The organism is Sinorhizobium sp. NG07B (assembly GCF_002532005.1).
Taxonomy (GTDB): Bacteria; Pseudomonadota; Alphaproteobacteria; order Rhizobiales; family Rhizobiaceae; genus Sinorhizobium; species Sinorhizobium fredii_C.
In genome coordinates, this window is the sequence record NZ_NWTD01000006.1 from 111,214 (window position 1) to 168,579 (window position 57,366).

The 57,366-nt window shown below is 63.4% G+C and carries 51 protein-coding genes and 1 pseudogene (2 of these 52 cut by a window edge); 20 read left to right on the forward strand and 32 right to left on the reverse strand.

The window, feature by feature from the left end:
• Together CO664_RS20320 and rpoH are read left to right on the forward strand one after the other, a co-directional pair.
• Positions 1-328 carry the final stretch of an RluA family pseudouridine synthase gene (locus tag CO664_RS20320; protein ID WP_097526636.1) on the forward strand. Its footprint begins 701 nt before the window's first position, so 328 of the gene's 1,029 nt are visible here — the last part of the coding sequence; the start codon falls outside the window, past its left edge; its stop codon occupies positions 326-328.
• Positions 329-523: 195 nt separating this feature from the next.
• Entirely contained in the window at positions 524-1,429 is a 906-nt protein-coding gene (rpoH, locus tag CO664_RS20325; RefSeq protein ID WP_097539732.1) for an RNA polymerase sigma factor RpoH, read from the forward strand.
• A 78-nt stretch (positions 1,430-1,507) separates the two neighbouring features.
• Here the strand turns inward: rpoH and CO664_RS20330 are convergent, their stop codons facing one another.
• Positions 1,508-3,859 (reverse strand): hypothetical protein, encoded by a 2,352-nt coding sequence (locus CO664_RS20330; protein ID WP_176536631.1) that lies wholly within the window; start codon positions 3,857-3,859, stop codon positions 1,508-1,510.
• Between the two features lie 62 nt (positions 3,860-3,921).
• Positions 3,922-5,220 (reverse strand): adenylosuccinate synthase, encoded by a 1,299-nt coding sequence (locus tag CO664_RS20335; RefSeq protein WP_037420007.1) that lies wholly within the window; start codon positions 5,218-5,220, stop codon positions 3,922-3,924.
• Between the two features lie 205 nt (positions 5,221-5,425).
• On the opposite strand from CO664_RS20335, the gene CO664_RS20340 reads away from it, so the two are divergent.
• The gene (locus CO664_RS20340) at positions 5,426-6,316 is read left to right on the forward strand and encodes a DMT family transporter (RefSeq protein ID WP_097539794.1); all 891 of its coding nucleotides are present in this window, start codon (positions 5,426-5,428) and stop codon (positions 6,314-6,316) included.
• Between the two features lie 103 nt (positions 6,317-6,419).
• Here CO664_RS20340 and serA read toward each other — a convergent pair whose 3' ends face one another.
• From serA to tolQ, 13 genes are all read right to left on the reverse strand, one after another.
• Positions 6,420-8,015: a phosphoglycerate dehydrogenase gene (gene serA / locus CO664_RS20345; RefSeq protein WP_097539734.1), complete on the reverse strand. Its 1,596-nt coding sequence runs from the start codon at positions 8,013-8,015 to the stop codon at positions 6,420-6,422.
• A gap of 78 nt (positions 8,016-8,093) precedes the next feature.
• Positions 8,094-9,272, reverse strand: a complete 1,179-nt coding sequence (locus CO664_RS20350) for a phosphoserine transaminase (RefSeq protein WP_097539735.1) — start codon at positions 9,270-9,272, stop codon at positions 8,094-8,096.
• Between the two features lie 151 nt (positions 9,273-9,423).
• The gene (locus tag CO664_RS20355; protein WP_097526639.1) at positions 9,424-10,260 is read right to left on the reverse strand and encodes an outer membrane protein; all 837 of its coding nucleotides are present in this window, start codon (positions 10,258-10,260) and stop codon (positions 9,424-9,426) included.
• 256 nt (positions 10,261-10,516) lie between these two features.
• Positions 10,517-11,344: an outer membrane protein gene (locus tag CO664_RS20360; protein WP_037420010.1), complete on the reverse strand. Its 828-nt coding sequence runs from the start codon at positions 11,342-11,344 to the stop codon at positions 10,517-10,519.
• 375 nt (positions 11,345-11,719) lie between these two features.
• Positions 11,720-13,072, reverse strand: a complete 1,353-nt coding sequence (gene glmM, locus CO664_RS20365; protein ID WP_097539795.1) for a phosphoglucosamine mutase — start codon at positions 13,070-13,072, stop codon at positions 11,720-11,722.
• A 468-nt stretch (positions 13,073-13,540) separates the two neighbouring features.
• A complete protein-coding gene (gene ftsH / locus CO664_RS20370) occupies positions 13,541-15,478 on the reverse strand; it encodes an ATP-dependent zinc metalloprotease FtsH (RefSeq protein WP_012709279.1) in 1,938 nt (645 codons plus the stop codon).
• Between the two features lie 98 nt (positions 15,479-15,576).
• Entirely contained in the window at positions 15,577-16,914 is a 1,338-nt protein-coding gene (gene tilS, locus CO664_RS20375; RefSeq protein ID WP_097526640.1) for a tRNA lysidine(34) synthetase TilS, read from the reverse strand.
• Between the two features lie 10 nt (positions 16,915-16,924).
• Positions 16,925-17,950, reverse strand: a complete 1,026-nt coding sequence (gene ybgF, locus CO664_RS20380; RefSeq protein WP_097526641.1) for a tol-pal system protein YbgF — start codon at positions 17,948-17,950, stop codon at positions 16,925-16,927.
• 192 nt (positions 17,951-18,142) lie between these two features.
• Entirely contained in the window at positions 18,143-18,673 is a 531-nt protein-coding gene (gene pal / locus CO664_RS20385) for a peptidoglycan-associated lipoprotein Pal (protein WP_037420017.1), read from the reverse strand.
• Between the two features lie 259 nt (positions 18,674-18,932).
• Complete coding sequence (gene tolB, locus CO664_RS20390; RefSeq protein ID WP_086022754.1) at positions 18,933-20,240, reverse strand: Tol-Pal system beta propeller repeat protein TolB; 1,308 nt, start codon at positions 20,238-20,240, stop codon at positions 18,933-18,935.
• A 79-nt stretch (positions 20,241-20,319) separates the two neighbouring features.
• Positions 20,320-21,390, reverse strand: a complete 1,071-nt coding sequence (locus CO664_RS20395) for a hypothetical protein (RefSeq protein ID WP_097539736.1) — start codon at positions 21,388-21,390, stop codon at positions 20,320-20,322.
• A 9-nt stretch (positions 21,391-21,399) separates the two neighbouring features.
• Positions 21,400-21,852: a protein TolR gene (tolR, locus tag CO664_RS20400; protein ID WP_037420021.1), complete on the reverse strand. Its 453-nt coding sequence runs from the start codon at positions 21,850-21,852 to the stop codon at positions 21,400-21,402.
• Positions 21,853-21,879: 27 nt separating this feature from the next.
• Positions 21,880-22,599, reverse strand: a complete 720-nt coding sequence (gene tolQ, locus CO664_RS20405) for a protein TolQ (protein ID WP_037420024.1) — start codon at positions 22,597-22,599, stop codon at positions 21,880-21,882.
• A 314-nt stretch (positions 22,600-22,913) separates the two neighbouring features.
• Here tolQ and ligD point away from each other — a divergent pair.
• Positions 22,914-24,658, forward strand: a pseudogene (gene ligD / locus CO664_RS20410) (non-homologous end-joining DNA ligase).
• On the opposite strand, the gene ybgC reads toward ligD, so the two are convergent.
• Positions 24,655-25,119 (reverse strand): tol-pal system-associated acyl-CoA thioesterase, encoded by a 465-nt coding sequence (ybgC, locus tag CO664_RS20415; protein WP_097539737.1) that lies wholly within the window; start codon positions 25,117-25,119, stop codon positions 24,655-24,657. The pseudogene ligD and the gene ybgC sit on opposite strands and share 4 nt — an antisense overlap.
• A gap of 126 nt (positions 25,120-25,245) precedes the next feature.
• Here ybgC and CO664_RS20420 point away from each other — a divergent pair, with 126 nt between their 5' ends.
• The 4 genes from CO664_RS20420 to CO664_RS20435 are packed head-to-tail and all read left to right on the forward strand — an operon-like array spanning position 25,246 to position 28,490.
• Positions 25,246-26,466, forward strand: coding sequence for an NAD-dependent epimerase/dehydratase family protein (locus CO664_RS20420; RefSeq protein ID WP_097539738.1), 1,221 nt, complete (start codon positions 25,246-25,248; stop codon positions 26,464-26,466).
• A complete protein-coding gene (locus tag CO664_RS20425; protein WP_097539739.1) occupies positions 26,463-27,341 on the forward strand; it encodes a glycosyltransferase in 879 nt (292 codons plus the stop codon). The genes CO664_RS20420 and CO664_RS20425 overlap by 4 nt, the downstream gene beginning before the upstream one ends.
• Positions 27,338-28,228, forward strand: a complete 891-nt coding sequence (locus tag CO664_RS20430; RefSeq protein ID WP_097539740.1) for an NAD(P)-dependent oxidoreductase — start codon at positions 27,338-27,340, stop codon at positions 28,226-28,228. Before CO664_RS20425 ends, CO664_RS20430 begins: the two co-directional genes overlap by 4 nt.
• A 16-nt stretch (positions 28,229-28,244) precedes the next feature.
• On the forward strand, positions 28,245-28,490 hold the full coding sequence (locus CO664_RS20435; protein WP_097539741.1) for a hypothetical protein: 246 nt from the start codon (positions 28,245-28,247) through the stop codon (positions 28,488-28,490).
• A gap of 54 nt (positions 28,491-28,544) precedes the next feature.
• Here CO664_RS20435 and CO664_RS20440 read toward each other — a convergent pair whose 3' ends face one another.
• The 5 genes from CO664_RS20440 to ruvC form a co-directional block, all read right to left on the reverse strand.
• Positions 28,545-29,444: a metallophosphoesterase gene (locus tag CO664_RS20440; protein ID WP_037420039.1), complete on the reverse strand. Its 900-nt coding sequence runs from the start codon at positions 29,442-29,444 to the stop codon at positions 28,545-28,547.
• A 180-nt stretch (positions 29,445-29,624) separates the two neighbouring features.
• Positions 29,625-30,527: a metallophosphoesterase gene (locus CO664_RS20445; RefSeq protein WP_097539742.1), complete on the reverse strand. Its 903-nt coding sequence runs from the start codon at positions 30,525-30,527 to the stop codon at positions 29,625-29,627.
• Position 30,528: 1 nt separating this feature from the next.
• The gene (gene ruvB, locus CO664_RS20450; protein WP_097526648.1) at positions 30,529-31,569 is read right to left on the reverse strand and encodes a Holliday junction branch migration DNA helicase RuvB; all 1,041 of its coding nucleotides are present in this window, start codon (positions 31,567-31,569) and stop codon (positions 30,529-30,531) included.
• 147 nt (positions 31,570-31,716) lie between these two features.
• On the reverse strand, positions 31,717-32,334 hold the full coding sequence (gene ruvA, locus CO664_RS20455) for a Holliday junction branch migration protein RuvA (protein ID WP_097526649.1): 618 nt from the start codon (positions 32,332-32,334) through the stop codon (positions 31,717-31,719).
• Positions 32,335-32,584: 250 nt separating this feature from the next.
• On the reverse strand, positions 32,585-33,097 hold the full coding sequence (gene ruvC / locus CO664_RS20460) for a crossover junction endodeoxyribonuclease RuvC (protein ID WP_097539743.1): 513 nt from the start codon (positions 33,095-33,097) through the stop codon (positions 32,585-32,587).
• Between the two features lie 169 nt (positions 33,098-33,266).
• Between ruvC and CO664_RS20465 the strand changes: the two genes are divergently transcribed.
• A complete protein-coding gene (locus CO664_RS20465) occupies positions 33,267-34,268 on the forward strand; it encodes an LLM class flavin-dependent oxidoreductase (protein ID WP_097539744.1) in 1,002 nt (333 codons plus the stop codon).
• 242 nt (positions 34,269-34,510) lie between these two features.
• On the opposite strand, the gene CO664_RS20470 is transcribed toward CO664_RS20465, so the two are convergent.
• From CO664_RS20470 to CO664_RS30765, 6 genes are all read right to left on the reverse strand, one after another.
• Complete coding sequence (locus CO664_RS20470) at positions 34,511-35,257, reverse strand: YebC/PmpR family DNA-binding transcriptional regulator (protein WP_037420167.1); 747 nt, start codon at positions 35,255-35,257, stop codon at positions 34,511-34,513.
• A 126-nt stretch (positions 35,258-35,383) separates the two neighbouring features.
• Positions 35,384-36,223 carry an MBL fold metallo-hydrolase gene (locus tag CO664_RS20475; protein WP_097539745.1) on the reverse strand — a complete coding sequence of 280 codons (840 nt, stop codon included), beginning with the start codon at positions 36,221-36,223 and terminating at the stop codon, positions 35,384-35,386.
• A gap of 110 nt (positions 36,224-36,333) precedes the next feature.
• A complete protein-coding gene (locus CO664_RS20480; RefSeq protein WP_097539746.1) occupies positions 36,334-39,510 on the reverse strand; it encodes a multidrug efflux RND transporter permease subunit in 3,177 nt (1,058 codons plus the stop codon).
• The gene (locus CO664_RS20485) at positions 39,507-40,664 is read right to left on the reverse strand and encodes an efflux RND transporter periplasmic adaptor subunit (RefSeq protein WP_097526653.1); all 1,158 of its coding nucleotides are present in this window, start codon (positions 40,662-40,664) and stop codon (positions 39,507-39,509) included. Before CO664_RS20485 ends, CO664_RS20480 begins: the two co-directional genes overlap by 4 nt.
• Positions 40,665-41,005: 341 nt before the next feature.
• The gene (locus CO664_RS30760) at positions 41,006-41,830 is read right to left on the reverse strand and encodes a YmdB family metallophosphoesterase (protein WP_037420064.1); all 825 of its coding nucleotides are present in this window, start codon (positions 41,828-41,830) and stop codon (positions 41,006-41,008) included.
• A 6-nt stretch (positions 41,831-41,836) separates the two neighbouring features.
• Complete coding sequence (locus tag CO664_RS30765; protein ID WP_176536632.1) at positions 41,837-42,418, reverse strand: 5-formyltetrahydrofolate cyclo-ligase; 582 nt, start codon at positions 42,416-42,418, stop codon at positions 41,837-41,839.
• A 268-nt stretch (positions 42,419-42,686) separates the two neighbouring features.
• Between CO664_RS30765 and CO664_RS20495 the strand changes: the two genes are divergently transcribed.
• Entirely contained in the window at positions 42,687-42,896 is a 210-nt protein-coding gene (locus CO664_RS20495) for a hypothetical protein (RefSeq protein WP_037420072.1), read from the forward strand.
• On the opposite strand, the gene CO664_RS20500 is transcribed toward CO664_RS20495, so the two are convergent.
• Complete coding sequence (locus CO664_RS20500) at positions 42,891-43,115, reverse strand: hypothetical protein (RefSeq protein WP_097526654.1); 225 nt, start codon at positions 43,113-43,115, stop codon at positions 42,891-42,893. The genes CO664_RS20495 and CO664_RS20500 overlap by 6 nt on opposite strands.
• Positions 43,116-43,188: 73 nt before the next feature.
• On the opposite strand from CO664_RS20500, the gene CO664_RS20505 reads away from it, so the two are divergent.
• A complete protein-coding gene (locus tag CO664_RS20505; RefSeq protein WP_037420077.1) occupies positions 43,189-44,088 on the forward strand; it encodes a LysR family transcriptional regulator in 900 nt (299 codons plus the stop codon).
• 262 nt (positions 44,089-44,350) lie between these two features.
• Here CO664_RS20505 and CO664_RS20510 read toward each other — a convergent pair whose 3' ends face one another.
• Positions 44,351-44,728, reverse strand: a complete 378-nt coding sequence (locus tag CO664_RS20510; protein ID WP_037420080.1) for a cell division protein ZapA — start codon at positions 44,726-44,728, stop codon at positions 44,351-44,353.
• A gap of 12 nt (positions 44,729-44,740) precedes the next feature.
• A complete protein-coding gene (locus CO664_RS20515; RefSeq protein ID WP_012709307.1) occupies positions 44,741-45,010 on the reverse strand; it encodes a DUF4164 domain-containing protein in 270 nt (89 codons plus the stop codon).
• A 414-nt stretch (positions 45,011-45,424) separates the two neighbouring features.
• Between CO664_RS20515 and tkt the strand changes: the two genes are divergently transcribed.
• From tkt to CO664_RS20545, 6 genes are all read left to right on the forward strand, one after another.
• Complete coding sequence (tkt, locus tag CO664_RS20520) at positions 45,425-47,401, forward strand: transketolase (protein ID WP_097539748.1); 1,977 nt, start codon at positions 45,425-45,427, stop codon at positions 47,399-47,401.
• 72 nt (positions 47,402-47,473) lie between these two features.
• Complete coding sequence (gene gap / locus CO664_RS20525) at positions 47,474-48,484, forward strand: type I glyceraldehyde-3-phosphate dehydrogenase (RefSeq protein ID WP_097526656.1); 1,011 nt, start codon at positions 47,474-47,476, stop codon at positions 48,482-48,484.
• Between the two features lie 4 nt (positions 48,485-48,488).
• The gene (locus tag CO664_RS20530; RefSeq protein WP_037420091.1) at positions 48,489-49,079 is read left to right on the forward strand and encodes a putative glycolipid-binding domain-containing protein; all 591 of its coding nucleotides are present in this window, start codon (positions 48,489-48,491) and stop codon (positions 49,077-49,079) included.
• Positions 49,079-50,278 carry a phosphoglycerate kinase gene (locus tag CO664_RS20535; protein ID WP_037420094.1) on the forward strand — a complete coding sequence of 400 codons (1,200 nt, stop codon included), beginning with the start codon at positions 49,079-49,081 and terminating at the stop codon, positions 50,276-50,278. Before CO664_RS20530 ends, CO664_RS20535 begins: the two co-directional genes overlap by 1 nt.
• 343 nt (positions 50,279-50,621) lie before the next feature.
• Positions 50,622-51,647, forward strand: a complete 1,026-nt coding sequence (locus CO664_RS20540; protein ID WP_097526658.1) for a class I fructose-bisphosphate aldolase — start codon at positions 50,622-50,624, stop codon at positions 51,645-51,647.
• Positions 51,648-51,920: 273 nt separating this feature from the next.
• Positions 51,921-52,838, forward strand: coding sequence for a PhzF family phenazine biosynthesis protein (locus tag CO664_RS20545; RefSeq protein WP_097539749.1), 918 nt, complete (start codon positions 51,921-51,923; stop codon positions 52,836-52,838).
• A gap of 119 nt (positions 52,839-52,957) precedes the next feature.
• Here CO664_RS20545 and CO664_RS20555 read toward each other — a convergent pair whose 3' ends face one another.
• Positions 52,958-54,865 carry a tetratricopeptide repeat protein gene (locus CO664_RS20555; protein ID WP_083854096.1) on the reverse strand — a complete coding sequence of 636 codons (1,908 nt, stop codon included), beginning with the start codon at positions 54,863-54,865 and terminating at the stop codon, positions 52,958-52,960.
• Positions 54,866-55,026: 161 nt separating this feature from the next.
• Positions 55,027-55,182, reverse strand: coding sequence for a hypothetical protein (locus CO664_RS20560; RefSeq protein ID WP_083854097.1), 156 nt, complete (start codon positions 55,180-55,182; stop codon positions 55,027-55,029).
• A 179-nt stretch (positions 55,183-55,361) separates the two neighbouring features.
• Between CO664_RS20560 and CO664_RS20565 the strand changes: the two genes are divergently transcribed.
• The 3 genes from CO664_RS20565 to CO664_RS20575 all read left to right on the forward strand — a co-directional run.
• Positions 55,362-56,663, forward strand: coding sequence for an MFS transporter (locus CO664_RS20565; protein ID WP_037420103.1), 1,302 nt, complete (start codon positions 55,362-55,364; stop codon positions 56,661-56,663).
• Positions 56,650-56,838: a DUF1192 domain-containing protein gene (locus CO664_RS20570; protein WP_037420106.1), complete on the forward strand. Its 189-nt coding sequence runs from the start codon at positions 56,650-56,652 to the stop codon at positions 56,836-56,838. The genes CO664_RS20565 and CO664_RS20570 overlap by 14 nt, the downstream gene beginning before the upstream one ends.
• A 349-nt stretch (positions 56,839-57,187) precedes the next feature.
• Positions 57,188-57,366, forward strand: the beginning of a protein-coding gene (locus tag CO664_RS20575) for a DUF1465 family protein (protein ID WP_037420109.1). 340 nt of this gene lie beyond the right edge of the window; the window shows 179 of its 519 coding nt (coding positions 1-179); its start codon is at positions 57,188-57,190; its stop codon lies off the right edge, out of view.

Below are 57,366 nucleotides of genomic sequence, written 5' to 3' on the forward strand. Positions count from 1 at the left end.
GCGCTATCACGAGAAGCCGGACGGCACCTGTCTCGCTTCAATCGTCGAATGCCATCTGGAAACCGGCCGGACGCACCAGATCCGCGTCCACATGGCCCATATCGGTCATCCGCTGATCGGCGATCCCGACTATGGCGCCGCCTTCCGGACGAAGGCTAACCTGTTGCCCGAAGCCGCCAAGGGCGTGGTCAACCGCTTCTCCCGGCAGGCGCTGCATGCCTTCATGCTGCAGTTCGAGCACCCTGCCAGCGGCGACACGATGCATTTCGAAGCACCGATGCCGGCGGACATGCAGGAACTGGTCGCCGCCCTTCGCGCAGCCTCTTGAAATCGCTGTGAAGAATCCCGATTTTAGGGACGCTTCAATAGGAAATCTTCCTTCCTCCGGTCTCACGATAGCGTGAAACCGGACTCCTTGAATCATGCTTTCGCCGTACTTATCTTCTAGCCTCGTGGGGTCTGGACGAAGACCCACGCCCGGCCTGCCGTCCCGGAGGCCGGAGATGCACAAAGGGGGTGCTTCATGGCCCGCAACACGCTGCCGACCATTGCCGCTGGAGAGGGCGGCCTCAACCGCTACCTCGACGAAATCCGCAAATTTCCGATGCTCGAACCGCAGGAAGAGTACATGCTCGCCAAGCGGTATCAGGAGCATGGCGACCGCAGCGCCGCCCACAAGCTGGTGACGAGCCATTTGCGCCTCGTCGCCAAGATCGCAATGGGTTACCGCGGCTACGGCCTGCCGATCGGCGAAGTCGTTTCGGAAGGCAATGTCGGCCTGATGCAGGCCGTCAAGAAGTTCGAGCCCGATCGCGGCTTCCGCCTGGCGACCTATGCCATGTGGTGGATCAAGGCGGCCATTCAGGAATATATCCTGCGTTCCTGGTCGCTGGTGAAAATGGGCACGACCGCCAACCAGAAGCGCCTGTTCTTCAATCTGCGGCGGCTGAAGGGCCGTATTCAGGCTCTCGACGAAGGCGATCTCAAGCCGGAGCAGGTGAAGGAAATCGCGACGACCCTGAAGGTCAGCGAGGACGAGGTCGTTTCGATGAACCGGCGCCTCTCCGGCGACGCGTCTCTCAACGCGCCGATCAAGGCCAGCGAAGGCGACTCCGGACAGTGGCAGGACTGGCTGGTCGACGAGCACGACAACCAGGAGGAAATCCTGATCGAGCAGGACGAGCTCGAAAGTCGCCGCGCCCTGCTCGCCAACGCGATGAAGGTCCTGAACGACCGCGAGCGCCGCATCTTCGAGGCGCGTCGCTTGACCGAAGATCCGGTGACGCTGGAAGATCTTTCGACCGAATTCGACATCAGCCGTGAGCGCGTCCGCCAGATCGAAGTCCGCGCCTTCGAGAAGGTCCAGGAAGCAGTCCGCAAGGCGGCACTCGAGCGCGCCAATTCGCTCCGGGTCGTCGAGGGCGCCTGATCGACCTCACGCCTTCAGAACAAACAAAGGCCCGGCTGGACGCCATCCAGCCGGGCCTTTGTGTTTGTCTCGGTCTTCTTACTGGCCGCTCGCCGCGGCCGCGCTGCCGAGCGAACTCCAGGCCTGCATGGCCTTACTGAAGGCCTCCGTGCCGCTGGCGCCTTTCTCAAGGGTCAAGAGGGCGCGGCGGCCGTTGCGGTAGGTGATCGGGATGTCGATCCAGCTGCGGCTGCGCAAGAGTTCGGTGTTGCTGCCGACCGCTTCCGCGAAATCGTTGAGCGCGATCATGTGGAAGTCGTCGGTGATCTTCGCCGGGACGGCAATGAGCGGGTCACCGCGATCCTGCTCTGTGCGCTTCATCGATACGCGCTGCACGCCCTCGATGGCACCGCCCTCGAAGTTCTCGGGCAGCGAAAAGACGAATTCGATCACGTGGCTTGCCGGCAGCGACGGATCGACATTGCGCTTGATCGTCATCAGCGCCGTCATGCCCCGGTCCGGAACGGTGATCTGGGCCTGGATCGCCGGCTCGGGCTTGGCGTCGCCGCCTGGAGACTCCTCCTTGATGGACCAGGCGACAGCGCCCGGAACTGCCGTGGGCGAAGATTGGCCAAGCCGCTCCTCATAGAGGAACATTTTCTCGCCGTCGGCGATGGAAACTTCGGTCTGCGGCGCTCCGCTGTCCTGGTTGGTGGCGGGCTGTTGGGGCTGGGCGGCGGCCTGCTCAGGCCCCGCCGCGGCGCCCTGCGGCTGGCCGGCCTCCGTCTGCGGGGCGACGGACTTGCCCTCCTGCGCTATTTCGCTGCCGTTCGCGCCGGCGGGCCCTTCGTCGCGCTCGGAGCCATCGGCAAGCAAACGCTGGGTAAACTTGCTCGATTTGTCGTCCGGCAATGCCGTACCTTCCTGGGCGCCGGACTGTTCGCCCGGCTGCACGGCAGGCTCGCCCTCGCGGCCGGGCGGCGTTTGCGTCTCCGGACCGGCGGGGATGATTTTCGCGAGCATTGCGGAAAGCCAGGCATTGCCCGCTTCCCTGTTCACCCAATAGGCAAAGCCGCCACCGCCAAGGAGAAGCAGGATCAGCGCAGCGATTGCCAGGCTTTTCACGTTGAAGCGGGATGGCTTGGGAGCAACGCGGTAGGAGGCAGGCCGCGGCGATACGGCCGCCGGCGCCACGTCGCCGACCTGGTCGTCTTCCTTGGCGGCAGCGTCCGAGTCGTTCGCCCTCCGGCCGGCCTCATCGAGGCCGAGCAGATCATCGATGTGATCCCATGCGGTGCCGGCGCGCTCCTCTTCGTTCGAAGCGGTCGGCGCTTTCTCCACGGGCCAGGCCCATTCAGAGACCTCCGGCTCAGCCGGCTTGTCCTTTCTGGTGTCGGCGGGCGCAGCGAAGGGATCGCTGTCGTCGAAGGACCAGGCCTGCGCCGTCTCCGCCTCAGCCGGCCGCGGAGCCGGGGCGCTTGTCTCGGGCTCCACCGGATGCATGCCGAGCCGCTCGGGGCCGGACGCCTCCTGGCGCGGCGCCTCGGATGCCGGAGGCTCTTCACCGGCGCTTGCGGCGGGCGGGACGTCCTCCCACTCCGGCAGCGCCCATTCCGAAGGTTCCTGTTTCGCCGGTGTCGCCTCAGCCGGTGGAGCCTCTTCGCCGACCGGCTCTTCCGGAACCCTCTCTTCCTCAGGGCCTCCAATTGCCACGGGCTCGACCGGCGGCTCGTCGCGGTCGAATTCCTCCGTCTGCGGCTCGGAGGCGGTTGCCTCCTCGGCGGGCGCTTGCTGCCAGCTATCGACTTCCGCCACCGGCGGGGCTTCCTCGGCCGGAGAGAGTTCCTCCGCCGGGACGTATTCCTCTACCGTTGCGCCCCACTGCGGCTCGGCCGAGACGGCTTCCGGTTCCTCGCTTGTGGCAGGCGGTTCCTGTTCGTGCTCGCCCGCGGCGGCCAGGGTGGGCTCGGCTTCCCGGTGCTCCGGCACCTCTCGCGCAGCGGCGGGAACGACCTCATCGGCCGGGACCGGTTCTTCGAAGGCTTGCGGAGCCTCCGGCGCCGCCTCTTCTACGGATTCCTCGGCGACGGCCTGCTCAACTTCGGCAGCCTCGGCCGGAACCGGCGCCGGCTCCGGCGAGACCGGAGCGGCAGCCTCCTGTTCGGCGGACGCTTCGGCTGCATCCGGCTCGAGCACTTCGGGCTGTTCGGGTGCTTCGGCTTCTTCGATTGCCGGCAGGGCCTCGGCGTGTTCGTTTTCGACCTCGGAAATCGCCAGTTCCAGCTTGTTCAACTGGCGATTGATCATGTCGTCCGATGGCCGCGGGGACATGTTCTCGAGCTGGCGGCGCACGGCACTGCGCGCCTTCTCGTAGACCCTGCCCCGCATTTCGGGTGTGTTTTCCGACAGGCCGTCAACGGTCCTGCGAATAACTGCAACAAAATCCGCCATCAGATGCTTTCTCAAATCCTAGTCATGCAGCCGCAATGCGGCGCCGCTTCCTTGCGCCGACACTAGTCCTCAAACGGGTCCGTCACAAGTATTGTGTCGTCGCGCTCCGGGCTCGTCGAAAGCAGTGCGACGGGCGCGCCGATCAGTTCCTCGACCTGGCGAACATATTTGATCGCCTGTGCCGGAAGATCGGCCCAGCTGCGGGCGCCGACCGTCGATTCCTTCCAGCCTTCGAGCGTAATATAGACTGGCTTTACCGAAGCTTGCTGCGCCTGACTTGCGGGAAGATGATCGATCTCTTGTCCGTCCAGAGTATAACCGACGCAGATCTTGAGCTCGTCGAGGCCATCGAGCACGTCGAGCTTGGTGAGCGCGATGCCGGTGATACCGTTGGCGGCGACCGACTGGCGCACCAGGGCGGCATCGAACCAGCCGCAACGGCGCTTGCGGCCGGTGACGGTTCCGAATTCGTGGCCGCGCTCGCCGAGGAACTGGCCGATTTCGTCGTTGAGTTCGGTCGGAAACGGTCCTTCGCCGACGCGCGTCGTATAGGCCTTGGTGATCCCGAGAATATAGCCGAGCGCGCCCGGTCCCATGCCGGAACCGGCGGCCGCCTGACCGGCGACCGTGTTCGAGGAGGTGACGAAGGGATAGGTGCCGTGGTCGATGTCGAGCAGCGTCCCCTGCGCGCCCTCGAACAGGATGCGCGCGCCCTTGCGGCGCTGCCTGTCGAGCAACAGCCAGACCGTGTCCATGAACGGCAGCACGCGCGCGGCGACGGAGGAGAGTTCGTCCATGATCGCCTGGTGGCTGATTTCCGCTTCGCCGAGCCCGCGGCGCAGCGCGTTGTGGTGCGTCAGCAGCCGGTCGACCTTGGCCGGCAGGGTGTCGAGGTCCGCGAGATCCATGACGCGGATGGCCCGGCGGCCGACCTTGTCCTCATAGGCCGGGCCGATGCCGCGGCGGGTCGTGCCGATCTTGGTGCCGCTGTTCGAGGCAGCGTCCTCGCGGAAGCCGTCGAGTTCGCGATGCAGCGACAGGATGAGCGTGGCATTGTCGGCGATGCGCAGGTTGTCCGGCGTGATCTTGACGCCCTGGTTGCCGAGCTTGTCGATCTCCGCGATCAGCGCATGCGGATCGATGACGACGCCATTGCCGATGACGGCTAGCTTGCCGGGCCGGACGACGCCGGAGGGAAGCAGCGACAGCTTGTAGCTGACGCCGTCGATCACCAGGGTATGGCCGGCATTGTGGCCGCCCTGGAAGCGCACTACGATGTCGGCGCGCTCCGAGAGCCAATCCACGATCTTGCCTTTGCCTTCGTCACCCCATTGGGATCCGACCACCACGACGTTCGTCATATTTCTCTTCCTGTTCACGCGCGCACGAGGACGTTGCGCTGTTCTCAAACCCGCGCATCTATACTGTGTTGTCTTTCGGAAAGCGACCCCGTTATGCCCGGGGCCCGGCCCTTTTTGCATGACAAGATATGGCGTTAGCGCCTATATCTGCGAACTCTCCCGCCGGTTCGGCAATCCATTTCACCTCCATGCGGATCGCAGCGCCGTGAATTCCAAAGCCTATTTCTATCTCGCCATCACCGCGCTTTTCTGGGGCGGGAATTCGGTTGCCGGCAAGATGGCCGTCGGGCACGTCAGCCCGATGATGCTGACGACGCTGCGCTGGCTCGTCGCGCTCAGCGTCATTCTTGCGCTGATGACGCCGCAGATCCGCCGTGACTGGGACAAGATTCGCCGCCACTGGCTGCAGCTGCTCGCCTATGGCGCGGTTGGTTTCACGATGTTCAACGCCTTCCTCTATTCGGCGGTGAAATATACCAGTGCGATCAACGCCGTGATCCTTCAGGCCGGCATTCCGATGCTGATCTTCCTGTTCAATTTCGTGTTCTTCCGGACGAAGGTTTCGATCGCGCAGGTCGTCGGCTTCACCGTGACGCTGATCGGCGTGCTCACGACAGCCGCCCATGGCGACTTCGCGAGCCTGATGCGGCTCAAGTTCAATTTCGGCGACGGGCTGATGATCCTCGCCTGCATCGTCTACGCCGTCTATACGGTCACTCTTCGCTGGAAACCGGCGATGCACTGGCAGAGCTTCATCGCGGCACCCGCCTTCGGCGCGCTCATCAGTTCCATCCCGCTGCTCGTCTGGGAAGCTCAAAGCGGCAGCGCCATCGTGCCGGACGCGACAGGTTGGGCGATCGTGCTCTATGCCGCGATATTTCCGTCGCTGATGTCACAGGTTCTCTATGTCCGCGGCGTCGAAATGATCGGCGCCAACCGCGCCGGCCTGTTCATCAACGCCATCCCGGTCTATGGAACGCTGCTTTCCGTTCTGCTCGTCGGCGAGACGTTTCACGCCTATCATCTGGTGGCATTGCTGCTCGTCCTCGGCGGCATCGCGATCGCCGAACACGGCCGGCCGAGGCCGCCGAAGTGACGGCACGCTTTATCGCGGCCCATGGTGAGCGCTCAAAAGAGAAACGCGCCGGATGGGGCCGGCACGTTTGCATTTCATATCCAAGCTGGAACAGCGTGGCTGCTCAATCGACGTTGAACACCAGCGGCTTCGCCTGGCGGATCGCCGCGTTGGCGCGCAGCTTGTCGAGCACCGTCTCGGAAACCGGACCATCGACGTAAAGCAGCGCGATCGCGTCACCGCCCTGCCTTTCGCGACCGAGCTGGAAGTTGGCGATGTTGACGCCGGCATCGCCGAGGGTCGTGCCGATGAAGCCGATCATGCCGGGAACGTCGGTGTTGGTGATATAGACCATGTGGTTGCCGACGTCGGCATCGAGGTTGATGCCCTTGATCTGGATGAAGCGCGGCTTGCCGTCGGAGAAGACCGTGCCGGCGACCGATCGGGTCTGGTTCGCCGTCTTCACCGTCAGCTTGATATAGCCGTCGAAGACGCCCGTCTTGTCGCGCTTGACCTCAGAAAGGATGATGCCCTTTTCCTTGATCATGATCGGTGCGGAGACCATGTTGACGTCAGCCACCTGAGGACGGATCAGGCCGGCGAGAACGGCGCTGGTCAGCGCCTTGGTGTTCATTGTTGCGGTCGACCCGTCATAGAGGATTTCGATTTCCTTGATGGCGCTTTCCGTCGCCTGCCCGACAAAGGCGCCAAGCACGTCGGCGAGGCGGATGAAGGGTTTCAGGATCGGCGCTTCCTCGGCGGTGATCGACGGCATGTTGATGGCGTTGGTGACGGCGCCCTTGACGAGATAGTCCGCCATCTGCTCGGCCACCTGCAGCGCCACGTTCTCCTGCGCCTCGGTGGTCGAGGCCCCGAGATGCGGCGTGCAGACGACGTTCGGCAGGCCAAAGAGCGGGCTTTCGGTGGCGGGCTCCACCTCAAAGACGTCGAAGCCCGCGCCGGCGACATGGCCGGACTTCAGCGCATCGGCGAGCGCCTTCTCGTCGACGAGGCCGCCGCGGGCACAGTTGATGATGCGCACACCCGGCTTGGTCTTGGCAATCGCCTCGGCGCTGAGGATGTTGCGCGTCTTGTCGGTCAGCGGCACGTGCAGGGTGATGAAGTCGGCCTGCGCGAGAAGTTCGTCCAGCTCGACCTTGACGACGCCCATTTCCTCCGCCCGCTCCTTCGACAGGAACGGATCATAGGCGAGCACGTGCATCTTGAGACCGATTGCACGGGCACAGACGATCGAGCCGATATTGCCGGCACCGATCACGCCGAGCACCTTGCCGGTAATCTCGACGCCCATGAACTTCGACTTTTCCCACTTGCCGGCCTGGGTGGAATTGTCGGCGGCGGGAAGCTGACGGGCGACCGCGAACATCAGCGCGACCGCGTGCTCGGCCGTGGTGATCGAGTTGCCGAAGGGCGTGTTCATGACGATGATGCCGCGGCGCGAGGCGGCCGGAATGTCGACATTGTCGACGCCGATGCCGGCGCGGCCGACGACCTTGAGATTGGCCGCCGCGGCGATCAGCTTTTCCGTCACCTTGGTGGCGGAGCGGATGGCGAGACCGTCGTAATTGCCGATGATCTCGGCAAGCTTCTCCTTGTCTTTGCCGAGCTTCGGCTGGAAATCCACTTCGACGCCGCGATCGCGGAAGATCTGAACGGCGGTTTCCGAAAGTTCATCGGATACGAGAACGCGAGGTGCCATGAAAGGCCTCCTTGGAACAGTGTCTGAACGGAATTGGAGTGGCTTCGCCCTTAAGAAGAGCGAAACGGTCGCGTCGGATCAGGCGGCGGCCTGCGAGAGCGTCGCTTTCTGGGTCTCGAATGCCCAGGTGAGCCACGGCATCAGCGCTTCCATATCGGCCGCCTCGATCGTCGCGCCGGACCAGATGCGGAGGCCGGAGGGAGCATCCCGATAGTGCCCGATATCGAAGGCGACGCCCTCCTTGTCGAGAAGCGCGACGAGGCCCTTGGCGAAGGCGGCCTGCGCATCGGCATCGAGGGCCGTCACGTCGCGGTCGACGATCTTCAGGCAAACAGAGGTGTTGGAGCGGGTCTCCGGCTTGACGGCCAGGTTGGCGATCCAGTCATTGGCGGCGACGAAACGGTGGATCAGGTCGGCATTGGCATCGGCCCGCGCGATCAGCCCCTTGAGGCCGCCGACCGACTTCGCCCAGAGAAGCGCGTCGATATAGTCCTCGACGCAGAGCATCGACGGCGTGTTGATCGTCTCGCCGGTAAAGATGCCCTCAATCAGCTTTCCGCCCTTGGTCATGCGGAAGATCTTCGGCAGCGGCCAGGCCGGTACATGGCTTTCCAGCCGTTCGACCGCGCGCGGGCTGAGGATCAGCACGCCATGGCCGCCCTCGCCGCCCAGAACCTTCTGCCAGGAGAAGGTGACGACGTCGAGCTTGGCGAAGTCGAGTTCCTGCGCGAATGCGGCCGAGGTCGCGTCGCAGATCGTCAGGCCCTTGCGGTCGGCGGAAATGAAGTCGGCATTCGGGACGCGGACGCCCGAAGTCGTTCCGTTCCAGGTGAAGACGACGTCGCGGTCGAAATCGACCTTTGAGAGATCCGGCAGTTCGCCGTAGTCGGCCTCGAAGCGGCGGACGTCGGGAAGCTTCAGCTGCTTGATCACGTCGGTGACCCAGCCGGCGCCGAAACTTTCCCAGGCGAGTATGTCGACGCCTCGCGCGCCAAGCAGCGACCACAGCGCCATCTCGACGGCGCCGGTGTCAGAAGCGGGCACGATACCGATGCGGTAGTCGCCGGGCACCTCGAGAATTTCACGGGTAAGATCGATGGCTTGCTTGAGCTTCGTCTTGCCGATCTTGGCGCGGTGCGAACGACCGAGCGGCGCATCGGAGAGAGCTTCGAGCGTCCATCCGGGACGCTTGGCGCAAGGACCAGAAGAAAAATGGGTATTTGCCGGGCGCACGTCCGGCTTGGCAGGTTTCGTCATATGCTATCCTCTCAGATAGAAGCCCCTCGTTGGGGAGGGGTGTCCCGCCGTCCGAAATATTGTGGCGCAGAGAGGATGTCAAGCGGCTTGTGTCGCGTATGACACGATTTTTGGCGCTTCGAGCACATCGTGCTGTGTTGCAGACGGAGCCCTACCAGAGTGCGAACCGCAAGCCTGCGCGGATTTCGTGGCGGGAAAGGCCGTCATCATGGCCCTTGCTGCCGCTTGCACCGGCAAGCGCCTCGGCGCCGAAGCCAAACATGTCGCCCTCAGCGATGCGGGAATAGCGATAGCCGATGTCGAACTTTAGCCGGTCGGTAACGTCGTAGGAGAGACCCGCCATCACCGCATAGGTGAACCGCCAACTGTCGCGACCCTCATAGGAACCTCCCGCCGCCGCCCCGGAACAGGCACCGCCGCCGGCGATACAGGTCGAGCTTTCGCGAACCGTTTTCCAGTCGATATGCGTCGCGCCGATGCCGGCGCCGACATAGGGCGTGAAACCGGCGAGCGTCGCCAGATCGACATAGCCGTTCGCCATTAGCCCGAGAGCGGAGAAATTGCCGCTTTGGGAGAGTGCGCAGGACGTTCCGGCCCCCTCGCCCGCACAAGGGCCTGCGGTAAGCGACGAGCCGTTGAAACGGCCTTCGAAATATTCGGCTGTCAGATCGGCGCGGAAGACGTCGGTGATCCGATAGCCCACGCCGATCGTGCCGGAGACCGGCTCATCGAAACGGGCGTCGTCGAATGGAACATTGCTGTAGCTGCCGGTGCCGCTATTGAAATTGCGATAGAAGGGATCGCCCTCGCCTGTCCAGCCCGCATAGCCGATGTCGCCGCGCAGATAGAGGCGGCTGCCCGCTTCCTTTTCGGTGGAGATCGTGATCTCCGGCGCGTCGAGCAGATCTTCGTCGTTCGCCGCGGCTGCGTCGGCCAAGAGCAGGCCAGCGCTCAGAGCGATACCGAGAATTCCGTTCCGCCAGTCCATGTCGCATGCCTCGCCAGTCGTCAACGCCACCCGTAAGTGCCTCGTTAACTATTGGCAGGGACAAGTTAACCAGCGGTTAAGCATGTTGATTGGGAAACTTTTAACGAATGCCTCTCGTCGCACGGCATGCAGCAATTCCAGGTACTACACAGCAGCTGGCGGGGCAGCATGGGCGCGCGTGGCGAAGACGAAGCTTCAACTTATTAATGCTGATAAGGGGCTCCGGCCGGAGCCCCTTAACCGCCGGTTGTGGCTCCTACTTGTACACGATGGGTTCGGCCGGCGGCACGTAGGCGGCTTCGCATGGGCTACCGAACGTGTAGCGAAGACCGGCCCGCGCCTCGTGGACATAGATGTCCTTGTCGAAACCGGGACCGCTGCCGAGATTGAAACCGAACATGTCGCCGCCGTCGATATGGCGAAAACGGTATCCGACGTCTGCCTTGAGATTGCAGGTGAGGTCCACCGCCGTGCCGGCCATCAACGCATAGGTAAAGCGCCACTTGGCCCGGCCGTCATGCTCGACGGTCGGATCGCAGTTCGTCGGATCGGTGGCGTCGCAGCTCGTGTTGCGCAACGTTCCCCATTTCACGCGCGTGCCGCCGATACCGGCGCCGACATAGGGTGTGAAGGAGCCGTAGGTTCCAAGGTCCACATAGGCATTGGCCAACAGGCTCCATGCCGACATCGAAGCGATATCGGTCGACACGCAGTTGGCAGCGACACCGCAGCTGCCGCTGGTCGAGCCCGTGAAATCCGCCTCGCCGAGGTAATCAAGCGTCACGTCTGCGCGCAGATAGTTGTTGATCTGATAGCCGACACCGCCGCCGAGGACGTAGGAGTCATCGAGATCGGCCCTGTCGAAGTCGACCAGACTTGCGTTGGAGCCCTGGAAGAAATGCGCGCCGCGCAGATCGTTCCAAGCGTAGCCGACATCGCCTCGCAAATACCAGCCACTCGTCTCGACGACTTCAACCGGTTGCTCGACATAAGGCGGCTCTGCTGGCGGCTGATAGACATCTGCGGCGAAAACCGACGTGCCACTGAGCAAAGCAGCAGCAACGCCACCAAAAATCCTCTTCATGCCCCACCCCAATACGCTGGAATACCCTCGCTCGCCGATCCGAATAGATACAATCAGACGAGATGCTCGGCAGGATAGTGCCCGGGAAAGGTTAAGCCTCGATTAACTACAAAAATTTACCGTGAATATTAAAGATTTGAAGTATTCGCGGCACTCAGGCATGAATCGGTGACAATGCCCGCGTGCAGGACGTACGTGCGACCTGGACATGAGACTAGAGCGCGTCGCGTTCAAGCGTAGTCACGCGGAGCGCTTTAGGTCTTTGTTTTGTGCCTGTCGTCATCCCAAAACCGCGGCACAGTTTTGGGCGGCATGCATCAGTGAAGACGCGGCCAGCGAAGGCCGCGCCTTCGTCGATCCGGAAGGCGGCTTCGGTCAGGCGGCGTTGCGCACGCTGCCGATCACGTTGACCAGTTCGTTGACGATGCGCTCGACCTTGCCGCGGTCGTCGCCTTCCGCCATCACGCGGATCAGGGGCTCGGTGCCGGAAGGGCGGATCAGAAGCCGGCCGCCCTTGGCGAGCTCCGCTTCGGCGTCGGCGATCGCCTGGCGTACCGACTCATGTTCCAGCGGCTTGCCCGTGGAAACGCGGACATTCTTCAAGACTTGCGGCACCGGCTCGAAGCGTCGGCAAACCTCGCTCACGGCCTTGCCCTGCCGCTTGACGACGGCGAGGATCTGCAGCGCCGCGACGAGGCCATCCCCCGTCGTGCCGAAATCGGAAAGGACGATGTGGCCGGACTGCTCGCCGCCGACGTTCAGCCCGTCCTGCCGCATCTGTTCGACGACATAGCGGTCGCCGACCTTGGTGCGGTGGAGCTTCAGCCGTCGCGTCTGGAGATAGCGCTCGAGACCGAGATTCGACATGACGGTGGCCGCGATGCCGCCGCCCTGCAGCATGCCGTCGGCCGCCCAGCTGTCGGCAATCACCGCCATCAGCTGGTCTCCATCGATCACCGTGCCCTTCTCGTCGACGATCAGCACCCGGTCGGCGTCGCCGTCGAGTGCAATGCCGATGTCGGCCCGCACCTCGTGAACCTTCTTCTGCAGGGCCTCCGGATGCGTCGAGCCGCATTCGAGATTGATGTTGACGCCGTTCGGCTCGGTGCCGATCGATACCACCTCGGCACCGAGTTCCCAAAGCGCCAGGGGAGCGACCTTGTAGGCGGCGCCGTTCGCGCAATCGATGGCGATCCTCAGTCCCTTCAGGGTGACGTCGCGCGGCAGCGTGCGCTTCGCCTGCTCGATATAGCGGTAGATGTCACCGTCGACGCGCTTGGCCCGGCCGATGTCCTCGGGCTTGGCAAGCTGCCCCGACATGTCCTGGTCGATGAGCTCCTCGATCTTTTCCTCGATGTCGTCGGAGAGTTTGTAGCCGTCCGGCCCGAACAGCTTGATGCCGTTGTCGCGGAACGGGTTGTGCGAGGCCGAGATCATCACCCCGATATCGGCGCGGAGCGACCGCGTCAGCATCGCAACGCCAGGCGTCGGGATCGGCCCGAGCAGGAAGACGTCGAGACCGGCGGCGGTGAAGCCCGCCACCATGGCGTTTTCCAGCATATAGCCCGAAAGTCGCGTGTCCTTGCCGATCACCACGCGGTGACGATGCGCGCCGTTGCGGAAAATGGTTCCGACCGCAACGCCGACGCGCATGGCGAGATCGGCGGTCATCGGGAATATATTGGATTGGCCGCGAATACCATCGGTGCCGAAATACTTGCGCTTCATAAGAACTCCATCGTCCTGCTTCGGCAGGATCTCTTTTGCCGGGCGCGTCTGGTTGCGTGTTCCGCGACTAGTCTTCATGTCCCCGGACCTCGCCTGCGGGCCTTTCGAAGAGGGACTGGAAACGCGGCCGCGCTTCCTCCCCTCGCTTCAACTATAGTAAGCCCCTTCCCGTCGAAACGGTAAATGGGGCGGCTTTGCGCCATCTTTGACACAAATGCACAACAAACGGCAGCAACACTACCATCAGAAATCATTACAGGGCGTTACCAAGCGCGCCGTGCTTGGCGATGACTCTAAACGCGCCGCGTTTCAAACGTATTCACGCGGCGCGCTGTAGGTCTTTGTCTTGTACAGTCGTTATCCCAAAACTGCTGCACACTTTTGGGCGACTTGCATGAGGCCGCAAAAAACCGCCGCTCCCTTCGGAAGCGGCGGTTTTGATTGGCATGGCCGTGGACGCCGGCTCAATTACTGCGGCTGCGGCTCGAAGCCGCCTTCGGGTTCCTCGCCCTTGTTGCCGACTTCCTTCTTCGTGCCGGCCGACGGCACCGCCGACCCACGATGCGGCGGTGTGTCGTCGCCAAGATCGCGTGCCGGCTTCTCGCCGCGGATCAGCGCCTTGATCTCGTCGCCGGTCAGCGTCTCGTACTCCAAGAGTCCCTCCGCGAGCGCCACGAACTCATGGTGCTTTTCGGTCAGGATGCTGCGCGCCGCTTCATAGGCGTCGTCGATCAGGCGGCGGATCTCGTTGTCGATCTTCTGGGCGGTCGCTTCGGAGACGTTCTTCTGCTGCGCCACGGAGTGGCCGAGGAAGACCTCCTGCTGGTTTTCGCCATAGGCAACCTGGCCGAGTTGGTCGGAGAAGCCCCATTGCGTGACCATTGCCCGCGCAAGCTTCGTCGCCTGCTCGATATCGGACGATGCGCCGGAGGTGATGTTCTCCTTGCCGAAGGTCAGTTCCTCGGCGACGCGCCCGCCCATCATGATGGCAAGGCGTGAGATCATCCACTTGTAGCTCATCGAATAGCGGTCGCCTTCGGGTAGTTGCATCACCATGCCGAGCGCGCGGCCGCGGGGGATGATCGTCGCCTTGTGCAGCGGATCGGCCGAAGGAACGTTGAGGGCGACGATCGCGTGACCGGCCTCGTGATAGGCGGTGAGTTTCTTCTCGGCTTCGGTCATGGCGGAGGAGCGACGCTCCGCACCCATCATGATCTTGTCCTTGGCGTCCTCGAACTCCTGCATGGTGACGAGGCGCTTGTTGCGCCGCGCCGCCATCAGCGCCGCCTCGTTGACGAGGTTCATCAGGTCGGCGCCGGAGAAGCCGGGCGTACCGCGCGCCAGAACCTTGAGGTCGACATTCGGCGCCAGAGGCACATTGCGGACATGTACCTTGAGGATTCGCTCGCGGCCGTTGATGTCCGGGTTCGGCACGACGACCTGGCGGTCGAAGCGGCCGGGACGCAACAGCGCCGGATCCAGCACGTCGGGGCGGTTCGTCGCGGCGATCAGGATGATGCCTTCATTGGCCTCGAAGCCGTCCATCTCGACGAGCAACTGGTTCAGCGTCTGCTCACGCTCGTCATTGCCGCCGCCGAGGCCGGCGCCACGATGACGGCCGACCGCGTCGATTTCGTCGATGAAGATGATGCAGGGCGCGTTCTTCTTCGCCTGCTCGAACATGTCGCGGACGCGCGAGGCACCGACACCGACGAACATTTCGACGAAGTCGGACCCGGAGATGGTGAAGAAGGGCACGTTCGCCTCACCCGCAACCGAGCGGGCAAGCAGCGTCTTGCCGGTACCGGGCGGGCCGACCAGCAGCACGCCGCGCGGGATGCGGCCGCCGAGCCGCTGGAACTTCTGCGGATCACGCAGGAATTCGACGATTTCCTCGAGGTCCTGCTTGGCCTCGTCGACGCCGGCGACGTCGTCAAAGGTCACGCGGCCATGCGCCTCCGTCAGCAGCTTGGCCTTGGACTTGCCGAAGCCCATAGCGCCGCGCGAGCCGCCTTGCATCTGGCGCATGAAAAACAGCCAGACGCCGAGGATCAGAAGCATCGGCAACAGGGTGCCGATATAGCTCAGGAAGCCGGAAGAACCGTCGGTTTCCGGACGCACCGTCACCGTTACATCCTTCGCCTCGAGCCGCTCGGTCAAGGCGGTGTCGACGGCGGGGGCATAGGTCTGGAACGTCGCACCGCTTTCGGTGTAGCTGCCGATCACCTTGGAGCCGGTGATCACAACTTCCTTGACGCGGCTGGCGTCGACGTCCTTTAGGAATTGCGAGAAGGGAATTTCACGCGAGCCCGTGCGCTCTGTCGGCTGCTGGAACATGCTGAACAGCGCGATCAGGAGAAGCGCTATGATTGCCCAGAGGGCAAAATTTCGAAAATTAGGGTTCATCGAACTCCCCGGAACCTGTGACAGCCCGCGCTTTCGCCGGGCTGCTGTATGCCCTTAACATAGGGTCCCGGCATCGCCTTGCCAAGGAAAACCGCCGGTCACCCTTCCATTTCTGTCAAAACGTCTTCAACCGGCGGCGGGGCATATCTGTCGCGCCCGAACAACAGCGCGATCGTATCTGCCATGCTTCTGTCGAAACCCGGCAAAAAGGTGTCGTAGGGGCCGATCCGGCATTCGAGCCTCGCCGCTGCGGTCTCGGCGCCGGAGCCGGCGCTGTCCGCTGGCTCGGCGCGAGGTGCCACCAGCGACGCCCTCTTGGCAATCCCCTCCGGCAGTCCTGCGGCAATAAGCCTCTGCCGCCACATGCCGCCCTCGCCCTCCGCACTGATCGTCAGGGCCGGGCCGAGGCTCGCTATGGTGAACCGGCCGTCCCAGGAACCGCTCTCCCCTGCGCCCAACCTCAGGAGCGGCAGATCGCGTTCCTCGCGATAAAGATAAAGGCCGTCTCGGCGCCGGTCGAAAACGACGCGGCCCGCGGTCATCCGTCCCACCTCGCCCGATCGCAGAAAGCCTGACAGCCGCTCGACCGTTGCCCGCCCCGGCGGATGTTCGCGGCCGCCGATCACCGCTGCGACGGTCATCAAGGCGCGGCGCCAGTCGGCATCGTCCATCCGTCCGGCCTGCGCCGCCGCGACCTCGGCGACGAGTCCCTCGTGAACGCGCAGATGCTCCAGTAGCAAGGCAGCCGCTCTTGCCGAGGAGGCGGCACGCAGCAGGCCGTCCCGCTGAGAGCCCGGCGCATGCTCCGCAACCGCGAGGCGGGCACGCACCCGGGCGCGCTCGAACAAGGGATTTTCATTGCTCGGATCGTCGAGCCAGCCAATGCCGCGCGCCTCCAGGAAGGTGCGGATATCGGCACGGCGCACCCGAATGAATGGTCGCAGCACCCAAATGCGGCGCCCGAAGAGCATGGCCGCCGCCATTCCGGCGCTGCCGGGGCCCCGACCCTCGTCGCGCGCAGCGCGCATGGCAATCGTCTCGTTCTGATCATCGCGCGTGTGGCCGGTGACGATACAGTCGGCAGCGAAAGCGGCTGCCGCTTCGGCCAGCAAGTCGTAGCGCTTCCGACGGGCCGCCGCCTGAATGCCCGAGCGTGGTTTGTCGCCCTGCCAATGACCGATCCGGTGGGGAATGCCAAGCCCGGCGCAGAATGCCCCGACGGCCGCAGCCTCACCGGCGGACTCCGGCCTCAAGGCATGATCGACCGTGCAGGCGGCGAGTGAGAACCCGTTGAATTCATGAGTATCGAGCGCTTCGTGAAGCGCACTGAGCAGCCCCTTGGAATCGCTGCCCCCGGAAATGGCGACGAGAATCCGCCCTGGCTTGATAAAGGATTTGAGAAAACGTCTTGCCGCAGCGATGACGGCCTCTGGCATAGGGATGGCCTCAGCAGCCGAAGCGGCTCTGTTCGCTCGTCACCTTCGCCTTAACGGCAGCCGATGCCTTGGGATAACGCTTGTTCACCTCGCGCAAGGTGGCGCAGGCGGTTTCCTTGTTGTCGAGCGCCCCGAGCGACATGCCGAGCTTGAGCAGCATTTCGGGCGCCTTCGGCGACTTGCCGTAAGTCTGATGGGCATTCAGGAAGGTCTTCGCGGACTCGTTGTACTTGCCCTGGGAATATTGAGCTTCGCCCATCCAGAAGCTTGCGTCGGCCGCCTTGTCGCCCTCCGGGAAAGCCGCGAGGTAGTCGCGGAACTCCTGCTCCGCCATGCCATAATCGCCGGAGAGGACATGGCCGTAGGCCGATTGATAAAGATCGCCCGGATTGCCGAGGGCAGCGGTCTGCTGCTCGTTTCCGGGATTGGCGTTGAGGCCGCCATCGTCTTGAGTGGCAATCCCGCTATCCACGCCCGGAAGCGTGGCGTTGGCGCCGGGCTCAGTACCCGTCGTCGTCGAGACCGGATTGCCGTTTTCATCGAAGATGATCGTGCCGAGCGTGCTTGGCGGCGGTGCCGCGCCTGCGGCATTCGGATCGGCGCTTGCCATGCCGGTGCCGTCCGCGGGGGCAGTCGTCGCCGGGCTATCCGTCACCTCGGGGGTGACGGACGCCTGATCGCTGGACTTCGGCGTTTCAAGTGCGCCGCTTTTCTTTGAAGAGGACTTGCCGCCTTCCAGATCCTGGAAGCGGAACTCGTTATCCTCCTGGAACTTCCGGATCTGCTCCTGCATCTGCAGAAGCTGGAAGCTCATTTCCTCGATACGCCCGTTGAGCGAGCGGATCTGTTCCTCGAGTTGGCCGATCCGGCCGACGTCGGTCGATTGCACCTTCACCACCGGCAGGTCGCCCTTGCTGGCGGCAGCGGCATGGGTCGCGCGGGGCAAGAGCCCCGAGAGCGGCATGGCATTTGCCGTTTGGCCGAGACCCGCAAGGGCCGCAAGACCAACCAGCCCTGCCACGACAAATTTCTTCATCTCATTTGTCCTGTTCGATAGATTGTTCTCACCCGGACCACGCTCCGCAGTACATCCGACGATTCCATAGGGCGAGTGCCGCACAGTTTTCCAATTGCCGTGAAAAAGCAACGGAGTTCGGCCAAAGTGTGGTAAAAAAGAAAAGGCGGCCCGCGGCCGCCCCTTCAAAAAACCATTTCAAATCGCCGGCTATCAGCTTCCCGCACCGCCGAGAACGGTGACGGCGCGGCGGTTCTGCGACCAGCAGGAAATGTCGTCGCAGACGGCGACCGGCTTTTCCTTGCCGTAGGAGATCGTCCGCATGCGGTTCGCGGGAACGCCGCGGCCGATGAGGTACTCGCGCGTCGCAGCGGCGCGGCGGGCGCCGAGCGCCAGGTTGTATTCGCGGGTGCCGCGCTCGTCGGCATGGCCCTCGACGGTGATGGCATAGTTCGGGTACTTCGCCAGCCACTGCGCCTGGCGGTCGAGCGTTGCCTGGGCGTCGGCACGGATCGAGCTAGAATCGGTATCGAAGAAGATGCGGTCGCCGACATTGACGGTGAAGTCCTGCTGCGAGCCCGGCGTCGCAGCGCCTGCGCCAAGGCCGAGGCCGGCGGCATCGTTCGGCATGTTCTTCTTGGAAGCGCAGCCGGCGACGGCAAGTGTCATCACGAGAGCGAGCATGACGGGATTGCGGGCGAGGGTCTGCATGCGGCTTGCTGCCGGGGTGTCAATTCGGCTCATGGGCCGGGTCTCCTTGAGAAGTGTCTGAATTCACGGTTGCCAGACTGTAACCGGAAGCGGTTAATTGCTTTTCAACAGTTATGGTTAACAAATCGAGAATCTGCGTCGGGCGCCTGCTAGACCAGCACTTTGCGGCGAGAAAGCGGCACATCGGCCACAATTGCCGCCATGCCTGTGGACGAAACCCGCCGCACCTGTGGACGAATGATGCGAGAGGCGGGATGCGGGCGAAAGCCGCTCGCATCCCTTTTCGGCCAATCTATTCCATCAGCGGCGACCAGGCTGGGTCGGAGGCGAAGCCCTGGGTCTGGATGAGCTGCTCGTTATAGCCGGTCAGGTCGATCGAATAGAGCTGCGGCCCGCCGGCACCGGCATTCTGGCGGAAGAACATCAGCACGCGGCCGTTCGGCGCCCAGGTCGGGCCCTCGTTGTGGAAGCCGGTCGTGAGAATACGCTCGCCGGAGCCGTCCGGCTTCATCACGCCGATCGAGAACTTGCCGCCCGACTGCTTGGTGAAGGCGATCAGATCGCCGCGCGGCGACCAGACCGGCGTCGAATAGGAACCGTCGCCGAAGGAAATGCGGGTCTGGCCGGAGCCGTCGGCGCCCATGACATAGAGCTGCTGCTTGCCGCCGCGGTCGCTTTCGAAGACGATCCGGCTGCCGTCCGGCGAATAGGACGGCGAGGTGTCGATCGCCGCCGTGTTGGTCAGCCGCGTCGTCGTCCGCGAGCGCAGGTCCATTGTATAGATGTTGGCGTTGCCTTCCTGCTGCAGGCTCATGATCACGCGCTGGCCGTCCGGCGAAAAGCGCGGCGCAAAGGTCATGCCCGGGAAATTGCCGACAACTTCGCGCTGCCCGGTTTCGAGCTGCAGCAAATAGACGCGCGGCTGCTGGTTCTCGAAAGACATGTAGGTGATTTCCTGGCGGTTCGGCGAGAAGCGCGGCGTCAGCACGATGTCGTTGGAATTGGTGAGCGCACGGGCATTGAAGCCGTCCTGGTCCATGATCGCCAGCTGCCGCTTGCGGGCATTCTTCGGGCCGCTCTCGGCGACATAGACGATGCGCGTGTCGAAATAGCCCTTCTCGCCGGTGATCCGCTCATAGATCGCATCGGCGATGATATGAGCGACGCGTCGCCAGTTTTCCGGCTGGGTGTAGAACTGCTGGCCGAGCATCTGCTGCCCGGCAAAGGTGTCCCAGAGACGGAACTCCGCCTTCAGCCGGCCGTCGCCTTCCTGGGTCACGCGGCCGATGACCAGCGCCTGCGCATTGATCACCTTCCAGTCCTCGAAGCGCGGTGCCGCATCGGGGTTGGCGATCTTCTCGATGAAGGCACCCTTGTCGATCGGTGCAAAAAGCCCGGAGCGTTTCAGGTCGGCGGCGACGACATCGGAAATCTTCTGGGCGAGTTCGCCCTGCAGGAAATCGGTGATCGCGATCGGCAGCGGCTCGACGTTGCCCTTGTTGATGTCGATCTCCACGACCGCGTTTGCCGGCGCAGCAAAAAGCGCGCCTGCGAACATCAACGTGAAAAGACGGAGAAGATTGCGTCTCAGCATTTCCATAAAGCCTTTCAGCCTTTCATCCTTCTGGGCGGGCGAGGAAAACTGTGCGCGGCTTCCGCTCACATCGCGCCCAACCTGTCTAGAGCATTGAGCTTGGGTCGAAGTTGACGACCACCTCGCTCCACGAATCGTACTTGTCTGGGGGCAGCCCTGTGAAAGGAGCTGATTTAAGAACGGCGCGTCGCGCACCGCTGGCAAGCGCCCGGCGTGCCGCTTCCGAGCCGCCGGTCGCTTCGACTTCCGGCTCGCCGATCAACTCACCGTTCTGATCGAGCTGGAAGGTCACCTTGATGCGCACGTCCGCCGCATCGGCCATGCCGGGAATAATCGACCAATTGTTCTGGATCTGGCCGCGCAGTGCGTCCATTTCACTCTGCGAAAGCGTGTTGCCGCTGGTTGTCTTCTTGCCGCCGAGCGCCGCTTCTTCGGTCGAGCGCTTGGCGCCGCCGCCGGAAGACTCCTGTTTGTTGAGCAGCGCCGCGATCTCGTCGGCGTTGAAGTCGCTCTCCTTCTGGGAGGACGCCTTCTTCTGCTCCTTCTTGGTCTCTTCCTTCTTGCGTTCCGGGGTTTTTGCCGTCTGGGCCGGCTTTTCCACCTTCGGCTTGACCTGGGGCGTCGGCACCTTGTCAGGCAAAGCCTCGGCCTCCGGATTTTCGGCCGGCTGTTCCTCGGCGGGCGCCGGCTCCGGTTTGGTCTCCGGCTTCACTTCCTGTTTCGGTTCCGGGAGTGCGGCAACTTCGGTCGCCGGCTCCGAAGCCGGCTTGGGCTCCTCGACCTTCTGGATTTCCTCCTTCACCGGATCGGGTGTCGGCGGCGCCTTCTCGATCTTTTCGGGGGCGGCGGCAGATTCGTTCTCGACGGGCTTGCTTTCAGGTTTCGGCGGCGTCTTCAGGTCGACGTCGTTGTCGCCGATATTCTCGGCGTTCTCGACCGGTGTCGGCTTCTTGGTTGGGACGGGCGAAGCCTTTTCCTTGGCCGGCGCCTTCTTGTCGCCCTGCTGGATCTGGGTCATGTCGGTGATCGGCACGATGTCGACCGGCAGCGCCTCGACATCCGCGACCTCGAATTCGGCCGGGCTGCCAAGCGACACCAGCGCCCAGGTCAGAACCAGAGCGTGGAGGACAGCAGATGTAGCAAGACCGCCCTTCATCTCCGGGGATCACTTTTCCTGTTCTTGAAGCGTTACGAGCCCGAGATTCTTGAAGCCGGCCGCCGAGATGCGCGCCATGACCTTCATCACCGTGCCGTAGTCGGCATTGGTGTCGCCGCGCACATAGATGCGCTCGTTGTAGCCGGTCGTGGCGATCGCCTCGAGCTTCGGAACGACTTCGTCGATGCCGATCGGCGTCTCCTGCAGGAAGATCTCGCCGGCCGGATTGACCGAGACGGTGATCGGCTGGGTGTCGGCATTCATCGCCTTCGCCTGCGTTTCCGGCAGGTCGATCGGCACGCCCACCGTCATCATCGGCGCCGCCACCATGAAGATGATCAACAGCACCAGCATGACGTCGACCAGCGGCGTCACGTTGATTTCGCTGATCGTGCCGTTCCTGCCTCTGCGCCGACGGCGCCCGCCGCCCGACCCCTTGGCTCCGCCTACTGCCATACCCATCAGCGTCGTCTCCGTGCCCGAAGGTCGTTATTGCGCGGCCTGGCGCGAAGGTTGCAGCTTCTCGTCGATCTGCCGCGACAGGATGGCGGAGAACTCGTCGGCGAAGGCTTCCATGCGGGCGGTCAGCTTGCCGGCGTCGGCAGTGAACTTGTTATAGGCGATGACGGCGGGAATAGCGGCGAGCAGGCCGATGGCTGTCGCCAGCAGCGCCTCGGCGATACCCGGCGCAACGACGGCGAGGTTGGTCGACTTCGAGCCGGCGATCGCCTGGAACGAGGTCATGATACCGACGACGGTGCCGAAGAGGCCGATGAACGGAGCCGCCGAACCGATCGTCGCGAGCGAACCGAGCCGCGCCTCGAGCGTTTCGGATTCGCGGGCGAGCGTCACATCCATGGCGCGGTCGATGCGCATCTGCAGGCCGATCGGCGAGCGGGCGCCGCGTTCGAAGCTCTTCTTCCACTCGCGCATCGCCGAGACGAAGATCGCGCCCATGCCGGTCGTCTGCCGATCGGAGAGCGTACGATAGAGCTCCTCGAGCGACTGGCCGGACCAGAAGACCTGCTCGAAATTGTCCAGCTGGCGGCGAACGCGCCCGTAGTTCAGCGACTTGTCGACGACGATCGCCCAAGTCCAGACCGAAGCTGCAATCAGCCCCAGCATGACCAGCTTGACCACCAAGCCTGCTTGCATGAACAGCGACCAGAGGGTCACATCGCTCGTCGCGGCCAATCCAACCTGTTCCATCGATCTCAGTCCCCGAATCCAAACACCCGGCAGAGCAACGCATGCTCATGACCGGGTCGCCCAAACGTCCTGCTGCAAAATGCCCCGGCATCGCTGCCATTCGCGGCGATTGCGATATACTCGCTTCAGCTTGCCTTCTTGCCGTCAATTTTGGTCAAAGGATGACGTGCACTGCACAAATTCTGATACACAGATAAAGACACTATTATCGTTAAGGGAGTGTTACCGAAGCGATGCTTGCCGGCGGCACGGCAAGGAACTTCGCCGGCTCTTGCACGTTTCGGAGCCGAACCGGAATCGGTTTGGGATCACCCATGGCCGCTCGAAACGAACCGCTCTCCGAATACAACCGGCGCCGCGACTTCACCAAGACACGCGAGCCCAAGGGCAAGGTCGCGCGGACCAGCGGTGACCGGAAGCGCTTCCTGGTCCAGAAGCACGACGCCACACGCCTGCACTACGACTTTCGCCTCGAATGGGAGGGCGTGCTGAAGAGCTGGGCGGTCACGCGCGGCCCCAGTCTCAACCCGGGAGACAAGCGCCTTGCCGTGCGCACCGAGGATCACCCCCTCGCCTATGGAGACTTCGAGGGCACGATACCGGAAGGAGAATATGGCGGCGGCACGGTGATGCTCTGGGACACAGGCTGGTGGGAGCCGGAAGACGACCCGACGAAGGCTCTGAGGAGGGGCAAGCTTTCCTTCAAATTGCACGGCAGCCGGATGAAAGGTGGCTGGGCGCTCGTGCGCATGCGGAAGCGCGACGGCGACAAGCGGGAAAACTGGCTGCTCGTCAAGGAAACCGACGAGATCGCCTCTGAGGACGGCGAGAGCCTGATCCAGGAGAATCTTACTAGCGTGGTCACCGGCCGCACAATGGACGAGATCGCTCGAGGCAAGGGCGAGAAACGGGCGCGCGTCTGGCATTCCAACAGGAGCACCGCCGCCAACCTAAAGGCAGGCGCGATTGCCGATAAGGACGAAGCTCTCAAGCGCTGAAGCCGGCTGGTGGCGGAGGTGGATTTCGCCGCATTTGTTCGATGGATTCTGCGAGGGACACGGAGGTCGAGGCCATGAAACTGGAAGCAGTGAAACCGACAGACGCCGCGCCGAAAACGGGGAAGGGCAAACCCGCTGCCACGAAGAGCAAGGCGTCGTCCAGCAATGGCGACGCCGACGTCCTCGGCGTCCGGATCTCGCACCCCGAGCGCATCCTCTTCGAAGGCCAGGGCATCACCAAGATCGACCTTGCCCGCTACTATGCCGTGGTCGCGGAGCGGATGCTGCCCTTCGCAGCCGATCATCCCCTTTCGCTGGTGCGCTGCCCGCAGGGCGGTGAGCGGCACTGCTTCTACCAGAAGCACGCCAGCGACGGTTTCCCGGAGGCGATCCGCGAGGTGCCGATCGAAGAATCGTCCGGCGACACCGAGAACTACATGTATGTCCACGACGCCAAGGGCCTTGTCGCGGCCGTGCAGATGGGCACGCTCGAGTTTCACATCTGGGGGGCGACGATCGGCCGCCTGGAAAAACCCGATCGCCTGGTCTTCGACCTCGACCCCGATCCGAGCGTCGACTTCGCCACGGTTAAGGCGGCCGCCGCCACGCTGCGCGACGAACTTGCCGGTATCGGCCTCCAGACCGTCGCCATGGTGACCGGCGGCAAGGGCGTCCATGTCATCGTGCCGCTTCGACCGCAAGCAGAATGGGAAGAGGCAAAAGCCTTCGCCAAGCGGGTTGCGCAATCTTTCGCCGAGCGCGACCCGGAGCATTTCGTCGCCACCATGTCGAAGGCGAAGCGCAAGGGTCGGATCTTCATCGACTGGCTGAGGAACGACCGCGGCGCCACCGCGATCGCCCCCTATTCCACGCGTGCCCGCGCCGGTGGGCCCGTCGCTACGCCGGTCGGCTGGGACGAGCTCGAGAGGCTTGACGCCGCCAACGGCTTTCACATTGCCGACATCCTGGGGCGCATCGAGACGGGCACCGATCCCTGGCCGGAGATCGCCAAGACAAAGCAGTCGCTGACGAAGAAGGTACTGGATTCGGCGGTCGGCTAGCCTGGTTGCGCGGGCGCTCTTTGCGCCGCCAGGAACTTCGTCGCCAGCGCCTCCGGCAGACGCCTTGGCCGGCCCTGTCCATTGATCACCGCGATGATCACCTTGGCGGCGATCAACAGCACGCTGGCGCGGCGAATCTCCTGCTGCAGCACCATTTTCGCGCCGCCGGCTTTCTCGGTGCTGGTCTCGATCGTCAGGATGTCGTCCATCCGGGCCGGCGACTTGAAGTCGATCTCCATGCGGTGAACGACGAAAACGAGACCTTCCGCATCCCCCTCGATGGCGAGCGAAGCCTGTTCCACGCCCAGCAGCCGCAGATAGTCGGTTCGCGCGCGCTCCATGAAATGCAGGTAGCGGGCATGGTAGACGACGCCGGAGAAATCGGTGTCCTCGTAATAGACGCGCTGGATCAAACTGTGGCCGGTCTCGGTCAACTCGCCGGCAAGCGAAATCAGTGACATGGCATTCTCCGGGAGGATCTTTCGCTTTTCCTGTGCAGGAACAAAAAGACATTTGCAAGCATTGCAGCTTTGTCACAATCCTATCCTAACAGGTCACCGTGTCCCTCCCGATCAGGAGAATCGTGCATGAAGATCGCAATCCTCGGCGGCGACGGTTTTGTCGGCTGGCCCACCGCATTGCATTTGTCCGATGCGGGCCATGACATTCACATTCTCGACAACCTCTCCCGCCGCTGGATCGATACCGAGCTCGGCGTGCAATCCCTGACCCCGATGGACTCCATCCAGGAGCGCACCCGCATCTGGCATGCGGAGACCGGCCGGCGCATCCATTTCAACCTGATCGACCTTGCCCGCGACTACGAACTCCTGAAGAAGTGGCTTGCCGAACATCGTCCCGATGCGATCGTGCATTTCGCCGAGCAGCGCGCCGCGCCCTATTCGATGAAGAGCGACCGCCACAAGAACTACACCGTCAACAACAACGTCAACGCCACCCATAACCTCCTGAATGCGCTGGTCGAGCTCGACCTCGACGCCCATCTCGTCCATCTCGGCACCATGGGCGTCTACGGCTATTCGACGATCGGCGCGGCGATCCCAGAAGGCTATCTGCCGGTCGGGATTGAGACGATGGGCGGCGAAACGGTCAGTCAGGAGATCCTCTACCCGTCCAATCCGGGCTCGATCTACCACATGACCAAGTGTCTCGATCAGTTGCTCTTCCAGTTCTATGCGAAGAACGACGGGCTCAGAATCACCGACCTGCACCAGGGCATCGTCTGGGGCACCCATACGGAACAGACGCGCCGGCATCCGCAGCTCATCAACCGCTTCGACTATGACGGCGACTACGGCACGGTGCTCAACCGCTTCCTGATCCAGGCGGCGATCGGCTACCCGCTGACGGTTCACGGCACGGGGGGCCAGACCCGCGCCTTCATTCATATCCAGGACTCGGTGCGCTGCATCGAGCTTGCGCTCAACAGCCCGCCCGCGCGCGGCAGCCGAGTCGAAATCTTCAACCAGATGACCGAAACCCACCGGGTCCGTGATCTCGCCGAGATGGTTGCCAGGATGACCGGTTCGGAGATCGCCTGGCTGCCCAATCCGCGCAAGGAAGCGGCCGAAAACGATCTCGTCGTGCACAACGAGAAGTTCCTGGCCCTCGGGCTCGACCCGATCCGCCTCCAGGACGGGCTGCTTTCGGAGATCGTCGACGTGGCGAAGAAATTCGCCTACCGCGTCGACCGTTCGCGCGTGCCGGCCATCTCCGCTTGGACGAAGGACATCGCCCCGTTGATCAACCATGATCCCGAAGGCAAGCGGCTGAAATCCGTCTCATGAACCCCGCGACGCCTCATCCGGAGGGAGGCCTCCCCTGTTCCCCGGCCGCCGCCCAGGATGCTTTCGTGACGCTGGTCACCAATGCCGATTATGCGCTCGGCGCGCGGGCCCTGTTGCGGTCGATCCGGCTGACGCGAACGCCGGCGGATATCGTCGTGCTATACACCGGCGGGGTGGAGCCCGCCGCACTTGAGCCGTTGACGGAATTCGACTGCCGACTGATCGAAACGGAGCTGCTGCCTCTCTCGGACGAATTCAACGCCCGGCATCAGCGCCGCAACGTCCACGAGCTTGCCCCCTTCACCAAGGGGCGCAAGCCCGACTTCCACTCACCGCTCGACAACTTCTGTAAGCTTCGCCTCTGGCAGCTGGTCGAATATCAGCGCTGCGTCTTCATCGATGCCGACGCGCTCGTGCTGAGCAATATCGACAAGCTCTTCCTCTATCCGGAGTTTTCCGCCGCGCCGAACGTCTATGAGAGCCTTGCCGATTTTCACCGGTTGAATTCAGGCGTTTTCGTCGCAAAGCCGTCGCTCGAGACCTTCGAGAACATGCTGGCGGCACTCGACGCGCCGGGTGCTTTCTGGCCGCGCACCGACCAGACCTTCCTGCAGAGCTTCTTTCCCGACTGGCACGGCCTGCCGGTGACGATGAACATGCTGCAATATGTCTGGTTCAACCTGCCGGACCTGTGGGACTGGCGCTCGATCGGCGTACTGCACTACCAGTACGAGAAGCCGTGGGAGAAGGACCATCCGCGTGCGGACGTGCTGCGGCCGCTGATCGACCTCTGGCATGCCTACCTGACGGGCGAGAATGTTCCTCACCTAGCCACTCTGCCGAGCCCGCCGCAAACCGGCTCCACGCTGCCATGACCCGCGTCCTCGTCTCCGGCGGCACCGGCTTCGTCGGCCGCTTCATCGTCGAGCACCTGATAGCGAGCGGATATGAAGTGGTCGTCGGCGGCCGCACGCCACCCGCAAGCGCCCTGTTTTCGAAGCCTGTCGCCTTCGTCCCGCTCGCGCTCGCCCCGGATATCGACCAGGGCGGCGCCTTCCGCCACATCGACCATTTCGTCCATGCCGCCTTCCAGCATGTCGCCGGTCGCTATCGTGGCGGTGAAGGCAATGATCCCGAGGGTTTTCGCCGCAGCAATCTCGATGGCTCCGTCCGACTGTTTCAGACGGCTCGCAATGAGGGGGTGAAGCGTTGCGTCTTCCTGTCGAGCCGGGCCGTCTATGGCGAGCAGCCGCCGGGAGCAGACCTCTTTGAAGATACGCCCTGCAATTCCGATAGCCTCTATGGCGCGCTCAAGCTGGAAGCCGAAAACGAACTCGACGCACTGGGCACAGCCGCATTCAAGACTGTGAGCCTGCGTGTGACCGGCGTCTACGGCGTACCCGACGAAGGCGCTGCTCACAAATGGCAGCCGCTTTTCGATGACTATCTCTCGGGCCGCGTCATCGCGCCACGTGCCGGCACGGAAGTGCATGGTGAGGATGTGGCCGCTGCCGTGCGCCTTGCCCTCCAAACACCACTGGATCGCCTGCAGGGCGGCGTGTTGAACGTCTCCGATGTCCTCATCGACAATCGTGGCATCCTGGCAATGGTTCAGAATATCATCGGGTGTCCTCACCCCCTTCCGGGCCCGGCCGCGCTGGCGGCATTCAATAGCATGAATACCGAGAAGATCCGGGCCCTTGGCTGGCAGCCGGGCGGACGGGAGCGATTGCAGGCAACGGTCAGAAGTCTGCTCGCCTGACGCTGGAAACGCCAGGGTGGGAGCCACACGATGCCTGACGCGCGGCATCTGCAAGCGGTCGTTCACCCCCGGCATCGTCCTCATCTATCAGTCCCTCGTCAATACCGGCACCGAAGAGGCGCAGCGGAAACAGCCGCTTCCCACGATGCTGGAGACGCTGCGCTCACTCGCAACCGTAACCGGGCCGGGGATGGCAGACCGACACCTTCCTGATGGCGCTACAGCGCCGCGCGTCTTTTCAGACCCGCAAAGGTCGCTGTAACCCTTTGAATCTACGAGCTTTCCGAAAATCTGGTCCGGTTTTCGGGCCGATGCCCTAGCCTATGTCGATGGCAACGACCTCCGGCGGCGATCCGATCCGCACCGGCAAATTCGAAAGACCTAATCCGCCTGAGACGATCATATGGCGATCGTCCTCGATGATATGCCCATAAGCGTAGCGGTTGCCGTATCGCGACGGAACGAGCGGCGCATAACCCAAAAACCTCACCTGCCCGCCATGGGTATGGCCGGCGAGCGTCAGCGATACGCACCGGGGCACGTCGACGAAGATATCGGGTTCGTGCGCCATCAGAATGATCGGATCGCCACCGTCAATGCCCGCCAGAGTGCCGGGCAGGTCATCGAGCCCGTCGATCATACCGGCACCGTCCGACGCCGGATAGGAGGGCTCGAGCTGATCCGACAGACCGGCAAGCCAGAAGGGATGCCCGTCCTTTTCGAGGCGTAGCGCGCGATTGTCGTAGACGGGGATACCGACGCCGGCGAGCGCCGTGTGCGCCAGAGTCGGACCGTGCCCGGCTAGGCTGGCCACCGGATCGTTGAGCCAGTCGTGATTGCCTATGATCGCGTGGACCCCGAGCGGCGCCTTCAGTCGCGCCAATGCCTCGGCCCAACGGGCTGGTTCGACGAAACCGGTCAGACGCAGACTGCTCATGTAATCGCCGAGTAGGAGGATGATATCGCCACCAAGCGCACTGGCTTGATCGCAGATGCTGGCAATCCGGCGTACCGGCATCCACGGTTCGCAGGCATGGATGTCCGCCAGAACGACGATCCTGAGCTTTAGCCCTGTCGGCCAGTTGGCAGGCTTCACGGCATAGGACGTGACAAGCGGCCGCTGCAACGGTTCGATGCCGATGGCATAGGCGGTCGTCCCAAATCCCGCCATCACCAGTCCGCCCAGGAGCTTGAGGAATCCACGCCGCGCCAGCATGCACTTTTCCCTCCTTCAGATGGACTTCAAACGTCCGGCCGCCTTCATGGAGGCGGCCCAGGCAAAGGAAAGTTCGCCCATCGTCGCCGCCGGCTCTATCCTTGCTGAATCATAGCGAGCACGCGGCGCCACCGAAATACACCATTCGGCCGCGCGCCTAAGCCATGCGGTCGGGCCCCCTCAGCCCAGGTCGGCGACGACGATCTCCGGCGGTACGCCGAAACGAACAGGCGCGATCGAGCAACCAAGTCCGCCCGAAACGATCAGATTGCGCTCCTCCTCGACGATATGGCCATAGGCGTAGCGATCGCCGAAGCGGGAAGGCACGACCGGGGAGTGGCCGATAAACCGCACCTGCCCGCCATGGGTATGTCCCGAAAGGGTCAAAGAAACCCGCGGCGGTACCGTCGGGAAGATGTCGGGCTCATGCGCAAGCAGGATGACTGGCGCCTCGTCAGTCACCTGCGCCAGCGTCCCGGCGAGATCGTCGAGCCCGCCCATTGTGCTGCGCTTCCATTTCTTGCCCGGCAGAAGCGCAAGCTGGTCCTCGAGCCCGGCGATCCAGAAGCCGAAACCATCTTTCTCCAGCCGGAGGGCGCGGTTGCTGTAGACCGGGATGCCGACCTCGGCCAGGGCGCGATGTCCGAAGGTTTCGCCGCCGCCGTTCCTCTGGGCGTTCCTGTCCTCCCACCAATCATGATTGCCCATGATCGCGTGGACGCCGAGCGTAGCTTGAAGCGTCGACAACGCTTTCGACCACTCGCTCGAATGGACATAGCGGGTGACGAGATTCATGCCGGACGCATAGTCTCCAAGAAGAACGATGATATCGCCGCCAAGCGCATTGGCGCGCTCGCATATGGAAGTAATCCGCCGCGCCGACATCCAGGGCTCGCAGGCATGGATGTCGGCGAGCGCGATGACACGCAGCTTCAAGCCCGGCGTCCAGCCGGGCGGCGTCAGCTCGTAGCGGGTCACGTTCAGCCGCGCCAGCGGCTCGAAGGCAAAGGCATAGCCGCCGATTGCCATGGCGCTGGCGAAACCGCCGCCGAGAACTTTCATGAAGTCGCGGCGGGTGATCATCTCAATCCTCCTCGAGTGTCAGACGAAATTGGGCCGCCTCGACATCCTTCGGCGGATTGAGCCCCAAATGCTTCCAGGCGTTCGCCGTCAGCACGCGGCCGCGCGGCGTGCGCTGGATGAAACCCTGCTGGATCAGATAGGGTTCGATTATATCCTCGATCGCATCACGCGGCTCCGATAGGCCGGCCGCGATCGTATCGATGCCAACGGGGCCGCCGCCGAAATTATGGGCGATCATCGTCAGGTAACGGCGATCGAGCTGATCAAGTCCCATATTGTCGACCAGCAACCGCGTCAGCGCCTCGTCGGCAAGCTCCCGCGTCACGGCCTCGACCCGCGCCACCTCGGCGAAGTCGCGCACCCGGCGCAGCAGCCGGCCGGCGATGCGCGGCGTGCCGCGCGCCCGGCGGGCGATTTCGCGCGCGCCCTCATCGGTCATGCCGAGGCCCATCAGCCGCGCGCCGCGACGGACGATCAGTTCCAGTTCCTCGACCGTGTAGAAATTGAGCCGCACCGGGATGCCGAAGCGGTCGCGCAACGGCGTTGTCAAGAGACCGAGGCGCGTCGTCGCCGCCACCAGCGTGAACTTGGCAAGATCGATCTTCACCGAGCGCGCCGCCGGCCCTTCGCCGATGATCAGGTCGAGCTGGAAATCCTCCATGGCCGGATAGAGGATTTCCTCGACCGCCGGGTTCAACCGGTGGATTTCGTCGATGAACAGCACGTCGCGCTCTTCGAGATTGGTGAGCAGCGCCGCGAGATCGCCGGCCTTGGCGATGACCGGGCCGGAGGTCGAGCGGAAATTGACGCCGAGTTCCTTCGCCATGATCTGCGCGAGCGTCGTCTTGCCGAGACCGGGCGGGCCGACGAAGAGAACGTGATCGAGCGCCTCGCCGCGGTTGCGGGCCGCCTCGATGAAGATCTTCAGATTGGCGCGCGCTTCCGCCTGGCCGGTAAACTCGTCGAGCGACTGCGGGCGCAGCGTCGCATCGAGGTCCTCGCCCCGCTTTTCCGGCGCAATCAGGCGTGCGGCTTCAGTCATCTCAAACTTCCGTTGCGGGATGGATCGCGCGGCCGCTCGATTTCGCCCCCGCGTGTCCCAACCTTAGTGCGCGGGCGGCAGTCAATCCAGTGCGATCGCGCACACCCTCACTCCTATTCCATTGTGGCTGCAGAAAGGCTTCCCGCCTCAGCGCGCCAGCTCCTTCAATCCCAGGCGGATCAGCTTGGCGCTGTCACCCCCCTCGCCGCCATTCTTCAAGGCCGCGGCGACCGCGTTCGCCGCCTGGTCGCGTGAATAGCCGAGATTGGTGAGCGCCGACACCGCATCGGCGACGGGAGCAGAGGCAACTCCCTCGCTCAGTTCCTGCCTGAGGCCGATCGTCGGGGCCATGTCGCCGGCAAAGGCCGGAGCCTTGTTCTTCAGCTCGGTGACGATGCGCACCGCCACCTTCGGTCCGACGCCTGGCGCGCGCGCCACCGACGTTTTGTCCTGCAGCGCGATGGCGTTGGCGAGTTCGCCGGGTGTCAGCGTCGAAAGCAGCGCCAGCGCCACCTTCGAGCCCACTCCCTGGACGGTCTGCAGCAGGCGGAACCATTCGCGCTCGAGGACCGACAGAAAGCCGAAAAGCTTCAACTGGTCTTCGCGCACATAGGTCTCGATGAAAAGCACCGCAGCCTCACCGGCCGAGCCGAGCCTGGCGAGCGTGCGGGCCGAACAATAGGCCACATATCCGACCCCCTGAACGTCGAGGACGACATAGTCCTCGCCGATTTCGTCGATGGTGCCTTTGAGCTTGCCTATCATCTGGCTTCCGTCTTTCTGGGTCCCTGTACGTCCCTTTGAGGCTTGCGTTCCGCGCACCCCCTCTGGCCTGCCGGCCATCTTCCCCACAAGGGGGGAGAAAAGGAGTGGCACGATCCGTGCCTCCACGGCAGCGTTCCACTTGCTGAAACCTTTCGGTAGGAACCAGTGGCCAGCGGCACATATTCTCCCCCCTTGTGGGGGAGATGGCCGGCAGGCCAGAGGGGGATGGGCTTAGCCGCCATTGCCTGCCCTACCCAGCAAGCGCCGCAAGGCGGCTGGTGATCGCCTGCCTGTTGTGCGCATGGCAGATGGCGATGGCAAGCGCGTCGGCGGCGTCGTTGCCCTTGAACTCGGCCTTGGGCATCAGCACCTTCAACATCATATGGATCTGCTGCTTCTCCCCATGGCCGACGCCGATTACCGCCTTCTTCACCGCATTCGGTGCATATTCGGCGACCCGGAGGCCGGCGCGCGCCGGAACCAGCATGGCGATGCCGCGCGCCTGGCCGAGCTTCAGCGTCGCCGTCGCGTCCTTGTTGACGAAGGTCTGTTCCACCGCCGCCTCGTGCGGCTGGTAGCCATGCACCACCTCGGCAAGCCCGTCGTGCAACTGGCAGAGGCGCGAGGCAAGGTCCATCTCGCCGTCGGAGGTCACCGTGCCGGAAGCGACGAAACGCAGCGAATTGCCGAGCGTCTCGATAATGCCCCAGCCTGTGCGTCTCAGGCCCGGATCAATGCCGATGATGCGAATCGTCGTCTGCATGGCTCACCCTATGTCGGTCAACGGGACGCTGCCAGCAAAAAGTGAACAAAACAAAAACATTACACAGAAACGACATCCGCCGAAGGAAAAACGCAGGCGGGGCCTTGGCGCAAAGAAGCTTGAACCTACATTGCGATCGATCAATTTCTCTTAATTGAAAGCGTTTGCCATGCTGCCCTTTTCCGTTCTCGACCTGTCGCCGATTACCGAAGGCGGCAGCGTCGCCCAGTCGCTGGAAAACTCGCGCCGGCTGGCGATCGCAGCGGAGGAGAATGGCTACAGGCGCTTCTGGCTGGCCGAGCATCACGGCATGAAGGGAATTGCCAGCGCCGCCACTTCGATCGTCATCTCGCATGTGGCTTCGGCGACGCAGAGCATCCGCGTCGGCTCCGGCGGCATCATGCTCCCCAACCATTCGCCGCTCGTCATTGCCGAGCAATTCGGCACGCTTGCCGCCCTTTATCCCGGCCGTATCGATCTCGGCCTCGGCCGTGCGCCCGGCACCGACATGCGGACGGCGCAGGCGCTCCGGCGCAATATGGAAGCAAGCTCGAACAATTTCCCGAATGATGTCGTGGAGCTTCAGGCGCTGCTCGGGCCCGTCAGCGAAGATCAGAAAATCATCGCCGTGCCGGGGGCCGATTCGAACGTGCCGATCTGGCTGCTCGGCTCGAGCCACTTCAGCGCCCATCTCGCCGGCATGCTCGGCCTTCCCTTCGCCTTCGCATCGCACTTCGCGCCGAATATGCTGCTCTCCGCGCTCGAGATCTATCGCGAGCGCTTCACGCCGTCGCCGCAGCTCGACAAGCCGCAGGTGATGGTCGGCGTCATGGGCGTTGCGGCCGACACGGACGAGGAGGCCAACTATCTTTTCACCTCGATGCAGCAATCCTTCGTGGCGCTTCGCCGCAATGCGCGTGGTCGCTTCCCGCCGCCCGTCCGGTCGATGGAGGGGCTGTGGACTCCGGACGAAAAAATCTTCGTCGACCATGCGATGAGCTATGCGGTCGTCGGCGGTCCCGAAACCATCCGCCGCAAGATCGCGTCCTTCGTCGATCTCACCAGGGCCGACGAGCTGATCGTCTCCATGCCGATCTTCGACATGGAGAAGCGGCTGCACTCGCTGAAGCTATTCGCACAGGCGCAAGCGGATTTGGCGCGGGCTGCTTGACCGCAAAGGGTGCCACCCCCTCTACCCTGCCGGGCATCTCCCCCAAGGGGGGAGATCGGCCAGAAGCAAAGCGCTGCCTGGCACTGAGTTTGCGAATGTCAAAGAGACCAGTTTTCACGGTTCGCGTGACGAGCAATTGATTGAGCGGAACATCGCCGCTTGCCGATCTCTCCCCTTGCGGGGGAGATGCCCGGCAGGGCAGAGGGGGGTATTACGCCCGCTTGCCCAGCGCCGAACAGACCTCAGGCGGAAAGCTTCGCCAGCACTTCCTCGGACACCTCGAAGTTCGAATAGACGTTCTGGACGTCGTCATCGTCCTCGAGGTTGTCGATGAGCTTCATCAGCGACTGTGCCTTTTCCTCGTCGACCGGCACTGTGTTCTGCGCCTTCCAGATCGCCTTGACGGTCTCTGCTTCGCCGAGCACGCCTTCGAGCGCCTTCGAAACGTCGCCGATATCTTCGAAACCGCAGATGATCGTGTGGCCTTCCTCGTCCGTCGCCACGTCGTCGGCGCCCGATTCGATCGCCGCTTCCATCACCTTGTCGGCGTCGCCGGCCGAAAGCGGGTAGGTGATTTCGCCGACGCGGTCGAAGGAGAAGGACACCGAACCGGTTTCACCGAGTGCGCCGCCGGCCTTGGTGAAGATCGAGCGGACATTGGAGGCGGTGCGGTTGCGGTTGTCGGTCAATGCCTCGACGATGACGGCGACGCCGCCCGGGCCATAGCCCTCGTAGCGGACTTCTTCGTAGTTCTCCGCGTCGCCGCCGGCAGCCTTCTTGATGGCGCGCTCGATATTGTCCTTCGGCATCGACTGCGCCTTGGCGTTCTGGATGGCGAGCCGGAGGCGCGGGTTCATGCCCGGGTCGGGCAGGCCGGTCTTCGCGGCAACGGTGATTTCGCGCGCGAGCTTGGAAAACATTTTCGAGCGCACCGCATCCTGACGGCCCTTGCGGTGCATGATGTTCTTGAACTGTGAATGGCCAGCCATGACGCCCTCTGCATGCATGAATTTGTTGGGATCGGGCGCCTTATAGTTTCATTGCCGCTTTTCGTCCAGCAGGGCCACCGTTCCGGCACGCGGAATTCGACTCACGCGCAAATGCAGTTCCGCCCGTCAAACCCCCTGGAGCACATGGATCAGCGGCTTGCTCGGCAGAGTGCGCAGCGAAACCGTGATGCTCGGACCGGTGGCGAAGCTCTTGTCATAGTCGTCGCCGAACATCGCCAGGAAATCGCCGATCGGCGGTCCGCGCCGGTGCATCGGCAGGATGAGCGCGGCGCGCAGCCGCGACGTGACGCGGCTCATGCTTTCCGCCCCCATCGTCAGACCGCCGTCGACGGGCACCATCAAAACGTCGAGCCGGCCGATCTGCCGGTAGTGGCTGTCGTCGAGCTCGTGGTGGAGGTGGCCGAGATGACCGATGCAGAGTCCTGCCACCTCGAATATAAAGATCGAATTGCCGTCCGGCTCCATGCCCTCGAAGCCGGAGCGGATGTCGGTCGTCACGTTGCGGATATAGGTATCGCCGACGACGAGATCGTGGTCGGCCGGCTCGCCATCCTCGCCCCAACCATGCAGCACGTGACGGATCGCCGGGTCCGGCGTCAGCGTATAGTGGCTCGAATGGGCCTTGTTCATGGTCACGACGTCGGGCGGCGTCGCGGTCCGGAACCAGCCGTTGTAATCGGTGGCGATCGAAATCCCGCCCGGCGTTTCGATCAGGAAGGTCGAGTGGCCGACATAGGTGATGGTGACTTCGCCGTCGGCCGCCGCCGCGACAGGCGCGACCTCGGGTGCTGCGAAGCTGACGAAGGTCGCCGCCGGCGTGGCTGCGGCGATCGCCTGGCACTGGCTGATCGGTGCGGACACGTCCTGAGCATGGGCCGGCTCCGGCCAGAGCGCATGGATGAACCAGATGGCGACCAGGGCGTAGGCAAGGTATCGCAGCAGCATCCTCCACCTCTCACGCAATCAAGCGCCGAGCAGGATCATTCAAGCCCGCGGCGCCGTCCACTTACAAAGGTCGCCCTCCGCTCACAATCGCGTCATTGCGGGGCCTTGCGTCACTCCGCCGGAGCGCCCGCCGCCTCCGGGACCGGCGCCCGCTTGCGGCGGAACGAACGCAGCGTCACGTAGAAGACCGGGGTCAGGAACAGGCCGAGGAAGGTGACGCCGAGCATGCCGGAAAAGACCGCGGTGCCGAGCGACTGGCGCATTTCGGCGCCGGGACCGGTCGCGATCACCAGCGGAACGACGCCGAGGATGAAGGCAAAGGCGGTCATCAGGATCGGCCGCAGCCGGAGCCGGCTTGCCTCGATCGCCGCCTCGATCGGCGATCTGCCCTCCTCCTCGCCCTGGCGCGCGAATTCGACGATCAGGATCGCGTTCTTCGCGGAAAGGCCGATCAGCACGATGAGGCCGATCTGCGTCAGGACATTGTTGTCCATGCCCCTGAGCGAGACGCCGATGAGGGCGGCGAGAACGGCAAGCGGCACGATCAGGATGATCGCCAGCGGCAGCACCCAGCTCTCATATTGCGCGGCCAGCGCCAGGAACACGAAGATTACCGACAGCGCGAAGATGAATGCGGCGGTGTTGCCGGTCTGGCGCTCCTGCAAGGCAAGTTCGGTCCACTCGAAGGTCGTCCCCTGTGGCAGGATCTGGCCGGCAAGCGCCTCCATCTTGTCGAGCGCCGTGCCGGTCGAAACACCCGGCGCCGGATTGCCCTGGACCGGCACCGAGACATACATGTTGTAGCGCTGCACGAGCGCAGGGCCGCTGGTGTCGCGGATCTCGACGAGCGTGCCGAGCGGCACCAGCGCGCCGGAAGCCGATCTGACTTTGAGTGCAAGGATGTCGTCGCGCTCCACCCGATATTGCTGGTCGGCCTGGGCGCGGACCTGGTAGACACGGCCGAAAGCGTTGAAGTCGTTGACGTAGGACGTGCCCAGATTGATCGATAGGGTCTCGAAAATGTTGGGGATCGGCACGTTCAACGCCCGCGCCTTGTCGCGGTCGATTGCGAGGAAGAATTGCGGGCTCGAGGCCGAGAAAGTGGTGAACACGCCCACCAGTCCTTCGGTCTGATTGGCCGCACCCATCATCTGGAAGGCAAGACCCAGAACACGACGCATGTCAGCGCTCTGGCGGTCCATGATCTGCATCTTGAAGCCGCCCGAATTGCCGATGCCGCGCACCGAGGGCGGCGGCACGGCGATGATGAAGGCCTCCTGAATGCTCTGCATCGCGCCGAAGATCTGGCCAATGATCTGGGTGGCACTCTGGCCGTGTTCGAGCCGCTCCTCGAAACTGTCGAAGGGCGTGAAGATCACGCCGGAGTTCGAGGCGTTGGTGAAGGTCGCGCCGTTGAAGCCGGCAAAGGCGACGGCGTCCCTCACCCCCGGGACTTCCCGGATCATCGCCGACGCACGCTGGACGACGGCATCGGTCCGTTCGAGCGAGGCACCATCGGGGAGCTGGATGACGACGATCGCGTAGCCCTGGTCCATTGTCGGGATAAAGCCGCGCGGCACAACCTGTGCCATGTACCAGGTGGCCCCGAGCAGCGCGACAAAGACAAGCAACGCGGCGGCCAGCGCAATCCGCGTCTGCACGAGACGGCGCACAACCCAGCCATAGCCGTCCGCCATCCGGTCGAAACCGTTGTTGAAGCCGTTGGCCAGGGCACGCCCGAAACGGGTCACCGGGTTGCGGCTTTCATGTTCGTGATCGTCATGCGGGCGCAGCAGGATCGCCGCAAGCGCCGGCGACAGGGTCAGCGAATTGACGGCGGAGATCACCGTCGCCACCGCGATCGTCACGGCGAACTGCAGGTAGAACTGCCCTGCAATGCCCGGAATGAAGGCCGTCGGCACAAAGACGGCGGTGAGGACCAGCGAGATGGCGATCACTGCCGCGCCAACCTCGTCCATCGTCACATGCGCCGCTTCTCTCGGCGTCATGCCTTGCGCCAGATTGCGTTCGACATTCTCGACGACAACGATCGCATCGTCGACCACGATGCCGATTGCCAGCACCAGGCCGAACAGCGTCAGCATGTTGAGGGAGAAGCCGAAGGCGAAGAGCAGCGCGAAGGTGCCGATCAGCGAGACCGGAATGGCGACGATCGGGATGATTGCGGTGCGCCAGGACTGGAGGAAGACGATCACCACCAGCGCCACGAGGATCACCGCCTCGCCGATCGTCAAATAGACTTCGTCGATCGATTCCGAAATGAACTCGGTCGGATTGTAGATGATGCGGTGTTCGAGCCCATCGGGAAAGTCCCTGGAAAGGTCGGTCATCGTCGCCTGGATCGCGTCCGCCGCCGCGAGCGCGTTGGTGCCGGGACGCGAAAAGATGCCGAGCGCCACGGCCGGGCTGCCGTTCAGGTAGCTGTTCGTGACATATTCGCGCGCTCCGAGCTCGACGCGGGCGACGTCCTGCAGCTGCACGAGCCTGCCGTCCTCGGTCGCCTTGACGATCACATAGCGAAACTGTCGCGCGTCGCTGAAGCGGCCGTCGGTGGTGACGGTATATTGAAAGGCACTGTCGCCCGACATTGGCGGACCGCCGATCGAGCCGCCGGAGACCTGGACGTTCTGCTGGCGCAGCGCCTCGACGACGTCGCCGGATGTCATGCCGTAAGCGGAGAGCTTCTGCGGGTCGAGCCACACACGCAGCGCATATTCGCGCTCGCCGAACAGGATGACGTCGCCGACGCCGTCGAGCCGGACGAGAAGGTCGCGGATACGCGAGCGAGCATAGTTGGAGACGTAGAGCTGGTCGTAGCGGTCGTTCGGCGAGAGCAGGTGAACGACCATCATCAGGTCCGGCGAGCTCTTGGTGGTGGTGACCCCAATGCGCCGCACGTCCTCGGGCAGGCGCGGCTCGGCGATCGAGACCCGGTTCTGCACCAGCACCTGCGCCTCGTCGAGATCGGTGCCGAGCTTGAAGGTAATGGTCAGCGACATGGAGCCGTCGGCGGTCGAATAGGAGGACATGTAGAGCATGTTCTCGACGCCGTTGATTTCCTGCTCGAGCGGCGTGGCGACCGTATTGGCGACGGTCTCCGCATCCGCGCCCGGATAGGAAGCCCTGACGACGATGGTGGGCGGCGCGATCTCCGGATATTGCGCCACCGGCAGCTGGAAATAGGCGATGCCGCCGATGATCAGCAGCACGATCGACAGCACCGAAGCGAAGATCGGCCGGTCGACGAAGAAATGCGCAAATCTCATTGGGCGTTCTCCGCCGCCTGCGCCGCTTCCTGCGGCAGCACGACAAGCTCAGGCTTCACCTTGACGCCCGGTCGCGCGCGCATGATCCCGTTGACGATGATCGTCTGATCGCCGGTCAGGCCGCTGCGGATCACCCGGTAGCCATGCAACCGCGGCCCGAGGCGCACCGGTTTGGTCGCAACGCTGCCATCCTCGCCGACCACATAGACGACGCGCTCGTTCTGGTCGGCGGCGATCGCCTCATCGGGAATGAGGATCGCCTGGTAGGTGTTGGAGCCTTCGACCTCGACACGCCCGAAAAGGCCCGGCTGCAGAATGAAGTTGGGGTTCTCGAAGCGTGCGCGCAGGCGCATCGTACCTGTTTGGGTGTCGACCCTGTTCTCGGAGAAATCGAGCTTTCCCTCGAACGGCGGTTCCGTGGCATCGGCGATTGTCACGTGCACGGAGAGCGCGCCCGCGCCCTCCTGCAGCGCGCTGCCGCGGTCGCGGGCGGTGCGCGCATAGGAAAGCAGCCGCCGCTCGTCGACGTCGAAATAGAAATCGATCGGATCGAGGGAGACGATCGTCGTCAACACGGTCTCGTCCGCCTGGACAAGGTTGCCGGGCGATATCCAGCGCCGGTCGACGCGGCCGCTGAGCGGCGCGGTGATCGTCGTGTATTCGAGATCGAGCTTGGCCCGATCGACGGCCGCCTCGGCGCCCCGAATATTCGCCTGTGCGGCAAGCAGCGCGCGGCGGTCGTCGTCGAGCTTGGAAATCGAAAGCGTGCCGGTTCCGGTCAGGGACTCGGTTCGCTTGAACTGCGCCTCGGCGAAGGAGAGCGTCGACTGCGCCGAGGCAAGCGACGCCTCCGCCTGGGAGAGAGCCAGGCGGAAAGGCCGTTGGTCGATGACGAAGAGCTTGTCGCCCTTCTTCACCAGCGCGCCGTCCGTAAAGAACACCTGGTCCAGATAGCCGCCAACACGCGAACGGACCGAGACCTCGTCCACCGCCTGAAAGCGTCCGATGAACTCATCGGCGTCGATGACGTCCCGTACCACCGGCTTGGCGACGGTCACCGCCGGCATCTGAGCATCCTGCGCCCCGGCCGGGGACAACATGAGAAGAGAGATCGAAATGCCGGCGATCGCCGGCAGACGCCACTTTCGCAACATGCACGTTCTCCAGGCACTTGAATAGCAAGATCGCCCGGCGCGGCTTGCGTCCAGTTGCCGTGGCGACAGTCTCGAGCCCGGGGCATTGCCACCGAGTGGTGCCAGAGCGGGAAAAGGAAGAGTGCCTGCGGTTTTCCCGCACGCATTTTGCTCTGGCTTCTAGATCGACATGGGAACTTGCGATAGCGGCCGCTCAAAACGGCTCTGATTTGCGCGCTAACCTGCCACCATTTTCAAAGCCTGTCACTTGAAAAAAAGCGTCTCCCACGGCGTTGCAGGCGGTCGTCGGATTGCAGGCTAGTCGGATGTCCGCCGAGAAATCGGCCGAAGCCGGCCGATTCTCAGGACCAGAATTCCGGCATCGTTTCGCCAAGCCGCGGGCCGAGCCGGAGCGGCGCGATCTTTTCGGCAAGTCCCGTGCGGTCGGAAATTTCGACGCCGACGCCGCAAATCGTTGCGGGACCGGAGGCCGCTTCGAAGCGGCCCTTGGGCATCTTGGAGATGAAACGGTTGAGCGGCTCTTCCTTGTCCATGCCGAGCGAGGAATCGTAGTCGCCGCACATGCCGGCGTCGCTGATATAGCCGGTGCCGCCGTTCAAGATCTGGTGATCGGCCGTCGGTACATGGGTATGCGTACCGACTACGAGGCTGGCGCGGCCATCGACGAAATGGCCAAAGCACTGCTTCTCGCTCGTCGCCTCGGCGTGGAAGTCGAAGACGACGACATCGGCCTGTTCCCCGAGCGGGCAGGCTTCGAGGATTGCCTCGGCGCATTTGAACGGGTCGTCGAGTTCCGGATGCATGAAGACCCGGCCCATGACGTTGGCGACCAGCACGCGGGCGCCGTTGCGGGAAAAGAAGAGATTGGAGCCGCGACCGGGCGTGCCGGCCGGATAATTGGCCGGGCGGAGGAACTGGTCATGCCGCTCGCAGAAGACGACGGCCTCCTTTTGGTCCCAGACGTGGTTGCCGGTCGTCACCACATCGGCACCGGCGCTGATCGTCTCCAGGAAGATGTCCTCGGTGATGCCGAAGCCGCCGGCGGCGTTCTCGCCATTGACGACGACGAAATCGAGCTTGAGATCGCTAACCAGCCCCGGGAGGCGCTCCCAGACCGCCGTGCGGCCCGTCTTGCCAACCATATCTCCCAGAAACAGAAGTCGCATACCCGTTCAATCCCGCTCGAAATGTCGGAAACCGCTCTCCGTCAACACGGCGTCGAGCGCCACGTCGTGCGGTTCCGCCGGCACTGATGCCACTTCCTGGCAGTCGAATGCAATCCCGATCAGGCGCGGCATGTGGCCTTTGCTGCGCAAGCGGTCGATCGCCCGGTCATAATAACCGGCGCCGTAGCCGATCCGGTGGCCGACCGCATCGAAGGCCGAAAGCGGCACAAGCATAATGTCCGGATCGAGCTCGGGCGCGTCCGGTCCGGGGCCCGTCGTGCCGAAGCCGGTCTCTACGACCGCCACGCCGTCGGCGAGCTCGCGAAACACAATGGTCTTCTTGTCGAGGATCACCGGCAGGCAGAGGCGCGCCCCGCGGTCCTTGAGCCGCACCATCAGCGGCCGGATGTCCGCCTCCGAACGGATCGGCCAGAAGCCGGAAACCACGTGCCCGGGATCAAGCGCGATGATGTCGCTGGCATGATCCGCCATGGCGAGGCTCGCCTCGATGCGGGCCTCGGCCGGCATGGCGTCGCGCATCGCCAGACGCTCCGTCCGCAGTGCGGCTTTCAAGTCCCTCGGCGACATCAAGCATCCCTTTCCATCAAACGGTTCGAACCTGCAACGAGGTAGTGCAGTTCACAGGCGAACTGAACCCGTGTCTCCGCGCTTTTGCAACATTTCGCGACAGTCCTCCACCCCTCCCAAAACGAAACAGCATTAACCGGATCTTCACCTTTTGCCGCGGTTCGGCTTCGCGCGACGCTTTGCTCGTGCAATTACCTTCATGATTTCAAATGATTGGACGAGCTGCGATCCGGCGGGCCGGTAGCTCTCGGAGAACAGGCCCGTGTCCATGACGGACAGGATCGACCAGCTCGGCGTTTTGGAACTGCGCTGCCTCTCGCTGGCAGCCCGCGGCCGGACTCGGTTGGAGATGATGCGCGAAACCGATATTCCGGTGGAACGGATCGATCGGGCCCTCGAAGAGGCGATGCGCAAGCTCAACGCGAACAATCTCGCCGAAGCCGTCATCCGCGCCGCAAGGCTCGACCTTATCTCATAGCATCCAGTGTGAATGCCGGACCGGATCCGGCCACCATCCGTCCGGCGAAGACTCGATCCCGACGAGGCCGCCGTCGCTGATGAGATGCGGGTCGCCGCGATCCATCACCAGCCTCCAATGGGCCTCGATGGCCCACCGCAGCCGCAAACGCTCGACCGCGGCGCCGAACAGCGACGATTGCCGGGAAGTCGGAGAAGCGGGCGCAACCAGTACAGGCATGACAGGGCCTCGCGAAAGAAGGAACAATCCGATTTTCCGGCTTTCGTTGACATGAGACAAACGAATTGCGAACATGGCTGGCATCAGAATTTCTTATGGCGCCGCCATGTCCCTTCCGCTCGACAGCGACTTGCTCAGAACGTTTCTCGCGGTCGCCGATACCGGCAACCTGACACGGGCCGCCGATGCGGTTCGACGCACGCAATCGGCCGTCAGCATGCAGATCAAGAAGCTCGAGGACCTGCTCGGCTTCCCGCTTTTCGAGCGGCATTCCCGCGGCGTCGTGCTGACGGCTGAGGGCCGGCGCCTCGTCGACAATGCGCGGCGGATTGTCGCCCTGCTCGACGACACGGCGGCAGCCCTGCGCCAGCCCGCCCTCGACGGCTCGGTCCGCATCGGCATATCGGAGGAATACATCAACTCAACGCTGCCGAGAGCGCTCGGCGCCTTCGCCGCCAGTCACCCGAATGTCGAGGTGACGGTGCAGCAGGGGCACTCGATGTCCAATCTGAAATCGCTCGATGCCGGCGAGATCGACATCGCCGTCGTGTTCGAGCCGGGCGGCCGAACGAGGAACGAAGTCCTCATGGTGGATCCGACCGTCTGGGCCGTCTCGGACCAGCACGGCACGCATGAGCGGCGACCTGTGCCAATTGCCACTTATACCTATTATGAAGGCGGGTGGTGTGATGATCTGGCCCTGCGCAGTCTGAAGAAACGGGGCATAGACAGTCGCGTCGCCTATGTCAGCCGCACGAGCAGCGGCCTGATCGCCGCGGTCGTTTCAGGTCTCGCCATCGCCGCGCTGTCGCGCAGCGCCATACCCCATGGCTGCCGCGAACTGACCGAAGACGACGGCTTCGGCATCATCGACATGTCGAACGTCGTCTTGCGCACGAGACCGGACCATCGCTCCCCGACGGTGGACGCAATGGCCGACGCCATCCGTCGCGCCTTTCGGGGTGCCGATTGAAAGGAAGGAGTGCGATCCACGACGACCGGTGGAGAGTTTACGATCCCGGGTGCCTACTAAGTAGGTGGGCGCCGTGTGGTCCAGACCCACGGGTCCGGACAGGGACAGCTCCCTTGAGATCGTGTATGGCCCCGGGGATTGTGGTTCCTGTCGGGAAGCGCAGACCGCCCCGCAGATATAGAACGTCTTCACCGTTTTCGCCAGAGCGGTCCGGCGGAAATCGCACCCGCACCGACAATTGGGGGTCTCGAGCCGGGGCGGCCTAGTTCGCCGGAGCGGCCGGGCGGCCGTTGAGCTTGGCGGTGATGTCCTGGATCTGCGCCGTCACGTCCGCCAATGCCGAGGCGAGCGCCTCCTCGCTTCTCGCCTGGTCGGAAAGGTTCGCGTCGCGGCTGTTCTTCAGGTTTCCGACCTCGGCCTCGAGGTTCTTCAGCCGCCGATTGACCTCGCTCAGTTCGTCCATGACCATGATGCCCGCCATCACCGTCAGCCTGAGGTCGCCGATTTCGCCGAACTGCCCCTTCAGGTGGCCGACATATTGATCGAACCGGGCGGCGAGGTCGCTCAGGTGATCCTCCTGCCCTTCCTCGCAGGCCATGCGGTAGGCCTTGCCGTCGATCGTCACCGTCACCTGTGCCATGCTTCAAGAACCTCAGCGATCCAGCACTGCCCGAATGGTCTCCATCGCCGTCACCAGACGGCGGGACACTTCGCGATTGACTTCTTCCAAACGATTGGCCCGGAACTGCGACTGATCGAGCTCCTGCGCCAGCCGCGACCGGTCCGTATTGACCCGGCGCACCTCGCCCTCGAACTCGCTCACGTCCTTTTCCTTGTCAAAGCGGCCGTCGATTGCGATTTCAAGGGACTGAACCGCGTTTCGCAATTCCTCGATCGCCGCATTGACCGTCTTTGCAGGCATCTCTTTCGAAACCTCCAGAGGGGATGAGCAAGGCCGAACGCTTTCTCATTGCCCGAAACAAGGGGCGGAGCCGATCCCGCGCCTATCGCCTGAACCTCTCTCGCTCCGCGCTCCGAATCGTCCAGCGTTCCGGCCGTTCGGATCAACCTTTTTAAACCCATTCCGTAAGGCTCAACAATGGCGGCGTCGCCAATTGCACGCTGCAAGCTGTGGATCGCCGATTTTATCCCCCGATGCTATGCTTGCGGCGCGATCCTTCGGCCCAGGCAAGGTCGCAAAAGCGCGCCGCCACCGGCGCCGGAAGGCCTGTATTTGTTGACTCGGGCGGCGCACCTGCTATGTGTTCGGCCGCTTCTCATACGGTCTTTGGAGGATAGAGACCGTCCCCTGACCACCGAACGCAACGGAACAGTCATGATCTCTCGCGAAAAACACGACCGGATGGCGAATGCAATCCGTTTCCTCTCCATGGACGCCGTCGAGAAGGCAAATTCCGGCCACCCGGGTCTACCGATGGGGGCGGCCGACATAGCAACGGTCCTCTTCACCCGCTACCTGAGCTTCGACCCGAAAAACCCCGCCTGGGCGAACCGCGACCGCTTCGTGCTGTCGGCCGGCCACGGCTCGATGCTGCTCTATTCGCTGCTCTATCTCACCGGCTACGAAGACATCACCATCGACGAGATCAGGAATTTCCGCCAGCTCGGCTCGCGGACCGCCGGCCATCCGGAATACGGCCATGCCGCCGGCATCGAAACGACCACGGGGCCGCTCGGCCAGGGCATTGCGAATGCCGTCGGCATGGCGCTCGCCGAGCGCAAGCTGCGCGACGAATTCGGCAGCGACCTCATCGAGCACTTCACCTATGTGATCGCCGGCGACGGCTGCCTGATGGAAGGCATCAGCCAGGAGGCGATCGCGCTTGCCGGCCATCTGAAGCTCAACAAGCTCATCGTCTTCTGGGACGACAACAACATCTCGATTGATGGGCCGATCTCGATCGCCGACTCGACCGATCAGCACGCCCGCTTCCGTGCGTCCAAGTGGCATACGATCGCCGTCGACGGCCATGATCCGGAAGCGATCGCCGCGGCGATCGAGGAGGCGCAGAAGTCCGACAAGCCGACGATGATCGCCTGCAAGACCGTCATCGGCTTCGGTGCGCCGAACAAGGCCGGCACCCACAAGGTGCACGGCTCGCCGCTCGGCGCCGAGGAGATCGCCGCGACCCGCAAGGCGCTCGGTTGGGAAGCCGAAGCCTTCACCGTTCCCGCCGACGTGCTCGACGCCTGGCGCAGCGCCGGCGAGCGCTCGGCCGAGACGCGCAGGGCATGGGAGGCAAAGCTCGAGGCCGCTGAGAAGAGGGCCGAATTCGTGCGCCGCTTCTCCGGCGAACTCGAAGCGGGCCTCGCCCCGGCGATCAGCGCCTACAAGCAGAAGCTCGCCGAGACCAAGCCGTCGCCGGCCACCCGCAAGGCTTCCGAGGATGCGCTGGAAGTCATCAACGGCGTGCTCAACGAAACGATCGGCGGCTCGGCCGACCTGACCGGCTCCAACAACACCAAGACGAGCCAGACCCATTCGATCACGCCGGACAATTTCTCCGGCCGTTACGTCCACTACGGCGTACGCGAGCACGGCATGGCCGCCGCCATGAACGGCATGGCGCTGCATGGCGGACTAATCCCCTATTCGGGCGGCTTCCTGATCTTCTCGGACTATTGCCGTCCGTCGATCCGGCTTGCCGCACTAATGGGCATTCGCGTCATCCACGTCCTGACCCACGATTCGATCGGTCTCGGCGAGGACGGCCCGACGCACCAGCCTGTCGAGCACCTGGCCTCGCTGCGCGCCATCCCCAACCTCCTGGTGTTTCGCCCGGCCGACGCGACGGAAACGGCGGAGTGCTGGCAGCTCGCACTCGAAAGCCGCAATCGCCCGTCCGCCATCGCGCTGACGCGCCAGAACCTGATGGCGGTGCGTACCGAATTCAAGGAAGAAAACCTCTGCGCCCGCGGCGCCTATGACCTGGTCCCCGCGAAGGATGCGAAGGTGACGCTCTTCGCCACCGGCTCGGAAGTGGAGATCGCCGTCAAGGCCAGCCAGGCGCTGCAGGAGAAGGGCATTTCCGCCCGCGTCGTTTCCGTGCCCTGCGTCGAGCTTTTCGCGGAGCAGAGCGACGACTATCAGAAGGCGATCGTCGGCAATTCGCCGGTCAAGATCGCCATCGAAGCCGGCGTCCGCCAGGGCTGGGATCATATCATCGGCAGCGACGGCACCTTCGTCGGCATGTCGAGCTTCGGCGCTTCCGGTCCCTACAAGGAACTCTACAAGCACTTCGGCATCACGCCGGAAGCGGTTGTCGCGGCCGCCGAAGCCAAGCTGTCCTGATCAAGCCGGAGGGCGCCCTTGTGGCGCCCTCCATTCGTTTACCCACGCCAAACTGATAGGGAGAGACCCGACATGACAGTCAAAGTCGCCATCAATGGTTTCGGCCGCATCGGCCGCAACGTGCTTCGCGCCATCGTTGAATCCGGCCGCACGGATATCGAAGTCGTCGCGATCAACGACCTCGGCCCCGTCGAGACCAACGCCCACCTGCTGCGCTTCGACTCCATTCACGGCCGCTTCCCGGCCGACGTGAAGGTCGACGGCGACGCGATCGTCATCAACAGCGGCAAGCCGATCAAGGTGACGGCCATCCGCAACCCGGCCGAACTGCCGCACAAGGACCTCAGCGTCGACGTCGCGATGGAATGCACCGGCATCTTCACCGCGCGCGACAAGGCAGCCGCCCATCTCGAAGCCGGCGCCAAGCGCGTCATCGTCTCGGCACCGGCCGACGGCGCCGATCTCACCGTCGTCTACGGCGTCAACCACGACAAGCTGACCAAAGATCACCTGGTCATCTCCAACGCATCCTGCACGACCAACTGCCTCGCACCGGTCGCCAAGGTGCTGAACGACGCCATCGGCATCGATCACGGCATGATGACGACGATCCACTCCTACACGAACGACCAGCCGTCGCTCGACCAGATGCACAAGGACCTCTACCGCGCCCGTGCCGCGGCGCTGTCGATGATCCCGACCTCGACCGGTGCGGCCAAGGCCGTCGGCCTCGTCCTGCCGGAACTCAAGGGCAAGCTCGACGGTTTCGCCATGCGCGTGCCGACCCCGAACGTCTCGGTCGTCGACCTGAAGTTCGTCGCCAAGCGCGACACGACCAAGGAGGAGATTAACGCGGCGATCAAGGCAGCCGCCGACGGCCCCCTCAAGGGCATTCTCGGCTACACGCTTGCCCCGAACGTCTCGATCGACTTCAACCATGACCCGCATTCCTCCGTTTTCCACATGGACCAGACCAAGGTGATGGAAGGCAAGTTCGTGTCGATCCTCACCTGGTACGACAACGAATGGGGCTTCTCCAACCGCATGTCGGACACGGCGGTCGCCCTGAGCAAGCTCATCTAAGACCATGTTCCGGGCCCTTTCCTCAACGACGGTGCGCTGGCGTCCGCTCGAGGGGGAAGGGCTCGAACATCTGACGATCCGGCCTCTCGACGCATCGGTGGGCGCGGCAATCCGCGCCGAAAGCGTGCTGATCGGCGCGCGCGGCGGAGCCGCCTATGGCGTTCGCTACCGCATTGACTGCGACGCCGGCTGGCGTGTCACTTCCTTCTTCATCGGGACGGCGGACGGACGCCGGCTGCACCTGCTCTCCGACGGCGGCGGCCATTGGCGCACGGCGGAAGGCGTCGCCCTTCCCCGCTTCGACGGCTGCATCGACATCGATCTTGCCGGCACGCCCTTCACCAACACCCTGCCGATCCGCCGTCTGGACCTCACGCGGGCGTCGGGCACCGTAAAACTCAAGATGCTTTACGTGCCATTCGACAGCTTCGAGCCCACGGTCGATGGCCAGCACTATACCTGCATCGAGGAGGGCAAACTCTATCGCTACCAGGCGGAAGACCGCAGCTTCACCGCCGACCTGCCGCTGGACGAGGACGGCCTCGTCACCGACTATCCCACCCTTTTTCAGAGACTATCACTGGAGACGAACTGATGGCTTTCAAGACCCTTGACGATCTGACCGATATCGCCGGCAAACGCGTGCTGGTGCGCGTCGATCTCAATGTGCCGGTCAAGGACGGTCAGGTGACCGACACCACCCGCATCGAGCGCGTGGCGCCGACGATCCGCGAACTCTCCGAAAAAGGGGCGAAGGTCATCCTGCTTGCCCATTTCGGCCGCCCGAAGGGCGAACCGGTCGCCGACATGTCGCTGAAGGCGATCGCCCCTGCCGTCGAGGAAATCCTCGACCAGCGCGTCCACTTCGCCGCCGACTGCATCGGTGACAAGGCCGCCAATGCGATAGCCGACATGAATGACGGCGACGTGCTGCTGCTCGAAAACACCCGCTTCCACAAGGGCGAGGAAAAGAACGATCCGGCCTTCGTCACGGCATTGGCCGCCAATGGCGACATCTATGTCAACGACGCCTTTTCCGCAGCGCACCGCGCCCATGCCTCGACCGAGGGCCTGGCACAGCACCTGCCCGCCTATGCCGGCCGCACCATGCAGGCCGAACTCGAGGCACTCGAAAAGGGTCTCGGCAATCCGAAGCGTCCGGTCGTCGCTATCGTCGGCGGCGCAAAGGTGTCGACCAAGATCGACCTGCTGCAGAACCTCGTGAAGAAGGTCGACGCGCTCGTCATCGGCGGCGGCATGGCCAACACCTTCCTCGCCGCCCAAGGCATCGATGTCGGCAAGTCGCTCTGCGAGCACGATCTTGCCGAAACGGCAAAGTCGATTATCGCCGCGGCGGAAGCCGCCGGATGTGCCATCGTGCTGCCGGAAGACGGCGTCGTCGCCCGCGAATTCAAGGCAGGCGCCGACCACGAGGTCGTCGACATCAAGGCGATCCCGGCCGACGCAATGGTGCTCGATGTCGGGCCGAAATCCGTCACTGCCATCAGCGACTGGATCTCGCGCGCTGAAACCCTCGTCTGGAACGGTCCGCTCGGAGCCTTCGAAATCGCCCCCTTCGACAAAGCGACGGTGGCCGCCGCCAAGCATGCGGCCAGCCGCACCCGTCAGGGCTCGCTCGTCTCGGTCGCCGGCGGCGGCGATACGGTCGCTGCCCTAAACCACGCCGAGGTCGCCGACGATTTCTCCTATGTTTCCACCGCCGGCGGCGCCTTCCTCGAATGGATGGAAGGCAAGCCGCTGCCCGGTGTCGATATCCTCCACCAGCAGAAGTAGCCGCACGCGCGCCGACCCGGGCAAATGGATAAGCCCGGGTCGGCGCCTCAAAAAATTGTGACATTTCAAACGATTAAATTTTTTTAAATCGTTTTAGTCGATTTTACTGCCATTTTCCCGCACAGTATCTTCTGTTATCGCGCGCTGCGTACCTACAGCGCCGCGCGTCTTTAGGACGTCCAAGGCCGCTGTAGCACTTTGAATTGCTGCATGTTTCCTTGCGTAAATCGGCGACGGCTTACGGAGGCATGCAGTCGGACGCGAGGATGTTTCTTGCGCCCTCAGACCGAAACGGTTTCTTGCGCCGCTCCGCTGCGTTCGGCGCTCTGTGTAGGAGAAAAAGATGAGCGAAAGACTGGAAGATATTGCGGTTGCCATGGTCGCCAACGGACGGGGCCTGCTCGCTGCCGACGAGTCGACCGCAACGATCAAGAAGCGCTTCGATAGCATTGGCCTCGAGTCCACCGAGACCTCGCGCCGCGACTATCGCGAGATGCTGCTGCGCTCGGATGAGGCGATGCGCAACTATATCTCCGGCGTCATTCTCTATGAGGAAACCCTGTTCCAGAAGGCCGCCGACGGCACCGCGCTCGTCGACGTCATCAAGAACGCCGGCTCGATCCCCGGCATCAAGGTCGACACCGGCGCAAAGCCCCTGCCGCATTTCCCTAATGAGACCGTCACCGAGGGCCTCGACGGCCTCGCCGCCCGCCTCGCCAAGTATTATGAAGCGGGCGCCCGCTTCGCCAAATGGCGTGGCGTCATCGCAATCTCCGGAACCCTGCCGAGCTTCGGCGCCATCAAGGCCAATGCCCATGCGCTTGCCCGCTATGCGACGCTCTGCCAGGAGGCCGGGATCGTCCCCATCGTCGAGCCGGAAGTGCTCATGGACGGCGCCCCCGGCGACCACTCGATCGAGCGTTCGGAAGAAGTAACCGAATGGGTACTTCGCACCGTCTTCGAGGAACTGGGCGACCTGCGTGTGAAGCTCGAAGGCATGATCCTGAAGCCGAGCATGGTGATCGACGGCAAGAAGGCCCGCAAGGCTTCGGTCGAAGACGTTGCCGAGCGCACCGTCAAGGTACTAAAGCGCACCGTGCCGGCCGCTGTCCCCGGAATCGCCTTCCTGTCCGGCGGCCAGTCGACGGAAGAGGCGACCGCGCATCTCTCGGCCATGAACACGGCGCACGACCTGCCCTGGAAGCTGACTTTCTCGTATGGCCGCGCCCTGCAGCAGGAAGCGCTCAACGCCTGGAACGGCAAGCCGGAGAACGTCGCCGCCGGCCAGCGCGCCTTCTCGCATCGCGCCAAGATGTGCAGCCTCGCCGCCAAGGGCAGCTGGAAGAAGGACCTCGAACAGGCCGCCTGATGGGTAAGCCTGAGCGGACAAAGAGTTAAAGGGAGCGAGGAGAAGGCCCGGCGGCAGCGATGTCGCCGGGCCTTACTGCATGTGTCCTCAAATCGTAGCCGATTTGAGGACAAAAACATGAAGCAATTCAAAGTGTACGGCGTCCTTTGTGCGTCTGCTAAGACGCACGGCGCTGTAGTATTCGGGGCCAATTGTCAGGGAGACAAGTTTGCTGTTTCGGCGGGCCGATAACGCTTTTACATCAGCGCCATTGCCGATTGCCGGGGAACTGCAATGAAATCCGTCTCCTATGTCACCGTTGACGTCTTCACCGCCGAACGCTTCACCGGAAACCAGCTCGCCGTCATCCCCGATGCACGGGGCTTGAGCGACGAGCAGATGCAGGCGATCGCCACCGAATTCGGCTATTCCGAAGTCACCTTCGTGCTGCCGCCGGATGATCCGGCGAACACCGCCCGTGTGCGCATCTTCACGCCGACCGCCGAAATTCCCTTTGCCGGACATCCGAATGTCGGCACCGCCTTCGTGCTCGGTCAACAGGGGGAGATCTTCGGCAGAAGGCCCGGCGACAAACTGCGTTTCGAAGAGAAGGCCGGGCTGGTCGAGGTTGCCCTTCTCGGCGACGGCGACGCCATTGCCGGCGCGCGCATCGTCGCTCCCCGGCCGCTCAGCATCGGACCGGTCATCGACGCTGCGACCGTCGCCGCCTGCGCCTCACTCCGGCCGGAGGACGTGAGCGAACGCACTCATCCCGCCGTGCGTGTCTCGGCCGGCCTCGCCTTTGCCGCCGCCGAAGTCAGGGATGTCGCCGCCCTGTCGAATGCACGGCCCGATGTCAGCGCCTTCCATGAAGCGAATGCGCGTTACCCACTCGCCGATGACAGCTTCAGCCTGTTTCTCTATGCGCGCACACCCGAGCGCCCTTGGCAGATCAGGGCTCGCATGTTCGCGCCGCTCGACAATGTCATCGAGGATCCGGCGACCGGCAGCGCCTCGGCGGCGCTCGGCGCCTATCTCGCTTCGCTTCTGCCGCAGGCGGATGCGGAAATCGAGATTGTCATCGAGCAAGGCGTGGAAATGGGCCGCCGCAGCGTCATAACGGTCCGCGTCAACAAGAAGAACGGCACGGTCCGCGAGGTCAGCGTTTCGGGCAATTGCGTGGCGGTGATGCGCGGGTCGATCGAGGTCTGAGCACTACAGCGCCGCGCGTCTTATCAGACGCGTAAGGTCGCTGTAGCACTTTGAATTGCTGCATGTCTTTGTCCTCAGATCGAGGTCGATTTAAGGAGACATGCAGGAGGCCCGCCGGATCAGCGCGTCTCGGGCGTGCAATCCCTCATCGACTTGAGAAGTGCCCGAAATCGGGGGTGATCGCGAATCGGATCCAGATCGGAGTCCTGCTTGAACCAGAGGAGATGGTAGCTGGAGCTCTGCGGAACGACGGCTTCCAGCAGATCGAGCGCGCGCTCGCTCTCTCCCAACAAGGAATGGACGCAGGCCGCGTTATATTGCGCGACGATATCGTCCGGATCGACCGCCAGCGCTCGCGCCGCCCATTCCTTGGCGCGCTCCCCTTCGCCCAGATGCGCGAGCGCCAAGGCCCCGCGATGGGCGGGGCTCGCATTTTCCGGGTGCCGCTCCAGCGCGGTTTTCGCCCGCTCGATGCCGATCCGCGCCCAGCGCTGGCGCTCGGATTCCATTCCGAGCGAGAGATAGCAGTTCATCAAATGAATTGGTGAAAAATAGTCGTCGGTGCGGATTTCCGCCGCCCGCTTGAAGAACTGCACCGCCTCCTGAAACCGGCCCTGCGCAAATAGGAAGCGGCCATAATAAAGATTGGCCTCATAGAGCGACGGACTCAGCGCCAGAGCCTGGCGGAATTCGCGGCCGGCCTCTTCCGTCTGCCCGTCGTGGGTCAATGCCAGCCCGCGTGAGGCATGCGCTTCCGCCAGGTTTGGGTCGAGCGCCAGTGCCTTGGAGCTCATCTCGAAGATGCTCTCGAGCGGAAACTCCTTTTCGTGCCAATCCCTGATCGCACATTCGCATTCGGCGATGCCCGCGTAGGCGCGCGCATAGTTCGGATCGAGTTCGACAGCCTTCAGGAACATCCGGCGGGCAAGCAGCAGGTAGGACCGAGTCCAGGTATGCGAGAACTGCCGGCCACGCAGATAATAGGTATAGGCTTCCACGGAAGTGGTCGGATCGCTCTCGATCGCCTTCTTCTCCTCCGGCAGCAGCTTGATCTTCAACTGGGCGACGATCGCATGCGTGATCTCGTCCTGGATGGTAAAGATATCGGTGAGATCACGATCATAGCGATCGGCCCACAGGTGCCCGCCCGTATGCGCATCGATGAGCTGGCCGGTGATGCGGACACGTTCGCCGACCTTGCGGACGCTGCCTTCCAGAATGAAGCGGACGCCGAGTTCCTGGGCGATCTGCTTCACCTTCACCGGCTTGCCCTTGTAGGTAAAGACGGTGTTGCGGGCGACGACATGCAGGCGCGAGATCTTCGAAAGATCGGTAATGATGTCCTCGGTGATGCCGTCGGAGAAATATTCCTGCTCCGGATCGTGGCTCATATTGGTGAAGGGCAGGACGCCGATCGATAATTCGTAGCCGGCCTCGAGCGTCGCGTCGGGCGGCTCCGTTTCCTGCCGGGCGGCCGCCTCGCCGAGCGCGACCGTATAGACGCGGATATTCGGCGCGATGTTCTTCAGGCTGTATTCGCCCTTGTCGACGAAGCCGAGGTCCAACCGCGAGCCGACCTGGTCGCGCACCGACGAGGATACCGCAATGCCGGAGGGATCGGCGAGCCCCTCGAGCCGCGCCGCAACGTTGACGCCGTCGCCGAAGATGTCGCCCTCCTCAACGATCACGTCGCCGAGGTGGATGCCGATCCTGAGTTCGATGCGCCGGCTCCTCGGCAGGCCTTCGTTGCGAACGAGCATGCCGCGCTGGATCTCGGCCGCACAGGCCACCGCATTCACGACGCTCGAAAATTCGATCAGCATGCCGTCGCCGGACAGCTTGACGATGCGCCCCTTGTGTTCGGCGATCTTCGGCTCCAGGCACTCGCGGCGATGCCGTTTCAAGGCGGCCAGCGTCCCCGCCTCGTCGGTTCCCATCAGGCGACTGTAGCCCACGACATCGGCAGCGAGAATGGCGGTCAGGCGGCGTTCCAAGAGTGCCTCGATTTTCATCTTGTGGCCGAGCACGGTAATTTAACCTTTTCTTGACTACATGTCGTGCGCAGACTTCGGGCATTTTGCGCGCAAGTGTAGCCCTGTCCTCAAAGGTTAGCTGTTTCTAAGGGAACGTCGTGCGGTCGCGCATTCCCTGCGCATGTTCTATCCGCGGCAGGTGAGTGCGACTGCGGCTACGGCCGGACGAACACCGTGACCATCATCACGGCGATGGCGAAGACGGCGATCTTCCAGAAATCCCGGCGCTGCCTGAGACCGGGATATCCGAGCGGCTTGATGATGTGCACACACATGGCGACGAAGAGGAGAAGCGTCAGTGCCTTCGACATTCATTTATTCCGGAGAATTCCGCGGCCACGGTTGCAACGTCATACGGCCGTCACTTTTCGACGCATAGAGGGCTATTGTTTTCGCCGCCGATTTGCAATGACCGGCGGCAGCGATTCCAGTTGAACGGCACGACATGCCGCCGCGAATTGCCGGTCGCAGAACGATTTCGGATGGAACAATGAGAAACAACCTGCTCCCCGTCGCCGCGCTGTTGCTCGGCACTCTGTTCCTCTTTCTAGGAAACGGTCTGCTGGGTCTGCTCCTGCCGGTGCGCGGCACGGCGGAAGGATACCCGACCACGATTCTCGGCCTGATCGGCACGTCCTGGGCTTCGGGCTTCGTGCTCGGCTGCTTCTTCGCCCCGAATGTCGTGAAGCGCATTGGGCACGTTCGGGCCTTCAGTGTCTTCACGGCGCTGATTGCCATCGTTTCCCTTTTGACCGGCATAATGATCGACCCCATCTGGTGGCTGGTCCTGCGCGCGCTGACCGGCTTCTCGACCGCCGGCACGTCGATGATCATCGAAAGCTGGCTGAACGAGCGCGCCACCAATGAAAGCCGCGGCGTAATCTTCTCCCTCTATATCGCCATCACCCTCTTCGGCGTCGTCGGCGGGCAGATGATGATCCCCTTCGGCGAGACGACGACCACATTCTTCTTCATGATCTGCGGCATTCTCTACTGCGTCGCGATGTTGCCGACGCTCTTGTCCAAGGCCGCCTCGCCGACGCCGCTCAAGCAGGTGCGGCTCGACCTTCGCGGCCTTTACCGCAATTCGCCGGTGTCCTTCCTCGGCATCCTCTTGATCGGCATCGCCAACGGGGCCTTCGGCACGCTCGGCGCCGTCTTCGGCCGCCAGGCGGGTCTTTCCGACAGCACCGTCGCGGCGATGATGAGCGTCGCGATCTTCTCCGGGGCGGTCATGCAGTTGCCCGCCGGCCGAATTTCCGACCGCGTCGACCGCCGCTATGTGCTCGCCGTTCTGGCCGGTGTGGGGGCGCTTGCCGGGCTCATGCTCTTCCTGGTCGAGCCGGGCCAAGTCTGGATCGTGCTGACGCTGATTGCCGTCTACGGGGCCGCGGCAAACGCGCTCTATCCGATCGCCGTCTCGCACGCCAACGACTTCGCCACACCGGAGGATTTCGTCAAGGTCTCCGGCGGCCTGCTTCTGCTCTACGGCATCGGCACGATCATCGGCCCGACGATCGGCGGCCCGGTGATGACTGCGACGGGCCCCTATGGCCTCTTCATGATCACCGCCTGTGCGCATATGCTGATCACGGCCTATGCGATCGTCCGCAGCCGCCGGCGCGCACCCGTGCCCGTCGCCGAGCGCGAGACCTTCTCGCCGGTCAATGCCGGTGCACCGACGACGCCGGAAAGCCTGCAGCTCTCTCCGCGCGCGGCACCCTTCGAGGAGACGCGGGGAGACACCGTCGACGATCCCGAAGCGGAGGAAAGAGCCGATGAGCCTGTTTGACGACGATCAGCCGAAGAAGAAGACCGCGCATGAGATCGGCAGCGACCTTTCGCAGCTCTCCGTCGACGAACTCACCGCGCGCATTGCGCTGCTGTCGGAGGAAATCGCCCGGCTGGAGGCGGAGCGCACCCGAAAATCGGCGAGCCGATCGGCCGCCGAAGGCCTCTTCCGCTGAGAGCTAGACAAGCCTCAGAGAGCGCCGGCGGACGGCCGCTTAACGGGATATTAGGCATTTTCTGTAATTCTACCGTCATCCGGTCTTCCGGACTCAGACATTTTCACCGATTGGCGAATGGGTCTGATTTCTCCCTGTTTTACCTTGAGAGCCGCCCCGCGCGGCTCTTTTTTTGTTTCGCGACAGCTGTTTTCAAAGAATTGTGGAGATTAACCCTTTCTTAAGAATACCCTTGCGCGGAATGCGGTATCAGATCATTCTTCGAGCATAGAGGGGCCTCAAGGAAACTTTTCCCAAAGCCACTTCGTTACCTGACCGTGATGCGTTTTGAACCAGGGAAAAACAGGCCATGTCCGAGAGAGGATTGAATACCGTCAGTTTCGCAGGACACGCTGCGTCCTCGGCGCAGTTCAAGGCGCTCTATGCCGAAGGGATGGGCCTCGTCGAGGAAACGGCGAGCTACCTCGATGGTCCTGGCCGTGCTGCCTCCAAGGTCTTGCCGCGTATGGCCTCGGTGCTTTACGCCGC

Bases quoted from the DNA above. Each gene is read 5' to 3' on its own strand.
- rpoH (WP_097539732.1), top strand. From the start codon at position 524: ATGGCCCGCAACACGCTGCCGACCATTGCCGCTGGAGAGGGCGGCCTC.
- CO664_RS20330 (WP_176536631.1), bottom strand. From the start codon at position 3,859: ATGGCGGATTTTGTTGCAGTTATTCGCAGGACCGTTGACGGCCTGTCG.
- CO664_RS20335 (WP_037420007.1), bottom strand. From the start codon at position 5,220: ATGACGAACGTCGTGGTGGTCGGATCCCAATGGGGTGACGAAGGCAAA.
- serA (WP_097539734.1), bottom strand. From the start codon at position 8,015: ATGGCACCTCGCGTTCTCGTATCCGATGAACTTTCGGAAACCGCCGTT.
- CO664_RS20350 (WP_097539735.1), bottom strand. From the start codon at position 9,272: ATGACGAAACCTGCCAAGCCGGACGTGCGCCCGGCAAATACCCATTTT.
- CO664_RS20355 (WP_097526639.1), bottom strand. From the start codon at position 10,260: ATGGACTGGCGGAACGGAATTCTCGGTATCGCTCTGAGCGCTGGCCTG.
- CO664_RS20360 (WP_037420010.1), bottom strand. From the start codon at position 11,344: ATGAAGAGGATTTTTGGTGGCGTTGCTGCTGCTTTGCTCAGTGGCACG.
- glmM (WP_097539795.1), bottom strand. From the start codon at position 13,072: ATGAAGCGCAAGTATTTCGGCACCGATGGTATTCGCGGCCAATCCAAT.
- ftsH (WP_012709279.1), bottom strand. From the start codon at position 15,478: ATGAACCCTAATTTTCGAAATTTTGCCCTCTGGGCAATCATAGCGCTT.
- tilS (WP_097526640.1), bottom strand. From the start codon at position 16,914: ATGCCAGAGGCCGTCATCGCTGCGGCAAGACGTTTTCTCAAATCCTTT.
- ybgF (WP_097526641.1), bottom strand. From the start codon at position 17,950: ATGAAGAAATTTGTCGTGGCAGGGCTGGTTGGTCTTGCGGCCCTTGCG.
- pal (WP_037420017.1), bottom strand. From the start codon at position 18,673: ATGAGCCGAATTGACACCCCGGCAGCAAGCCGCATGCAGACCCTCGCC.
- tolB (WP_086022754.1), bottom strand. From the start codon at position 20,240: ATGGAAATGCTGAGACGCAATCTTCTCCGTCTTTTCACGTTGATGTTC.
- CO664_RS20395 (WP_097539736.1), bottom strand. From the start codon at position 21,390: ATGAAGGGCGGTCTTGCTACATCTGCTGTCCTCCACGCTCTGGTTCTG.
- tolR (WP_037420021.1), bottom strand. From the start codon at position 21,852: ATGGGTATGGCAGTAGGCGGAGCCAAGGGGTCGGGCGGCGGGCGCCGT.
- tolQ (WP_037420024.1), bottom strand. From the start codon at position 22,599: ATGGAACAGGTTGGATTGGCCGCGACGAGCGATGTGACCCTCTGGTCG.
- ybgC (WP_097539737.1), bottom strand. From the start codon at position 25,119: ATGTCACTGATTTCGCTTGCCGGCGAGTTGACCGAGACCGGCCACAGT.
- CO664_RS20420 (WP_097539738.1), top strand. From the start codon at position 25,246: ATGAAGATCGCAATCCTCGGCGGCGACGGTTTTGTCGGCTGGCCCACC.
- CO664_RS20425 (WP_097539739.1), top strand. From the start codon at position 26,463: ATGAACCCCGCGACGCCTCATCCGGAGGGAGGCCTCCCCTGTTCCCCG.
- CO664_RS20430 (WP_097539740.1), top strand. From the start codon at position 27,338: ATGACCCGCGTCCTCGTCTCCGGCGGCACCGGCTTCGTCGGCCGCTTC.
- CO664_RS20440 (WP_037420039.1), bottom strand. From the start codon at position 29,444: ATGCTGGCGCGGCGTGGATTCCTCAAGCTCCTGGGCGGACTGGTGATG.
- CO664_RS20445 (WP_097539742.1), bottom strand. From the start codon at position 30,527: ATGATCACCCGCCGCGACTTCATGAAAGTTCTCGGCGGCGGTTTCGCC.
- ruvB (WP_097526648.1), bottom strand. From the start codon at position 31,569: ATGACTGAAGCCGCACGCCTGATTGCGCCGGAAAAGCGGGGCGAGGAC.
- ruvA (WP_097526649.1), bottom strand. From the start codon at position 32,334: ATGATAGGCAAGCTCAAAGGCACCATCGACGAAATCGGCGAGGACTAT.
- ruvC (WP_097539743.1), bottom strand. From the start codon at position 33,097: ATGCAGACGACGATTCGCATCATCGGCATTGATCCGGGCCTGAGACGC.
- CO664_RS20465 (WP_097539744.1), top strand. From the start codon at position 33,267: ATGCTGCCCTTTTCCGTTCTCGACCTGTCGCCGATTACCGAAGGCGGC.
- CO664_RS20470 (WP_037420167.1), bottom strand. From the start codon at position 35,257: ATGGCTGGCCATTCACAGTTCAAGAACATCATGCACCGCAAGGGCCGT.
- CO664_RS20475 (WP_097539745.1), bottom strand. From the start codon at position 36,223: ATGCTGCTGCGATACCTTGCCTACGCCCTGGTCGCCATCTGGTTCATC.
- CO664_RS20480 (WP_097539746.1), bottom strand. From the start codon at position 39,510: ATGAGATTTGCGCATTTCTTCGTCGACCGGCCGATCTTCGCTTCGGTG.
- CO664_RS20485 (WP_097526653.1), bottom strand. From the start codon at position 40,664: ATGTTGCGAAAGTGGCGTCTGCCGGCGATCGCCGGCATTTCGATCTCT.
- CO664_RS30760 (WP_037420064.1), bottom strand. From the start codon at position 41,830: ATGCGACTTCTGTTTCTGGGAGATATGGTTGGCAAGACGGGCCGCACG.
- CO664_RS30765 (WP_176536632.1), bottom strand. From the start codon at position 42,418: ATGTCGCCGAGGGACTTGAAAGCCGCACTGCGGACGGAGCGTCTGGCG.
- CO664_RS20495 (WP_037420072.1), top strand. From the start codon at position 42,687: ATGACGGACAGGATCGACCAGCTCGGCGTTTTGGAACTGCGCTGCCTC.
- CO664_RS20500 (WP_097526654.1), bottom strand. From the start codon at position 43,115: ATGCCTGTACTGGTTGCGCCCGCTTCTCCGACTTCCCGGCAATCGTCG.
- CO664_RS20505 (WP_037420077.1), top strand. From the start codon at position 43,189: ATGGCTGGCATCAGAATTTCTTATGGCGCCGCCATGTCCCTTCCGCTC.
- CO664_RS20510 (WP_037420080.1), bottom strand. From the start codon at position 44,728: ATGGCACAGGTGACGGTGACGATCGACGGCAAGGCCTACCGCATGGCC.
- CO664_RS20515 (WP_012709307.1), bottom strand. From the start codon at position 45,010: ATGCCTGCAAAGACGGTCAATGCGGCGATCGAGGAATTGCGAAACGCG.
- tkt (WP_097539748.1), top strand. From the start codon at position 45,425: ATGATCTCTCGCGAAAAACACGACCGGATGGCGAATGCAATCCGTTTC.
- gap (WP_097526656.1), top strand. From the start codon at position 47,474: ATGACAGTCAAAGTCGCCATCAATGGTTTCGGCCGCATCGGCCGCAAC.
- CO664_RS20530 (WP_037420091.1), top strand. From the start codon at position 48,489: ATGTTCCGGGCCCTTTCCTCAACGACGGTGCGCTGGCGTCCGCTCGAG.
- CO664_RS20535 (WP_037420094.1), top strand. From the start codon at position 49,079: ATGGCTTTCAAGACCCTTGACGATCTGACCGATATCGCCGGCAAACGC.
- CO664_RS20540 (WP_097526658.1), top strand. From the start codon at position 50,622: ATGAGCGAAAGACTGGAAGATATTGCGGTTGCCATGGTCGCCAACGGA.
- CO664_RS20545 (WP_097539749.1), top strand. From the start codon at position 51,921: ATGAAATCCGTCTCCTATGTCACCGTTGACGTCTTCACCGCCGAACGC.
- CO664_RS20560 (WP_083854097.1), bottom strand. From the start codon at position 55,182: ATGTCGAAGGCACTGACGCTTCTCCTCTTCGTCGCCATGTGTGTGCAC.
- CO664_RS20565 (WP_037420103.1), top strand. From the start codon at position 55,362: ATGAGAAACAACCTGCTCCCCGTCGCCGCGCTGTTGCTCGGCACTCTG.
- CO664_RS20570 (WP_037420106.1), top strand. From the start codon at position 56,650: ATGAGCCTGTTTGACGACGATCAGCCGAAGAAGAAGACCGCGCATGAG.